General features: G+C 69.5%; 43 protein-coding genes and 5 pseudogenes. 25 read left to right on the top strand and 23 right to left on the bottom strand.

What is annotated here, in order from left to right; translation table 11 throughout:
* Nucleotides 1-124: 124 nt before the first annotated feature.
* The 4 genes from X946_RS16555 to X946_RS16540 form a co-directional block, all read right to left on the bottom strand.
* Complete coding sequence (locus X946_RS16555; protein ID WP_038749535.1) at nt 125-1,114, bottom strand: ABC transporter ATP-binding protein; 990 nt, start codon at nt 1,112-1,114, stop codon at nt 125-127.
* A gap of 25 nt (nt 1,115-1,139) precedes the next feature.
* On the bottom strand, nt 1,140-2,048 hold the full coding sequence (locus X946_RS16550) for an ABC transporter permease (protein ID WP_038749532.1): 909 nt from the start codon (nt 2,046-2,048) through the stop codon (nt 1,140-1,142).
* A 24-nt stretch (nt 2,049-2,072) separates the two neighbouring features.
* Nucleotides 2,073-2,990, bottom strand: a complete 918-nt coding sequence (locus X946_RS16545; protein WP_038749530.1) for an ABC transporter permease — start codon at nt 2,988-2,990, stop codon at nt 2,073-2,075.
* A gap of 185 nt (nt 2,991-3,175) precedes the next feature.
* Nucleotides 3,176-4,738: an ABC transporter substrate-binding protein gene (locus X946_RS16540; RefSeq protein WP_038749527.1), complete on the bottom strand. Its 1,563-nt coding sequence runs from the start codon at nt 4,736-4,738 to the stop codon at nt 3,176-3,178.
* Nucleotides 4,739-4,909: 171 nt separating this feature from the next.
* Between X946_RS16540 and X946_RS16535 the strand changes: the two genes are divergently transcribed.
* Together X946_RS16535 and X946_RS16530 are read left to right on the top strand one after the other, a co-directional pair.
* Complete coding sequence (locus X946_RS16535) at nt 4,910-5,875, top strand: LysR family transcriptional regulator (protein ID WP_052145107.1); 966 nt, start codon at nt 4,910-4,912, stop codon at nt 5,873-5,875.
* A 188-nt stretch (nt 5,876-6,063) separates the two neighbouring features.
* The gene (locus X946_RS16530; protein WP_038749525.1) at nt 6,064-6,417 is read left to right on the top strand and encodes a hypothetical protein; all 354 of its coding nucleotides are present in this window, start codon (nt 6,064-6,066) and stop codon (nt 6,415-6,417) included.
* Nucleotides 6,418-6,659: 242 nt separating this feature from the next.
* Here X946_RS16530 and X946_RS16525 read toward each other — a convergent pair whose 3' ends face one another.
* The 3 genes from X946_RS16525 to X946_RS16515 all read right to left on the bottom strand — a co-directional run bounded on the left by X946_RS16525 (nt 6,660) and on the right by X946_RS16515 (nt 9,811).
* Complete coding sequence (locus X946_RS16525) at nt 6,660-7,301, bottom strand: VC0807 family protein (protein WP_038749523.1); 642 nt, start codon at nt 7,299-7,301, stop codon at nt 6,660-6,662.
* Between the two features lie 247 nt (nt 7,302-7,548).
* Complete coding sequence (locus X946_RS16520) at nt 7,549-8,940, bottom strand: alkaline phosphatase family protein (RefSeq protein ID WP_038749520.1); 1,392 nt, start codon at nt 8,938-8,940, stop codon at nt 7,549-7,551.
* 532 nt (nt 8,941-9,472) lie between these two features.
* Nucleotides 9,473-9,811 carry a hypothetical protein gene (locus X946_RS16515; protein WP_038749518.1) on the bottom strand — a complete coding sequence of 113 codons (339 nt, stop codon included), beginning with the start codon at nt 9,809-9,811 and terminating at the stop codon, nt 9,473-9,475.
* 179 nt (nt 9,812-9,990) lie between these two features.
* On the opposite strand from X946_RS16515, the gene X946_RS16510 reads away from it, so the two are divergent.
* Nucleotides 9,991-11,199 (top strand): serine hydrolase domain-containing protein, encoded by a 1,209-nt coding sequence (locus X946_RS16510; protein WP_038749515.1) that lies wholly within the window; start codon nt 9,991-9,993, stop codon nt 11,197-11,199.
* Nucleotides 11,200-11,658: 459 nt separating this feature from the next.
* Here the strand turns inward: X946_RS16510 and X946_RS16505 are convergent, their stop codons facing one another.
* The gene (locus X946_RS16505; RefSeq protein WP_038749513.1) at nt 11,659-13,692 is read right to left on the bottom strand and encodes a BCCT family transporter; all 2,034 of its coding nucleotides are present in this window, start codon (nt 13,690-13,692) and stop codon (nt 11,659-11,661) included.
* A 334-nt stretch (nt 13,693-14,026) separates the two neighbouring features.
* Here X946_RS16505 and X946_RS16500 point away from each other — a divergent pair, with 334 nt between their 5' ends.
* The 8 genes from X946_RS16500 to X946_RS16465 all read left to right on the top strand — a co-directional run bounded on the left by X946_RS16500 (nt 14,027) and on the right by X946_RS16465 (nt 24,162).
* Nucleotides 14,027-14,977, top strand: coding sequence for a MurR/RpiR family transcriptional regulator (locus tag X946_RS16500; RefSeq protein WP_038749510.1), 951 nt, complete (start codon nt 14,027-14,029; stop codon nt 14,975-14,977).
* Nucleotides 14,974-16,008 (top strand): isoaspartyl peptidase/L-asparaginase family protein, encoded by a 1,035-nt coding sequence (locus X946_RS16495; protein WP_038749549.1) that lies wholly within the window; start codon nt 14,974-14,976, stop codon nt 16,006-16,008. Before X946_RS16500 ends, X946_RS16495 begins: the two co-directional genes overlap by 4 nt.
* 35 nt (nt 16,009-16,043) lie before the next feature.
* Nucleotides 16,044-18,113, top strand: coding sequence for a dipeptide ABC transporter ATP-binding protein (locus tag X946_RS16490; RefSeq protein WP_038749546.1), 2,070 nt, complete (start codon nt 16,044-16,046; stop codon nt 18,111-18,113).
* A gap of 400 nt (nt 18,114-18,513) precedes the next feature.
* Nucleotides 18,514-20,076: a glutathione ABC transporter substrate-binding protein GsiB gene (gene gsiB, locus X946_RS16485; protein WP_038749507.1), complete on the top strand. Its 1,563-nt coding sequence runs from the start codon at nt 18,514-18,516 to the stop codon at nt 20,074-20,076.
* A gap of 118 nt (nt 20,077-20,194) precedes the next feature.
* A complete protein-coding gene (gsiC, locus tag X946_RS16480; protein ID WP_038749504.1) occupies nt 20,195-21,115 on the top strand; it encodes a glutathione ABC transporter permease GsiC in 921 nt (306 codons plus the stop codon).
* Nucleotides 21,116-21,122: 7 nt separating this feature from the next.
* Complete coding sequence (gene gsiD, locus X946_RS16475; protein WP_038749502.1) at nt 21,123-22,016, top strand: glutathione ABC transporter permease GsiD; 894 nt, start codon at nt 21,123-21,125, stop codon at nt 22,014-22,016.
* Nucleotides 22,016-23,338, top strand: a complete 1,323-nt coding sequence (locus X946_RS16470) for a DmpA family aminopeptidase (RefSeq protein WP_038749499.1) — start codon at nt 22,016-22,018, stop codon at nt 23,336-23,338. The genes gsiD and X946_RS16470 overlap by 1 nt, the downstream gene beginning before the upstream one ends.
* Nucleotides 23,335-24,162, top strand: coding sequence for a M55 family metallopeptidase (locus X946_RS16465; RefSeq protein WP_038749543.1), 828 nt, complete (start codon nt 23,335-23,337; stop codon nt 24,160-24,162). The genes X946_RS16470 and X946_RS16465 overlap by 4 nt, the downstream gene beginning before the upstream one ends.
* A 147-nt stretch (nt 24,163-24,309) precedes the next feature.
* On the opposite strand, the gene pcaG is transcribed toward X946_RS16465, so the two are convergent.
* Nucleotides 24,310-24,903 carry a protocatechuate 3,4-dioxygenase subunit alpha gene (pcaG, locus tag X946_RS16460; RefSeq protein ID WP_038749496.1) on the bottom strand — a complete coding sequence of 198 codons (594 nt, stop codon included), beginning with the start codon at nt 24,901-24,903 and terminating at the stop codon, nt 24,310-24,312.
* Nucleotides 24,904-24,905: 2 nt separating this feature from the next.
* Nucleotides 24,906-25,610 (bottom strand): protocatechuate 3,4-dioxygenase subunit beta, encoded by a 705-nt coding sequence (pcaH, locus tag X946_RS16455; RefSeq protein WP_038749493.1) that lies wholly within the window; start codon nt 25,608-25,610, stop codon nt 24,906-24,908.
* A 108-nt stretch (nt 25,611-25,718) separates the two neighbouring features.
* Between pcaH and pcaQ the strand changes: the two genes are divergently transcribed.
* Nucleotides 25,719-26,723 carry a pca operon transcription factor PcaQ gene (pcaQ, locus tag X946_RS16450; protein WP_038749490.1) on the top strand — a complete coding sequence of 335 codons (1,005 nt, stop codon included), beginning with the start codon at nt 25,719-25,721 and terminating at the stop codon, nt 26,721-26,723.
* Between the two features lie 18 nt (nt 26,724-26,741).
* Here pcaQ and X946_RS16445 read toward each other — a convergent pair whose 3' ends face one another.
* Both X946_RS16445 and X946_RS36880 read right to left on the bottom strand, forming a co-directional pair.
* Complete coding sequence (locus X946_RS16445) at nt 26,742-27,413, bottom strand: hypothetical protein (RefSeq protein ID WP_038749487.1); 672 nt, start codon at nt 27,411-27,413, stop codon at nt 26,742-26,744.
* Nucleotides 27,414-27,700: 287 nt separating this feature from the next.
* A pseudogene (locus X946_RS36880) lies at nt 27,701-28,035 on the bottom strand (hydrolase).
* 36 nt (nt 28,036-28,071) lie between these two features.
* On the opposite strand from X946_RS36880, the gene X946_RS16430 reads away from it, so the two are divergent.
* The 3 genes from X946_RS16430 to X946_RS16420 all read left to right on the top strand — a co-directional run bounded on the left by X946_RS16430 (nt 28,072) and on the right by X946_RS16420 (nt 30,741).
* Nucleotides 28,072-29,541 (top strand): GGDEF domain-containing protein, encoded by a 1,470-nt coding sequence (locus tag X946_RS16430; RefSeq protein ID WP_038749479.1) that lies wholly within the window; start codon nt 28,072-28,074, stop codon nt 29,539-29,541.
* A gap of 114 nt (nt 29,542-29,655) precedes the next feature.
* Complete coding sequence (locus X946_RS16425; RefSeq protein WP_152611727.1) at nt 29,656-29,892, top strand: hypothetical protein; 237 nt, start codon at nt 29,656-29,658, stop codon at nt 29,890-29,892.
* A gap of 180 nt (nt 29,893-30,072) precedes the next feature.
* Complete coding sequence (locus X946_RS16420) at nt 30,073-30,741, top strand: O-methyltransferase (protein WP_038749474.1); 669 nt, start codon at nt 30,073-30,075, stop codon at nt 30,739-30,741.
* A gap of 65 nt (nt 30,742-30,806) precedes the next feature.
* On the opposite strand, the gene X946_RS35490 is transcribed toward X946_RS16420, so the two are convergent.
* Nucleotides 30,807-31,802: a hypothetical protein gene (locus X946_RS35490; protein ID WP_038749471.1), complete on the bottom strand. Its 996-nt coding sequence runs from the start codon at nt 31,800-31,802 to the stop codon at nt 30,807-30,809.
* A gap of 399 nt (nt 31,803-32,201) precedes the next feature.
* The gene (locus tag X946_RS16410) at nt 32,202-33,320 is read right to left on the bottom strand and encodes a 3-deoxy-7-phosphoheptulonate synthase (RefSeq protein ID WP_038749468.1); all 1,119 of its coding nucleotides are present in this window, start codon (nt 33,318-33,320) and stop codon (nt 32,202-32,204) included.
* Nucleotides 33,321-33,600: 280 nt separating this feature from the next.
* On the opposite strand from X946_RS16410, the gene X946_RS16405 reads away from it, so the two are divergent.
* Nucleotides 33,601-34,038, top strand: coding sequence for a YciI family protein (locus tag X946_RS16405; RefSeq protein WP_038749466.1), 438 nt, complete (start codon nt 33,601-33,603; stop codon nt 34,036-34,038).
* Nucleotides 34,039-34,374: 336 nt separating this feature from the next.
* On the opposite strand, the pseudogene X946_RS31440 reads toward X946_RS16405, so the two are convergent.
* The 7 genes and pseudogenes from X946_RS31440 to X946_RS16380 form a co-directional block, all read right to left on the bottom strand.
* Nucleotides 34,375-34,587: pseudogene (locus X946_RS31440) on the bottom strand (dihydrofolate reductase family protein); the annotation flags it as partial.
* A 1-nt stretch (nt 34,588) separates the two neighbouring features.
* Nucleotides 34,589-35,056, bottom strand: a pseudogene (locus X946_RS16400) (amino acid permease); the annotation flags it as partial.
* Nucleotides 35,057-35,438: 382 nt separating this feature from the next.
* Nucleotides 35,439-35,732, bottom strand: coding sequence for a hypothetical protein (locus tag X946_RS16395; protein WP_038749463.1), 294 nt, complete (start codon nt 35,730-35,732; stop codon nt 35,439-35,441).
* 416 nt (nt 35,733-36,148) lie between these two features.
* Nucleotides 36,149-36,586: pseudogene (locus X946_RS36875) on the bottom strand (Lhr family helicase); the annotation flags it as partial.
* A gap of 267 nt (nt 36,587-36,853) precedes the next feature.
* Nucleotides 36,854-41,059 (bottom strand): annotated as a pseudogene (locus X946_RS16390) (DEAD/DEAH box helicase); the annotation flags it as partial.
* A gap of 540 nt (nt 41,060-41,599) precedes the next feature.
* Nucleotides 41,600-42,124 (bottom strand): hypothetical protein, encoded by a 525-nt coding sequence (locus X946_RS16385; protein WP_038749457.1) that lies wholly within the window; start codon nt 42,122-42,124, stop codon nt 41,600-41,602.
* Between the two features lie 527 nt (nt 42,125-42,651).
* Nucleotides 42,652-43,170 carry a metal-dependent hydrolase gene (locus X946_RS16380; protein WP_038749455.1) on the bottom strand — a complete coding sequence of 173 codons (519 nt, stop codon included), beginning with the start codon at nt 43,168-43,170 and terminating at the stop codon, nt 42,652-42,654.
* A 653-nt stretch (nt 43,171-43,823) separates the two neighbouring features.
* Between X946_RS16380 and ggt the strand changes: the two genes are divergently transcribed.
* The gene (ggt, locus tag X946_RS16370; protein ID WP_038749449.1) at nt 43,824-45,542 is read left to right on the top strand and encodes a gamma-glutamyltransferase; all 1,719 of its coding nucleotides are present in this window, start codon (nt 43,824-43,826) and stop codon (nt 45,540-45,542) included.
* Nucleotides 45,543-45,973: 431 nt separating this feature from the next.
* On the opposite strand, the gene X946_RS16365 is transcribed toward ggt, so the two are convergent.
* Nucleotides 45,974-47,404 (bottom strand): TolC family protein, encoded by a 1,431-nt coding sequence (locus tag X946_RS16365; RefSeq protein WP_081989666.1) that lies wholly within the window; start codon nt 47,402-47,404, stop codon nt 45,974-45,976.
* Between the two features lie 294 nt (nt 47,405-47,698).
* Here X946_RS16365 and X946_RS35485 point away from each other — a divergent pair, with 294 nt between their 5' ends.
* From X946_RS35485 to ppk2, 7 genes are all read left to right on the top strand, one after another.
* Nucleotides 47,699-47,857, top strand: a complete 159-nt coding sequence (locus X946_RS35485; RefSeq protein WP_162483266.1) for a hypothetical protein — start codon at nt 47,699-47,701, stop codon at nt 47,855-47,857.
* A 240-nt stretch (nt 47,858-48,097) separates the two neighbouring features.
* Complete coding sequence (locus tag X946_RS16355) at nt 48,098-48,283, top strand: hypothetical protein (RefSeq protein WP_038749441.1); 186 nt, start codon at nt 48,098-48,100, stop codon at nt 48,281-48,283.
* 135 nt (nt 48,284-48,418) lie between these two features.
* Nucleotides 48,419-50,542 carry a peptidase domain-containing ABC transporter gene (locus X946_RS16350; RefSeq protein ID WP_038749438.1) on the top strand — a complete coding sequence of 708 codons (2,124 nt, stop codon included), beginning with the start codon at nt 48,419-48,421 and terminating at the stop codon, nt 50,540-50,542.
* Nucleotides 50,539-51,561 (top strand): hypothetical protein, encoded by a 1,023-nt coding sequence (locus X946_RS16345; RefSeq protein WP_038749436.1) that lies wholly within the window; start codon nt 50,539-50,541, stop codon nt 51,559-51,561. Before X946_RS16350 ends, X946_RS16345 begins: the two co-directional genes overlap by 4 nt.
* Before the next feature lie 13 nt (nt 51,562-51,574).
* Nucleotides 51,575-52,870 carry an HlyD family secretion protein gene (locus tag X946_RS16340; protein ID WP_038749434.1) on the top strand — a complete coding sequence of 432 codons (1,296 nt, stop codon included), beginning with the start codon at nt 51,575-51,577 and terminating at the stop codon, nt 52,868-52,870.
* A 13-nt stretch (nt 52,871-52,883) separates the two neighbouring features.
* Nucleotides 52,884-54,413, top strand: coding sequence for an OmpW/AlkL family protein (locus tag X946_RS33980; RefSeq protein ID WP_038749431.1), 1,530 nt, complete (start codon nt 52,884-52,886; stop codon nt 54,411-54,413).
* A 227-nt stretch (nt 54,414-54,640) separates the two neighbouring features.
* The gene (gene ppk2, locus X946_RS16330; protein WP_038749428.1) at nt 54,641-55,567 is read left to right on the top strand and encodes a polyphosphate kinase 2; all 927 of its coding nucleotides are present in this window, start codon (nt 54,641-54,643) and stop codon (nt 55,565-55,567) included.
* A gap of 60 nt (nt 55,568-55,627) precedes the next feature.
* On the opposite strand, the gene X946_RS16325 is transcribed toward ppk2, so the two are convergent.
* Nucleotides 55,628-55,885, bottom strand: a complete 258-nt coding sequence (locus tag X946_RS16325) for a hypothetical protein (protein WP_038749425.1) — start codon at nt 55,883-55,885, stop codon at nt 55,628-55,630.
* A 407-nt stretch (nt 55,886-56,292) separates the two neighbouring features.
* Between X946_RS16325 and X946_RS16320 the strand changes: the two genes are divergently transcribed.
* Nucleotides 56,293-57,024, top strand: a 732-nt coding sequence (locus tag X946_RS16320; RefSeq protein ID WP_200886434.1) for a pyridoxal-phosphate dependent enzyme, incomplete at its 3' end; no start/stop codon positions are given.

Here is a 57,024-nt window from a genome sequence, read left to right as displayed (position 1 = left end):
GCGGATGCAGCGGATGCAGCGGATGCAGCGGATGCAGCGGATGCAGCGGATGCAGCGGATGCAGCGGATGCAGCGGATGCAGCGGATGCAGCGGATGCATTGGACGCGGAAAGCGGAGCGGCGTTCATCGGCTGATTTCCTCGCAAGCGGATTCGACAAGCACGCAGCGCGCGCGATGGCCGCCGCCGGCGTCGACGAACGCCGGCGTCTGCGCGCACGCGTCGCGCGCGAGCGCGCAGCGGTTGCGGAACGCGCAGCCGTCGATGTTGCCGACGAGCGACGGCACGACGCCCGCAATCGCGTCGAGCCGCGAGCCGGGCCGCGTCTTGCCGCGCACCGGAATGCAGTTCAGCAGGCCGCGCGTGTACGGATGCGCGGGCCGCGCGAACAGCTGCGCGGCGCTCGCGGTTTCGACGACTTCGCCCGCGTACATCACCGCCACGCGATCGGCGATCCGCGACACCACGCCGAGATCGTGCGTGATGAACAGCACCGCGGTGCCGAACTCGCGCTGCAGCTCGCGCAGCATCCGCAGGATCTCGGCCTGGATCGTCACGTCGAGCGCGGTCGTCGGCTCGTCGGCGATGATGAGATCGGGCTCGCACATCAGCGCCATCGCGATCATCACGCGCTGCCGCAGCCCGCCCGACAGTTGATGCGGATACTGGCGCAGCCGCTCGGCCGCGTGCGCGACGCCCGCGCGTTCGAGCAGATGCACCGCGCGCTCGCGCGCCTGCGCGAGCGACGCGCCGCGATGCCGGCGCAGCGCCTCGCACAGCTGGTTGCCGAGCGTGTACGCGGGATTGAGCGAGGTCATCGGGTCCTGGAAGATCATCGCGATCCGGTTGCCGCGCAGCCCGTTCATCGCGCGGCGCTCGAGCGACAGCAGATCGATGCCGTCGAACGCGAGCCGATCCGCGCGGCGCTGCGCGTGCCGCGGCAGCAGATCCATCAGCGCGAGCGACGTCATCGATTTGCCGCAGCCGGATTCGCCGACCACGCACAGCAGCTCGCCGCGCTCGAGGCGCAGGTCGATGCCGCGCACCGCGTGCAGCACGCCGTTCGGGGTCGGCAGGTCGACCCGCAGATTGTCGACTTCGAGCAATGCAGCCATCGGGCTTCTCCTTGACGCCGGTCGGTCAGCGGCCTTCGGGCGCGCTCAGGTCGCGAACGCCGTCGCCGACGAGATTGATCGCGAGCACCGTGATCGCGAGCGCCGCGCCCGGAATCAGGATCACCCACGGCTGGAAGAACATGTACGCCTTGCCTTCGGCGATCATCAGCCCCCACGACGGCATCGGCGCGGGCACGCCGAGCCCGAGGAACGACAGCGTCGCCTCGAGCAGGATCGCGTGCGCCATCTCGAGCGTCGCGACGACGATCAGCGCGCCCGAGACGTTCGGCAGCAGCTCGCGCAGCAGGATGTAGGGCGTCGATGCGCCGACGGCCTTCGCGGCCGCGATGAATTCGGCGTCACGCAACTGCTGCGCGATCGAGCGCGACACGACCGCGAAGCGGTCCCACAGCAGCAGGCCGAGCAGCACGATCACGGTGGCGAGCGAGCCGCCGAGCAGCGAGGACATCGCGAGCGCGACGAGCACGACGGGCATCGCGAGCCGCGTCGTGATCAGGTAGCTGATCGCCGCGTCGACGCGGCCGCCGAAGTAGCCGGCGAGCACGCCGAGCGTCGTGCCGATGACCCCGGACAGCGCGGCCGCCGCGACGCCGATCACGAGCGACACGCGCGCGCCGAAGAGCAGGCGGCTCAGGTAGTCGCGGCCGAGCTTGTCGGTGCCGAGCGGGTAGGCCCAGTTGCCGCGCGCGGCGTCCCACGCGGGCGGCAGCAGCCGGCGCGTCAGGTCCTGGCCGTACGGATCGTGCGGCGCGAGCCACGGCGCGAAGAGGGCGGCGAGCACGGCGAGCGCGACGAGCGCCGCGCCGATCGACAGGCCCCGATGGCCGAGCAGCCGGCGTGCCGCGCGCCGCCACGCGGGGCGGGCGGGCGCGTCGATGCGCAGGGCCGGGAGAGAGTGCGAGCGCAAGGGCATGGGCCGCTCCTGTCGGACGGGAAGCTATCGGGCGCGAATGCGCGGATCGAGCGCCGCGTTAGCGACGTCGGCGAGAAAGGTCAGCGCGACGTAGAACATCGCGATGACGAGGACGACGGCCTGCACCACGGGGAAATCGTTGCGCGCGATCGCATCCCACGCGAGCTGGCCGAGCCCTTGCAGCGAGAACACCGATTCGATGACGACCGAGCCGCCGAGCATGAAGCCGAGCTCGACCGCCGCGAGCGCGACCACCGGAATCAGCGCGTTGCGCAGCGCGTGCTTGAAGACGACGCGCGCCGGGCTCAGGCCCTTCGCGCGGGCAGTGCGGATGTAGTCGGCGCCGAGCACGTCGAGCATCCCGGCGCGCGTGAGCCGCATCATCGCGGGCGTCGCGTAGTAGCCGAGCGCGACGGCGGGCAGCACGAAGTGGCGCCAGTCGTCGTTGCCGGCCACGGGCAGCCATTTGAGCCCGACCGCGAACACGAGGATCAGCGTCAAGCCGAACCAGAAGCTCGGCATCGCCTGGCCGATCACCGCGACGAGGAGCGCCGCGCGATCGATCCAGGTGTCGCGGTACAGCGCGGCGACGACGCCGAGCGGAATCGCCACCGCCACGGCGAGCGCGAGCGCGACGCCGCCGAGCTTCAGCGTGATCGGCAGGCGCTCGGCGATCAGATCGGCGACCGACGACTGAAAGAAGTACGAGCGGCCGAAATCGAGGTGCGCCGCGCGCCACAGCCAGTCCGCGTACTGCGCGGCGACAGGCCGGTCGAGCCCGTACTGGATGCGCAGCGCGTCCACTTGCGCGGCGGTCGCCTCGGGGCCGGCGATCGCGGTCGCGAGGTCGCCGGACAGATGGAGCAGCGCGAAACTGACGATCGACACGGTGAGCGCGACGGCGATCGCGAGGCCCAGACGGCGGAACAGATAAGCTGACATGGCGCGAGGTACGGATCGGTTGGGTTCGGTTCGGTGAAGGGCGCGGCCGGATGCGGCGGTCAAGTGTCGAACGAGCGTCGATCGGCGGCGGACGGTCGGGGCGCGGCGCGCGCCGGCCGGGCAGCGGCGAATCGGGCGCACGGGCCGATCCGGCTGCGCGGGCGATCGGCGCGGCGCGCGCCGGCCTACTTCCAGCTCGCTTCGTAGAAGCGCGGCAGCTCGTCCGGATAGGCGCTGAAGTTCAGCGCCGACGCGTACGCGTAGTTCGTCGAATACGAGAAGAGCGGCGCCCAGTACGCCTGCCCGCTGATCCGCGCGAGCGCCTTCGCGTAGTTCGTCTTGCGCACGGCCGGGTCGCTCGACGTGTCGGCGGCATCGAGCCATTTCTCGACGGTCGCGTCCTTCGCGCTGTCGTCGGGGCCGCCCTTGAAGTAGACGCTGACGAACGCGGACGCGTCGTTGACCGAGAACGAGCCCCAAGCCTGGAACGTGAGCGGCGTCTTGCCCGAGCGCTGCGCGGTGCGCAGCGCCGCGTACTGCAGGTAGTGCAGCCGCGCGTTGATGCCGACCTTGCGCAGATCGCCGATCAGCGCCTCCGCGTACTCGCGCTCGCGGTACGCGTACAGATCGGTGTCGAAGCCGTTCGGGTAGCCCGCCGCCTTCAGCAGCTCGCGCGCCTTCGCGGGGTCGTAGTCGTACTTGACGACGCCCGACGTATCGCAGCCGAACTGCGTGCGAAAGCACGGCGCGTAGACGGGCTGGCTGCCGCCGCGCACGAGGCTCTTCGCGAGCGCGCCGCGGTTGATCGCGTAGTTGACCGCCTGCCGCACGCGCGCGTCCTTGAACGGCGAGTTCGGCGCGGACGCGCCCGCCGCGTCCATCGACAGATAGCCGATGCGCATCGTCTCGCCGCTTTGCACGGTGAGGTTTGGCATTGCCTTCAGCGAATCGGCCTGGTCGGCCGGCACGCGCCAGATCCAGTCGACGGCGCCCGTCATGAGCTGCGCGGAGCGCGTCTCCGGATCGGGGATCACGACGAACTTGATCGTGCCGATCCTCGGCTGGCCGAGCGGGCTGTCCTTGAAATAGTTCGGGTTCTTGACCATCGTCACGCCGACGCCCGGCGTCACCGCCACGATCCTGTACGGCCCGGTGCCGACGGGCGCCTTGCCGAACCCCTGCAGCCCGACCTTCTTGAAGTACGCGGCCGGATAGATCGGCGTGGGGCCGGACAGGTATTCGAGCGCCGCCGGGAATGGCGCCTTGAGCCGGATGCGAACCTGGTAGTCGCCCGTCTTCTCGGCGCTCTGAATCCAGTCGGTGTTCTGCCGCGTGACGACCTTCGAATCCGGCGCGACGACGTAGTTGAACGTGAACGCGACGTCGTCGGCCGTGAGCTTGTCGCCGTTGTGGAAGGTCACGTCGCGGCGCAGGTCGACGACGAGCGACGTCGGCGATTCCCACTTCCACGCCGTCGCGAGCTGCGGCTTGTACGCGCCCGTCTTCGGATCGCGGTAGATCAGCGTGTCCCACGCCATGTGCGCGATGATCACGCCTTCGCGCAGGTTGTTGTGATACGGCGAGATGTTCTCCGGCTCGCTGTCGGACGCGTAGACGAGCGTGTCGTTCGTCTTGCCGGCGTGCGCGGCGGGCGGCAGCGACAGCATCAGCGCGAACGCGAGCGCCGGCGCGAGCGCCGCGCGGGCGGAAAAGCGGAGGGCGGGGCGAACGGCGAACCGACGATTCATCGCAAGGCTCCTGGAAATCCGGGACGGGGCGGCCGGGCGGGGCCGCGGCGGGCATGGGGGCCACGCTCAGGAGCCAAGCGTAAACAGCGAATTTTGTTGCGACTATTATCGAAAAAATAAGTCTGCGTTGCCGAAACGGCATCGCGGCGCCGGCGATCGCGAGGAGGCGCAATGAAGCACCATCAACTGCAGGACACCGCATTGCGCTACTTCCTCGAAGTCGTGCGCGCGGGATCGATCAGCGAGGCGTCCGCGCGGCTGAACGTCGCCGGCTCGGCGATCAGCCGCCAGATCGCGCATCTCGAGCAGGTGCTCGGCACGCCGCTGTTCGAGCGCCGCTCGCGCGGGATGGTCGCGAGCGCGGCGGGCGAGATGCTCGCCGCGTATGCGTTTCGCACCGAGCTCGAGGCCGACCGGCTCGTGCAGGACATCGACGCGTTGCAGGGGCTGCGGCGCGGCCAGGTGCGCGTCGCGATGTCGGAGGGCTTCGCGATCGAGTTCGTGCCGCACGCGATCGCCGATTTCCGCCGCACGTATCCCGGCATCGTGTTCCAGGCGGCCGTGTGCGCGCCCGCCGACGTCACGCGCCGCGTGAAGAAGGGCGAGGCGGACGTCGGCGTGACGTTCAGCCGCACGCCCGAGAGCGACATCAAGGTCGAGCACCGGCAGAGCGCGCCGGTGATGGCGGTGATGCGCGGCGATCATCCGCTTGCGCGCCTCGAACGGGTGTCGGTGCTGCAGATGAGCGCATATCCGCTCGCGCTGCCCGATCCGAGCACGACGATCCGGCAGCTGTTCGACGTCGTGTCGAGCCGCCAGAACCTGACGATCGAGCCGGTGATGGTCAGCAACAACATCGTCGCGCTGCACAACTTCGCGATCGCGTGCGATGCGATCTCGATCTCCGGCGAGGTCACGGTGCGCTCGCGGCAGGCGCGCGGCGAGCTCGCGGTGCGGCCGATCGCCGATCGCGGGATGGACGCGCGCGCGGTGGAATTGCAGACGCTCGTCGGGCGCACGCTGCCGAAGGTCGTGCAGCTCTTTCTCGAATTCCTGCGCGCGCGGCTCGCGAGCGACGGCAGCGGCAGCGGCAGCGGCAGCGGCGGCGGCGGCGGCGGCGACGCGACGTTTCATTGATGCAACGGAATGGGCGGTTGCGCGGCGCGGCGCGCAACGCGGGCGTCACGTGACATGTTCCGTAACGTCGGCGCCGCGTGCGCCGGGCCGCGCCGCCGCGGCCTTGAGGCGACGGCGTTCGCCGCGCGCGTGGCGGCTGGCACTCTTATTGCTCCTGACTGGGAAAGAACCGATTCAGGGAGCTTCACATGGGATTCGTCGGGGTCGAGCGCCGGCGCGTGCGCGTCGCAGAGCCGAATGAGATCGACGGCGAGACGCTGATCGCCGAGGTGGCGTCCGAGCCGCTCGCCGCGCACGGCGGCGCGCCGTCCGACGGAACGCCGCCGCTCACGCTGTACGGCGCATATCAGCAAGGCTTCGCCGACTATCTCGGCGGGCGCGCCAATCCGTATCGGATCGGCAGCCGCCTCGCCGGCATCTGGCACGAAGGGCACGCGGAGGCCGCGTCGAACGACGCGCTCGATTTCGCGGCGCGCGCGCGAGCGTGCTGGGGCGCGCGTGCGGCGGCGAGCCCGATCGCGTTCTTTCGCCGGCGCGGCTAGCGGGCTGCCGAAAGACGGGGGCGCGAGGGGCTCGCACGAAGTTTGGGGGGGGCGCCCCGTCGCCGAAGCCGGGCCCGAAGCCGCACGAGCGGTTTGTCGCGCATGCGGAGAGGGCGACGATTTTCTCCGGCATCCCGCCCGCAGAATCCCGGCAGCGTGCCGGGGCCCGTTCACGCCGATTTCGCGCGAACGGCGGGCTGGCGCGGGCCGCCGGGCGGGTCGAGCGCGAGCGGCTTCGCCGCTCAGCCGAGCGCGCCGCCGCGGGGCAAGCCGGCGAGCGCATGCGTGCGCATCACCTTCCGATACCACAGCGTCCACATCATCAGCGCACCGTAGATCGCGTAGCCGACGAACGGCGCGACCACGAGCACGCGCTCGACCGGCCAGTTCCAGATCATCCACGCGCGCAGCAGATTCTCGGCGACGAGCCCGGTTCCCCAGACGAGCGTCATCAGCCGCATCGCCGACACGAACGCCGGCCGCTCGACCCACAGCGCGTCGATTCGCGCGGCGCCGTCGTGCGCCTCGCGCGCGACCGTCGCCCGCGCGAGATGGAACACGAGCGGCTTGGGCAGCGCGAGCGAGCCGAGGAACGCGACGCCGATCGCGCCGGACGCGAGCGATTCGCGCATCAGCAGCATGCGCGGGCTGCCGCCCGCGAGCGCGGCGGCGATCGACAGCACGATGCCGAACAGCACGACCGCGGACAGCGCGTCGATGCGCCGGAAGCGCGCGAGTTCGATCGCGCTCCAGACGAGCGGCGGTACGGCCGACGCGATCAGGCCGCCCGTCTCGCCCCAGTGCGGCACCGCCGCACGATAGGCGGCCCAGGGGAGCAGCAGGTTCACCGTCAGTTCGGCGACGAGACCGGGGCGTATCTTCATGGCGGCGACGGATTCCGTTGGGTTGGCCGGGGCGCGATCGGCGCGGACCGGGGAGCGGGCGCGGGCGCGCGGCCGGCCGTTCGATTCGCTTCAGGCACTGCGCTTCAGGCACCTCGCTTCGAGCACCTCGCTTCAAGCACCTATCATGCCGGATTTCGCGAGCGTCGAGCGAAACGCGCGCGCAGGGCAAGCGGGCGAAGCGCCGCGCGCGCCGTCCGAGGGGGCGCGGCGCTTCGCCCGCTTGCCGCTACGCGGGCTTGCCCTGCGCCCGGCGCTCGAAGAAGTCGAGCGCATGCTGGCGCGTCGTGATCGGCGCGACGCTCGCGGCCGGATCGTGCCCGTCGCGCCGCGACGTGCCCGTCACGAGGCTTTTCTGCAAATCGTTGAGCGGCGCGGTCGGCGGCGGATGGACGAAGTCGGTCGCCGGCGCGGCGATCGTCGGCAGATCGGTGCGCGGCGTGCTGCGCGTGAAAAGCTGCGCGAGCGTCGGCGCATTCGCGATCCGCGCGCTCTTCAGCATCCTGTCGGGCGGGATGCCGAGCCAGTCGCGCAGCGTCGCGAGGATCGACGTGTGGTCGTACGGGACGTTCGTCGGCGAGCGGAACACGGTGCCCGCCTCGATGTACGGCGACACGACGACGGCCGGCACCCGCACGCCGAAGCGATCGAAGTCGAACGTTTCGTCGCCGGGGGTGCTCGCCGCGTCGGGCGGCGTCGCGTTCGTGGGCGGCCGCACGTGATCGAAGCAGCCGCCGTGCTCGTCGTAGGTCACGACGAGCAGCGTGCGCGGCCAGCCGGGCGATGTGCTGAGCGCCATCCAGATGCCGTGCAGGAATGCGTCGCCCGCGCTCACGTCGTGCGGCGGATGCTGGTCGTTCGGCTCGAACAGGAAGCTCGGCTCGATGAACGCGTACTGCGGGAGCGCGTCGTGCTTGCACGCGGCGACGAAATCCGGGAAGTGCCTGAAGCGATCGGCGTACTTGTCGTCCCACAGCGTCGGAAACATCGTGTGCGTGAGCGACGGCGTGACGAGCGTGTCGCTGTACACCGCCCAGCTCGCGCCGATCGACGACAGCGCGTCGAAGATCGTCGGCACGTTCCATTCGAGCGGATCGGGGATCTCGCCGTTGTTCACGCGCCCGTTCGACGTGCCCGCGTGCGCGAACGCGCGGTTCGGCCAGGTCTGGCTCGGCACCGACGCGAACCAGGCGTCGGACACCGCGTACGCGCGCGCGAGCGCCGTGAGCGTCGGCAACTGCGCGACGCTGTGGCATTGCATCACGTGGCCGGGATCGGTCGTCTGCGTCGTTTCGTAATTGACGACGAAGCCCTGCATCGGCGGCCACGGCGCTTGCGCGTCGCGCGGGCCGAGGATCTGGCTTGTCACGTTGACGAACGTCTCCTGCGGATCGGGAATCACGCTATTCGTTGCTTCGAGCGTGACGGCGATCGGCTTGCCGGACTTCGACGGATTCGACATGCCGGGCTTCAGGCCGTCGAACTGCGGCGAGCTGCGCGCGGGCAGCACGTGCGCGGGCTGCGTGCCGGGCGGGTAGAGCCAGCCGAGCATCGTGTCGAACGAGCGGTTCTCGAACATCACGACGACGACGTGCTCGACGTTTTCCAGGATCTTCGCCACGATCTTCTCCTTTTTATGCGCGGACGGCGTCGCTGGCCGTCGCGCGCCTTGCTTGACGAGCGCAACGGATGGATTAGGTATATCCGATATTTCGGGAAAAACAAGGCGGCGACGAAATCGTCGCCGGCGCGCAATTCCCGCTCCCGCTCCCGCTCGGCGCGGCCGAGCCGGCCGGCGCTGTCGCGACGCCGGCGCGGCGAACGATCCGATCGCCACGCGCGGCGGCGTTTTCGCGGCCGCGCAGGGCCGCGCGGCGATCCGCCCCGCGTCATGCACCGCAGAGCGCTCGGCGCTCGTGAGCGCCGAGCGGACGACGCATCTCAGCGGCGGCGCGGCCCGGCCGCACGAGACGATGCGCGCGGCGCGCGATGGCGCGGGCCTAGCAGGCTGTTGAAAACGACTTTGAGGGGTGCTTGCAGACGGTTTCGCGGGTCGTCTGCCGCTTCCCGAAGTCGCGCGAGCGGCTTGTAGCGCGTTTTACGAGGTCGGAAATTGTCAGCCGTAGTCCTCGCGAGAGAATTTCAGCAGCCTGCTAGCGGTGTTCGCGCCGCAGCCGCGCGATCGCCTGCCACGCGCAGCCGGCCGTCGTGCCCGCGATGCCGAGCATGACGATGAGCACGCCGAGCCCGAAGCCGGGCGGCATCTCGCCGGAATCGGACGGAAACGGCTTCGCGAGCAGCGCGCACGCCGTGCCGCCCGCGATCAGCGCCGCGCACGCGAGCCAGTACCCGCGCCCGCGCGTTCGCGCGAACGCGCCGCGCAGCGACCAGCCGAGGCCGAACAGATACAGCAGCGCGAGCGCGCCGAGCCCGGTCCATTCGGCGAATGTCGTCGCGCCGGCTGCGGCGGCGAGCGTGGCGGGAGCGGTCATCGGAGCGGCACCTCTTCACCTCTACGGGGCGGGAAAATCGGAAAGACCGGCTATCTTAGCGAATCGCGCGGAGCGCGCGCGGGACGCGCGCCTTGCCCCTGTCCCGCGCGCGGCTACGCCAGCGGAATCGTCGCAGCGTGTCTAGAATCGACGCTTTCCGACCGACGAGGAGCAGCACGATGAATTTGGAGTTCGTAGCCCCCGCATCCGCATCCGCGGCCGCCACAGCCGCGGTCACCGCAACGGACCCTGCCGCGCTTGCCGGGCGGCTCGACCGCGTGTTCGCGACGGCGCTCGCCGAGCGGCGCATCGTCGGCGCGGTCGCGCTCGTCGCGCGCGATGGCGAAGTCGTCTATCGGCGCGCGCACGGGTTCGCGGAGCGAGAAACGCGGCGGCCGATGCGCGAGGACACGCTGTTTCGCCTGTCGTCGATCACCAAGCCGATCGTCACCGCCGCGGTACTGCGCCTCGTCGCCGACGGCCGGATGGCGCTCGACGCGCCGATCACGCGCTGGCTGCCGGCGTTCGCGCCGAAGCTGCCCGACGGCCGCGCGCCCGCGCTGACCGTGCATCAATTGCTCGCGCACACGGCGGGGCTCAGCTACGGGCTGCTCGAAGAGCCCGGCTCGATCTATCACGCGCTCGGCATTTCCGACGGCATCGATCTCGTCGACTTCGATCTCGAGGAGAACCTGCGGCGCATCGCGGCCGCGCCGCTCGCGTTCGAGCCGGGCAGCGCATGGCGCTATTCGCTCGCGCTCGACGTGCTCGGCGCGGCGATCGAGCGCGCGACCGGGCTCGAGCTGCCCGACGCGGTCGCGCAGCTCGTCACGACGCCGCTCGGGATGCTCGACACGGGCTTCGTCGCGGCCGATCCCGCGCGCTTCGCGGTGGCGTACGCGAACGCCGCGCCGGAACCCGCGCGGATCACCGACAACCTCGACGTGCCGCTGCCCGACGGGCAAGGCGTCGCGGTGCGCTTCGCGCCGTCGCGGGCGTTCGACGCGTCGGCGTTTCCGTCGGGCGGCGCGGGCATGTACGGCAGCGCCGACGACGTGCTGCGCATGCTCGAGACGATCCGCACGGGCGGCGACGGCTTCCTGCCCGCCGCGCTCGTCGACGCGATGCGCACCGATCACACGGGGCCGGCCGCCGAGACGCGCGGCCCCGGCTGGGGCTTCGGCTACGGCGGCGCGGTGCTGTCCGATCCGGCGCTCGCGCAGTCGCCGCAAAGCGCGGGGACGCTGCAATGGGGCGGCGTCTACGGGCATTCCTGGTTCGTCGACGCGGCGCGCGGGCTTACCGTGCTGCTGATGACGAACACCGCGTATGAAGGGATGTCGGGGCCGTTGACGGTCGAGGTGCGCGACGCGGTTTACGGCGGGTGATTCGCGGCCGGCCTTTGCGGTGCGCGCGGCGCGAAGAAGGACGGCGCTTGGCCTCGCGGCGGCGGGCGCGGGCGGCGTCGGCGGTCCGGGCGGTCTGGAAGGTCCGTGCGGCGGCGGCTTGGGCCGCCGCACGGGGGCGAACGCATCGCGGCGACGCTGACGCACTCGCGCGCCGCGCCGAGTCGCGTCAAACGGAACCGAGCCGAGCGGGCCGACCCGAGCCGAGCCGAGCCAAACCGGGCCAAACCGGGCCAAACCGAACCGGGCCGGGCCGAACTGAGCTGAACTGAGCTGAACTGAGCCGCCCCGAACCGAACCGAACCGAACCGAACCGAACCGAACCGAACCGAACCGAACCGAACCGATCCGCGCCGCCCGCTCGCTCGCCTGCGCCCGCCGCCGGAGCCGCCCGCGTCCGTCGGCGCACGCGCCGCGCGAGCCCTTCTCCGGCGACGCGGCTTACCGCGGCGGCTGGCCTTCCGGCCCCGCATGCTCGGGCGCGCGATTGAGCAGATGCGTGCGCGTGTCCGCCGCGAGCGACACGTAGCGCTCGTACTGCCGCAGCACGTCGGCGATGATCTCGTCGCCGCGCAGATACTCGATGTCGTAGCCGAGCCGCCCGTCCGCGAAGAACGTCAGCACCTCGTACACGTGCTCGCGCTGCGGCTCGGGCTCGGCCGCCTCGCGGATTCGGAACGCGGGCGCGGACTTGCGCGACACCCGCGCGCCGTACACAAAGTCGCGCTGCGCGGGCGCGGGCACCGTGAGGCGCACCGCATCGTCGTCGTCGCGCGCGACGTGCGCGTCGACGCCGCCCGCCTTCAATTCGTCCGCGACCTTGCGCAGCGCGGGCTCGACTGTCCGCTCAACGAACTGTCGCGCCTCGGCGTCGGTCGTCTGCCGCAGGATATGCGACAGGCGGTGCCGCCAGTGCTGGCCGGTCCAGAAGCTCGTCGCGGGCGCCATGTCCTGCGAGTAGTGCGCGTGGTCGGCCTTCAGGCCGCGCCAGAGCCCGTAGCAGAGCGCGAGCATCACGAGCGCGACGGGCAGCGCGGCGACGAGCGTGAGCGCCTGCAGCGCCTTCAGTCCGCCCGTGACGAGCAGCACCGAGGCCGTCACGCCGAGCACCGCCGCCCAGAAGAGCCGCTGCCACACGGGTGAATGCGCGGCGCCGCGCGTCGCGATCGCGTCGATCACGAACGCGCCCGAATCAGCCGACGTCACGAAGAACACCGCGATCAGCACGATCGCCGCGATCGACAGCAGCCGCGTGAGCGGCAGGTAGTCGAAGAAGCGGAACAGCAGCGCGTCGACGTTGGATGCGGTCTGCGCGAGCGCGCCCGCGGCCGCGTGCGTGTCGAGCCAGATCGCGCTGTTGCCGAACGCGGTCATCCAGACGAGGTTGAACGCGGTCGGCACGAGCAGCACGCCGATCACGAACTCGCGGATCGTGCGGCCGCGCGAGATGCGCGCGATGAACATCCCGACGAACGGCGACCACGACACCCACCACGCCCAGTAGAGCAGCGTCCAGCCGCCGAACCAGCCTTGCTCGTTCGGCGTCTCGTACGCGTACGTGCGAAACGACAGCGACACGAGCTTCGACAGATATTCGCCGAGGTTGTCGCCCATCGCGCGCAGCAGGAACGACGTCGGCCCCGCGACGACGACGAACGCGAGCAGCGCGAACGCGAGCATCAGGTTCAGCTCGGACAGCCGGCGCACGCCCTTGTCGAGCCCGCTCGCGGCGGAGAGCCCGGCGAGCGCGACGACGACCGCGACGAGGCCGACGCGGAACGCATCGCTGCCGGTGTCCCAGCCGGCGACCGTATGCAGGCCCGCGCTCAGCTGCAGCACGCCGTAGCCGAGCGTCACCGCGATCCCGGCGAGCGTGCCGACGAGCGCGAACGCGTCGACCGCGTGGCCGATCCAGCCGTTCACGCCGTCGCGCAGCACCGGATAAAGCCCCGAGCGCAGCGTGAGCGGCAGGTTGTAGCGAAAGCCGAAATACGCGAGCACGAGGCCCATCACGCCGTACGTCGCCCACGCGTGCAGGCCCCAGTGGAAGAACGACATCAGCATCGCCTCCCGCGCGGCGGCGGGCGTGCCGCCCGCGGCCGTCGGCGGCGACAGGTAATGCTGGATCGGCTCGCCGACGCCGAAGTACATGAGGCCGATGCCCATGCCGGCCGCGAACAGCATCGCGGTCCACGACACGAAGCTGAATTCGGGCTCGGCGTCGTCCGGGCCGAGCTTGATGTTGCCGAAGCGGCTCGCCGCGATCAGCACGAGGAAGATCAGGAAGGTCGTGATCGCGAGCACGTAGAACCAGTCGAAGCGCGTGACGATCCACTGCTGGCCGGCGCCGAAGAGCGCGCCGGCTTCGCTCGGCCGCAGCGCGCAGGCAGCGAGCAGCGCGCCGATCGCGGCGAGCGACGGCACGACGACTTGCGGCTTGAGCGTCGTGCGCGGCGTAGGTCGGGATGAGGGCATGAGCGGATCTCCGGAAAAAGGACGCGTCGCGGGGCGCGCGCCGCGGCGGCCGAGCCCGGCATGGGGACGATGTGGACGGCGCGGAGGCGGCGGCGCGCGCGAGGCGCGGGGTGGAGGGGCTGCAACGGCGAGGATGCAGGCCGAAACTGACGAATTGTAAGCTATTCGATGAAGTTGCCTGACAATGCGCGCGCGGATCGCGCCGCGCGCCCTGTGGCGCGGGCTGGCGGCGCTCGCCCGGAGGCAGTGCAAACCCCGATGAAAATTTATTTTTTCTCTTCTTCCTATTGTGTAAATTTACTTTCATCAATCAGCGCATCGTCCCGACCGCCGAATGTCCAGTTCCAGCCCGACCGTCACACCGCTCGACGCCGAACCGTCGATCGCCGCGCGCATCGCCGCCGCGCTGCCGTCGCTCACGCCGATCCATCGGCGCATGGGCGAGTACGTGCTCGCGAATCCGTTCCGCGCGGCGACGATGCGGATCGACGAGCTCGCGAACGCGGTCGACGCATCGATCGCCACCGCGAACCGCTTCGCGCGCGCGCTCGGCTTCGACGGCTATCCGGCGCTGCGCGCGGCGCTCGTGCGCGGCTTCGAGGCGACGCTCGCGCCCGTCGAGCGGCTGCGCTCCGCGCAGGAGCGCGAAGCGGGCGCGCGCGGCGGCGAGCTGATCGACGCGAGCTTCGAGCAGGCGCTCGCGAACCTCGATCGCACGCGCGGGCGGCTCGATCGCGCGAACGTCGAGGCGGCCGTCGATTCGCTGCTCGCCGCGCGCCGGATCTTCCTCGTCGGGATGGGCGCGAGCGCGTTTCTCGCCGGGCTGATGGAGCACGGGCTGTCCGTGTATCGCGACAACGTGCACTCGCTCGCGCTGCTCGGCGGCCCGACCGACGCCGCGCGGCGCCTGTTCAACGCGCGCGGCGACGATCTCGTCGTCGCGATCGCGTTTCCGCGCTACGTGCACGACACGATCGAGCTCGCGCGCCGCGCGGCCGAACGCGGCGCGCCGGTGCTCGCGATCACCGACGGGCCCGACTCGCCGATCGCGCCGTTCGCCACGCGCGCGCTCTTCGTGCACGCGGAGCGCCGGCTCGCGGCGACGTCCGAGGCCGCGGTGCTCGCGTTGCTCGAGGCGCTGATCGACGCGGTCGCGCATCGCTCGCAGCGCTCCGCGCGCGCGGCCGCCGAAGTGACCGAATTCATGCTGCCGTGGCTCGAGGCGCGGGGCGCGTGCGTCGCGCCGCCGCGCCCGCCGCGCCGTTCCAGGAAAACCGACCGATGACTTCACCCTCAACCGCAATCGTTGCGATTCACGGCGGCGCAGGCACGATCCTGCGTCAGGCAATGACAGCCGACGCCGAAGCGCAGTACCGCGCCGAGCTGAACGCGATCCTCGCCGCCGCGCAGAAGGTGCTCGCCGAGGGCGGCAGCGCGCTCGACGCGGTCAGCGTCGCCGTGCGGATGCTCGAGGATTGCCCGCTCTTCAACGCAGGGCGCGGGGCCGTCTACACGGCCGACGGCACGCACGAGCTCGACGCCGCGATCATGGACGGCGCGACGCTGAAAGCGGGCGCGATCTGCTGCGCGACGCGCGTGCGCAACCCGGTGCTCGCCGCGCGGCGCGTGCTCGAGGCGAGCGAGCACGTGATGTTCGCCGGCGCGGGCGCCGACGCGTTCGCGGCCGCGCAGGGGCTCGAGCTCGCGGAGCCGGGCTACTTCGACACCGAGTTCCGCCGCGCGCAGTGGTTGAAGGCGCGGCAGGCGGCGGGCGCGATGCTCGATCACGACGCGGCGACGGCGTTCGCGTCCGGCGACGGCAACGGTAACGGCAACGGTAACGGCAACGGCGCCGTCGCGTTCGCGCCGCAGCCGCTCGATCCGGACCGCAAGCACGGCACGGTCGGCGCGGTCGCGCGCGATCTGCACGGCCATCTCGCCGCGGCGACGTCGACGGGCGGGATCACGAACAAGCAGCCGGGGCGCGTCGGCGACACGCCGATCATCGGCGCGGGCTGCTACGCGAACGACGCGACGTGCGCGGTGTCGTCGACGGGCACGGGCGAGATGTTCATTCGCCTCGCGACCGCGTATGACGTGTCCGCGCAGATCGAATACCGCGGCGCGTCGCTCGCGTCGGCCGCGTACGACGTCGTGATGAACAAGCTGCCGCGGATCGCGGGGCGCGGCGGCGTCATCGCGATCGACGCGCGCGGCAACCTCGCGATGCCGTTCAACACCGAGGGGATGTACCGCGGCTACGCGCGCGTCGGCGAGGCGCCCGTGACCGCGATCTACCGCGAGGAGGCGGCGTGACGCCGCCAGCCGCGCAGACACAGGAGAGCCGGAAGATGAGCGCGAGCCGAACCGCCCCGAGCCTGCGCGAGCAGCGCGTGCTCGAAGTCGACGGGCTGTCCGTCACGTTCCGCCGCGAGGGCGCCGCGTTCGAGGCGGTGCGCGGGCTGTCGTTCCACGTCGATCGCGGCGAGACGCTCGCGATCGTCGGCGAATCGGGCTCCGGCAAATCGGTGACGTCGCTCGCGCTGATGCGCCTCGTCGAGCACGGCGGCGGCGCGATCACGGGCGGCGGGATCGCGCTGCGCCGGCGCAACGGCGCGACGCTCGATCTCGTGCGCGCGTCGCCGTCGGCGCTGCGCAGCGTGCGCGGCGCGGACGTGGCGATGATCTTCCAGGAGCCGATGACGTCGCTCAATCCGGTTTTCACGGTCGGCGACCAGATCAGCGAGGCGATCGCGCTGCACCAGAACAAGAACGCGGGCGAAGCGCGTGCGGAGGCGCTGCGCCTGCTCGATCTCGTGCGCATTCCCGAGGCGCGCCGCGTGTTTGCGCGCCATCCGCATCAGCTCTCGGGCGGGATGCGGCAGCGCGTGATGATCGCGATGGCGCTGTCGTGCCGGCCGGCGCTGCTGATCGCCGACGAGCCGACCACCGCGCTCGACGTGACGATCCAGGCGCAGATCCTTCAATTGATCCGCGGGCTGCAGGACGAGATGGACATGGGCGTGATTTTCATCACGCACGACATGGGCGTCGTCGCGGAAGTCGCCGATCGCGTGCTCGTCATGTATCGCGGCGAGAAGGTCGAGGAGGGCGCGTCCGATGCGATCTTCGCCGCGCCGTCGCATCCGTACACGAAGGCGCTGCTCGCGGCGGTGCCGCGGCTCGGCTCGATGCAGGGCACCGACGCGCCCGCGAAATTCCCGCTGCTGCGCTTCGATCCGGTCACGGGCGATGCGGTCGTCGTCGAGAACGGCGACGCCGCGCCCGCGTCGGGCGACGCGGCATCCGCATCCGCATCGGTTGGTTCGGTTGCCCCGGTTGCTTCGCTTGATTCTGCCGCATCGACCGCTACAACCGCTACAACCGCTGCAACCGCATCGACCGCATCGACCGCATCGACCGCCGCGCCGGCGGCGCACGCGCGCGCCGCCGGCGCTTTCGCGCAGCCCGCGATCGATCCGGCGTCGCCGCCGCTGCTGCGCGTGCGCGACCTCGTCACGCGCTTTCCGGTCAAGAGCGGCGCGTTCGGCCGCGTGTCGCAATACGTGCACGCGGTCGAGCGCGTGAGCTTCGAGCTGCGCGCGGGCGAGACGCTCGCGCTCGTCGGCGAATCCGGCTGCGGCAAGTCGACGACGGGCCGCTCGCTGCTGCGCCTCGTCGACAGCCTGAGCGGCTCGATCGAATTCGAGGGGCGCGAGATCGGCGCGCTGAAGGGCCGCGCGCTGCAGGCGCTGCGCCGCAACATCCAGTTCATCTTTCAGGACCCGTTCGCGTCGCTGAATCCGCGCCTGACAGTCGGCTTCTCGATCATGGAGCCGCTCCTCGTGCACGGCGTCGCGAGCGGCAAGGCGGCGCAGGCGCGCGTCGACTGGCTGCTCGAGCGCGTCGGCCTGCCCGCCGACGCCGCGCGCCGCTATCCGCACGAATTCTCCGGCGGCCAGCGCCAGCGGATCGCGATCGCGCGCGCGCTCGCGCTGAACCCGAAGGTCGTGATCGCCGACGAATCGGTGTCGGCGCTCGACGTATCGGTGCAGGCGCAGATCGTCAACCTGATGCTCGACCTGCAGCGCGAGCTCGGCGTCGCGTATCTGTTCATCTCGCACGACATGGCGGTCGTCGAGCGGATCAGCCATCGCGTCGCGGTGATGTACCTCGGGCAGATCGTCGAGATCGGCCCGCGCCGCGCGGTGTTCGAGACGCCGCGCCATCCGTACACGAAGAAGCTGATGAGCGCGGTGCCGATCGCCGATCCCGCGCGCCGACACGCGCAGCGCACGCTGCCCGCCGACGAGCTGCCGAGCCCGATCCGCGCGATCGGCGACGAGCCCGTCGTCGCGCCGCTCGTCGCGGTCGGGCCGGACCACTTCGTCGCCGAGCATCGGGTCGGCGGCGCGTATTGAGGAGGCGCGGCGCAGCGCGGGCGCGAAATGGGCGAGCCGCGCGGCGCATGCATGGCGCGCGAGCGCCGCAGGCGAACGCGGCGCGAGCGCGCGATGTGCGAATGCGATACGCAATTGCGGCACGCGCATGCAAAACGCAGATGCAAAACGCAGATGCAAAACGCAGATGCAATACGCAGACGCAATACGCGAGCGCGATGCGCCCGCGGGACGAAGCAAACGCCGCGCGCGCGATGCGCGAGCGGCATCGAATCAGCAGAGGAAGTCGAGAAGAGCGCAGCAAGCCGATGACGCGAGGCCCCGGACCATCCGCACGAAACCCGGCCCCGCCGAACGACGCCAGCAGGACCACACGAACCCAGTCACACGCACTTACGAAGCATCGCCAAGGAGCCCACCCATGACTACGCCGCATTCGTTCTTGCCGTTCTCGCCGCGCGCGCTTTTCGTCGCCTGCGCGGGCGTGATCGCGATGTCGTCCGCGTCGCTCGCGTTCGCCGAGCGGGCCGCGGTGATGGCCGTCGATTCGACGTTCACCACGCTCGATCCGTACGATTCGAACGACACGCTGTCGCAGGCGGTGTCGAAATCGTTCTACCAAGGCCTGTTCGGCTTCGACAAGGACATGAAGCTCGTGAACGTGCTCGCGACCGGCTACGACGCGAGCGCCGACGCGAAGGTCTACACGATCAAGCTGCGCCAGGGCGTGAAATTCCAGGACGGCACCGATTTCAACGCGACCGCGGTGAAGGCGAACTTCGACCGCGTGACCGATCCGGCGAACAAGCTCAAGCGCTACAACCTGTTCCGCCGGATCGCGAAGACGGAAGTCGTCGATCCGTACACGGTGAAGGTCACGCTGACCGAGCCGTTCTCGGCGTTCGTCAACGTGCTCGCGCATCCGTCGGCCGTGATGATCTCGCCCGCCGCGCTGAAGAAGTACGGGCGCGACATCGGGCTGCACCCCGTCGGCACCGGCCCGTTCGAGTTTGTCGAATGGAAGCAGACCGACGACCTGAAGGTGAAGAAGTTCGCCGGCTACTGGAAGCCCGGCTATCCGAAGATCGACGCGATCGACTGGAAGCCCGTCGTCGACAACAACACGCGCGCCGCGCTGATGAAGACGGGCGAAGCCGATTTCGCGTTCCGCATTCCGTTCGAGCAGACGGCGGACCTGAAGGCGAGCCCGAAAGTCGACGTGATCGAGCGCACGTCGATCATCCAGCGCTACGTGAGCCTGAACGTGATGCAAAAGCCGTTCGACAATCCGAAGGTTCGCGAGGCGCTCAACTACGCGGTCAACAAGGACGCGCTCGCGAAGGTCGCGTTCTCGGGCAACGCGACGCCCGCGGCCGGCATCGTGCCGCAGGGCGTCGACTACGCGGTGAAGCTCGGCCCGTGGCCGTATGATCCGGCCAAGGCGCGCGCGCTGCTGAAGGAGGCGGGCTACCCGAACGGCTTCGAGACGACGCTCTGGTCCGCGTACAACAACTCGACCTCGCAGAAGGCGATCCAGTTCGTCCAGCAGCAGCTCGCGCAGGTGGGCGTGAAGGCGCAGGTGCAGGCGCTCGAGGCGGGCGAGCGGGTCGCGAAGGTCGAAAGCGCGCAGGACCCGGCGAAGGCGCCCGTGCGGATGTACTACACCGGCTGGTCCGCGTCGACGGGCGAATCCGACTGGGCGATCTCGCCGCTGCTCGCGTCGTCGTCGGTTCCGCCGAAGCTCATGAACACCGCGTACTACAAGAACGACGCGGTCGACGACGATCTCGCGAAGGCGTTGCAAACCACCGACCGCGCGAAGAAGGCGACGCTCTACGGCGATGCGCAAAAGCGCATCTGGGCCGACGCGCCGTGGATTCCGCTCGTGCAGGAGAAGATCGTCTATGCGCGCAGCAAGCGCCTGCAGGGCGCTTACGTGATGCCGGACGGCTCGTTCAACTTCGACGAGATCGCGATCAAGTGACGCGACGCGGCCCGGGCGGCCCGCCGGATCGGCGCGATTGCGCCGAATCCGCCGATCCGCGCGCATCGGGCGTAGGCGGCGCGCGGCCCGTCGGCGCGCCGCATCGAGAGGCAAGCGCATGCTGAATTTTCTGGTCAAACGATTGTTCGGGCTCCTGCCGACGCTGCTGAGCGTCGCGGTGCTCGTGTTCCTGTTCGTGCACCTGCTGCCGGGCGACCCCGCTCGGCTCGCGGCGGGGCCGGAGGCGGACGACGCGACGGTCGCGCTCGTGCGCGCCGATCTCGGCCTCGACAAGCCGCTGCCCGCGCAGTTCGCGAACTTCTTCGCGCGGATCGCGCACGGCGACTTCGGCACGTCGACGCGCAGCAAGCGGCCCGTCGCGACCGAGATCGGCGAGCGCTTCATGCCGACGCTGTCGCTGACCGTCGTCAGCATGGCCTGGGCGACGCTCTTCGGCATGGGGATCGGCATCGCGTCGGCCGTGTGGCGCAACCGCTGGCCGGACCGCGTCGGGATGACGCTCGCGGTGTCGGGCATCTCGTTTCCGGCGTTCGCGCTCGGGATGCTGCTGATGGAAGTGTTCTCGGTGAAGCTCGGCTGGCTGCCCGTGGTGCCGGACGGCTCGTGGAGAAGCTACGTGCTGCCGTCGCTCACGCTCGGCGCGGCCGTGGCCGCGGTGATGGCGCGCTTCACGCGCGCGTCGTTCGTCGAGGTGCTGCACGAGGATTTCGTGCGCACCGCGCGCGCGAAGGGCGTGCGCGAGCCGGTGGTCGTGCTCAAGCACTGCCTGCGCAACGCGATGATTCCGGTCGTCACGATGATGGGGCTGCAGTTCGGCTTCCTGCTCGGGGGCTCGATCGTCGTCGAGGCGGTGTTCAACTGGCCGGGGCTCGGCCGCCTGCTCGTCGATGCGGTGACGATGCGCGACTACCCGGTGATCCAGGCGATCGTGCTGCTGTTCTCGCTCGAGTTCATCCTGATCAACCTGACCGTCGACGTGCTGTACGCGGTCATCAACCCGACGATCCGTTTCAAGTGAGGCGAGCATGAACGCGACTGTTCCTACCACCCCGGCCGCCGCGCCGGCCGCGATCCGCACGCCGTGGAGCGAGTTTTGGCGCAAGTTCAGAAAGCAGCACGTCGCGCTCGCGGCGGGGGCGTTCGTGCTGCTGCTCGTCGCCGTCGCGATCGTCGGCCCGCATTTCGTGCCGTACGACCCGGAGAACTATTTCGACTACGACGCGTTGAACGCGGGGCCGTCGGCCGCGCACTGGTTCGGCGTCGATTCGCTCGGCCGCGACATCTTCAGCCGGATCGTCGCGGGCGCGCGGATCTCGCTCGCCGCGGGCTTCTTCTCGGTCGCGCTCGGCGCGGCGATCGGCACGTTCTTCGGCCTGCTGGCCGGCTACTACGAAGGCTGGTGGGACCGCGCGACGATGCGCGTCGCCGACGTGCTGTTCGCGTTCCCGGGCATCCTGCTCGCGATCGGCGTGGTCGCGATCCTCGGCAACGGGATGGTCAACGTGATCTGCGCGGTCGCCGTGTTCAGCGTGCCCGCGTTCGCGCGGCTCGTGCGCGGCAACACGCTCGCGCTCAAGCAGATGACCTACGTCGAGGCCGCGCGCAGCATCGGCGCGTCCGACCGCACGATCATCATGCGCCACATCCTGCCGGGCACGGTGTCGTCGGTCGTCGTCTATTTCACGATGCGCATCGGCACGTCGATCATCACCGCCGCGAGCCTGTCGTTCCTCGGCCTCGGCGCGCAGCCGCCGACGCCCGAGTGGGGCGCGATGCTCAACGAGGCGCGCGCGGACATGGTGAACGCGCCGCACGTCGCGCTTTTTCCGAGCATCGCGATCTTCCTGACCGTGCTCGCGTTCAACCTGCTCGGCGACGGGCTGCGCGACGCGCTCGACCCGAAGCTGGAGCGGCGCTGATGGGCGCGCACGCAGCGGGCGGGCCGGACGCGGCGGGCGGCGTGAACGTGACGCGCGCAGCGGATCGGGCGGACGCCGCGCCGCACGTCGGCGCGCTGCCGGCGGGGCCGCTTTGCAGCATCGCCGACGTCGCGGGCGTGACGGTCGGCCACGCGACGCTCGATTCGGGCGGCGTGCAGACGGGCGTGAGCGTCGTGCGGCCGCACGCGGGCGACGTCTATCGCGACAAGGTGCCCGCCGCCGCGGCGGTGATCAACGGCTTCGGCAAGAGCGTCGGGCTCGTGCAGCTCGACGAGCTCGGCGTGCTCGAGACGCCGCTCGCGCTGACGAACACGTTCGGCGTGGCGGCGCTCGCGCACGCGCAGATCCGCGCGGCCATCGATGCGAATCCGCAGATCGGCCGCGCGTGGCCGACCGTCAATCCGCTCGTGTTCGAATGCAACGACGGCTATCTGAACGATCAGCACGCGTTCGCGGTGACGCCCGAGCACTACGCGCAGGCGCTTGCCGACGCGCGGCCCGGGTTCGCGCGCGGCGCGGTCGGCGCGGGGCGCGGGATGTCGTGCTTCGACCTGAAGGGCGGAATCGGCTCGGCGTCGCGCGTCGCGCGCGCGGCGGGCGAATCGTGGACGGTGGGCGCGCTCGTGCTCGCGAACTTCGGCCGGCTGCCGATGCTGACGATCGACGGCGTGCCGGTCGGGCGGATGATCGCCGCGCGGGACGCGGGCGGCGCGCAGGCGGCGGCCGGCGCGCAGGGCGCGGGCGCGGCGCGGGACGAGGCCGGCACCGGCGGCACCGGCGGCACGGGCGGCATGGGCCGCGCCGGCGACGCGGCGCACGATGCGGGTGACTGCGCGAATGCCCGCGCGAACAGCAAAGCGGCCGGCGGCCTCGCGCCCGACGCCGCCGCTGCGCGGCCGGATGCGCCGCCGCCCGAGCAGGGCTCGATCATCATGCTCGTCGCGACCGACGCGCCGCTGTCGTCGCGGCAGCTGAGGCGCGTCGCGCTGCGCGCGGCCGCGGGCCTCGCGCGCACGGGCTCGGTGTACGGCCACGGCAGCGGCGACATCGCGCTCGCGTTCTCGACCGCGTACACGGTGCCGCACGACGCCGAGCGCATCGCGCTGCCGGCGCTCGTCGCCGACGCCGCGCTCGATCCGCTCTTCGCGGCCGCGGCCGACAGCGTCGAGCAGGCGATCGTCGACGCGCTGTGGCGCGCGACGAGCGTCGTGGGCCGCGACGGCCACGCGCGCCGCGCGCTGCGCGACGCCGCGCCGGAAGTCGAACGATGGATGCGCGCATCGCGCGAGGCAAACCGATGAAAGTGCTGATTTCGACCGATATCGAAGGGGTGGCGGGCGTCGTGAGCGCCGAGCAGACGCGCGCCGGCAATCCCGAATACGAGCGCGCGCGCCGCTGGATGACGGCGGAGGCGAACGCGGCAGTCGAAGGCGCGTTCGCGGGCGGCGCGACGCGCGTGTGGGTCAACGATTCGCACGGCGGCTTTCGCAACCTGCTGCCCGACGGCATCGACGCCCGCGCGCGCGTCGTGCTCGGCAAGCCGCGCACGCTCGGGATGATGGCGGGCCTCGAAGCCGGGCCCGATCTCGTGTTCATGATCGGCTTTCACGCGAAGGCGGGCACACGCGGGCTGCTCGCGCACACGATCAACAGCGGCGCGTTCGCGCGCGTGCTGCTCGACGGGCGCGAAGCCGGCGAGGCCGGGCTCTACGGCGCGCTCGCGCACGAATACGGCGCGCACGTGGCGCTGCTGTCCGGCGACGACGTGTTTGTCGACGAGACGCGGCCGCTCTTTCCGGCCGCGCGCTTCGTGACCGTCAAGGAGGCGACGGGATTCGCGAGTGGCGCGTCGATGACGCCCGCCGCCGCGTGCGCGGCGATCGGCGTCGCGGCGCGGCAGGCGGTCGAGCAGGCGCGCGAGGTCGCGCACCTGGCGCGCCCGCACGCGCCGCGCGCGGCGGCCTGCGAGCTGCGCGCACAGACCGTCGCGGCCGCCGATCTCTTCTGCCAGTGGCCGTCGCTCGAGCGCGTCGACGCGCTCACGCTGCGGTTCGCCGCGCCGTCGATCGAGCACGTCGTGCGAACGTTGAACTGCCTGTCGGCGATGTCGTTCATGCTGCGCTGAGCGGCGCGCGTCACGCATGCCGCCGCCTTGCGGCGCGGTGTGACGCGACGTGAAGCGAGGTGAGGCGAGACGAAGACGAAGCGCGCGCCGTCGGCGGTGCGCGAACTCGCACGCCGGTGCCGAACGGTTGCGCGGTTCGCGTCGCGCTCAGACGTCGAAGAACACCGTCTCCCGCTCGCCCTGCATGCGGATGTCGAAGCGATAAACGGTCACGCCGTTCGCCTGCGCGTCGCGCTTCGCGATCAGCGTCGCGCGGCGCTCGGCCGGCACGGTGTTCAGCGCCGCGTCGGCTTCGTTCGCGGCCGCTTCGTCGTCGAAGTAGATCCGCGTGAACGCATGCGTGAGAATGCCGCGCATCATCACGGTCACGTCGACGTGCGGCGCGTCCGTCTCCGACGTGCGCGCCGGTTTCACCGTTCGCACGACGAAGCGGTTCTGCGCGTCGGTGCCGGTGCCGACGCGCGCGAAGCCGTTGAAGCCGCGCTGCGCGGCGTCGTCGCGCGACGTCGGATAGCGGCCCTCGCCGTCGACTTGCGTGAATTCGAGCACCGCGTCGCCGACGGCGTTGCCGTCGCCGTCGATCACGCGGCCGACGAGCAGGATGTGCTCGCCTGCCGCGTCGGGCGTCGCGATCTCGGGCGTGAAGAGGCTCTTCAGATCGAAGTTGTACTGCTGCGGGCAGAGGCCGTACGCGAAGTACGGGCCGACGGTTTGCGAAGGGGTCTGTTTCGGCGTCGTCATGTTCAGCGCTCCGTCGGGGTGGCGTCGCGGCCGCGCAACACGATGTCGAATTCGTAGCCGAGCGCGAAGCCTTCTTCGGTCGTGCCGATCGAGAAGCGCGAGATCAGGCGATCGCGCGCATCCTCGGGCGTGCCCTGGAAGATCGGGTCGAGCGCGAGGAGCGGATCGCCCGGGAAATACATCTGCGTGACGAGCCGCGAGCCGAAATAGTCGCCGAACAGCGAGAAATGGATGTGGTTCGGCCGCCACGCGTTCGGATGATTGCCCCACGGATATGCGCCCGGCTTGATCGTGAGGAAGCGGTAGCGGCCGTTCTCGTCGGTGAGGCACCGGCCCGCGCCGAGGAAGTTCGGATCGAGCGGCGCGTCGTGCTGATCGACCTTGTGCACGTAGCGGCCCGCGGCGTTCGCCTGCCAGACCTCGACGAGCGTGTTGCGCACCGGCTTGCCGCCTTCGTCGAGCACGCGGCCCGTGACGATGATCCGCTCGCCGAGCGGCTCGCCGTTCTTCGCCGCGTTCTTCGTCAGGTCGTGGTCGAGCGGGCCGAGGTCGCCCGCGCCATAGACGGGCGCGTGCTGGTTGCGCAGCTTTTCCTTCAGCGGGATCAGCGGCTGCGTCGGGCCGCGCTTCACCGACGAGCGGTACGGCGGATGAATGTACGCGGGATGCGACGGCCAGTCGCGCGGCGCGAGCGTCGAGGAATCCATCGGGATCGTCTCCGGGTTGATGGTTGTCAAGGCGGGATGGAGGGACTTTAGCTAATCCGGAAAGTTATGCAAAATGATGTTTTATCGCTAATCGTATAACCAGACGTTATGCAACACCGGATTGCCGACGGCCGGGTCAAGTTCCGGCACCTGCAGTGCTTTCTCGCGGTCGCGCAGTTCGGCAGCGTGCAGAAGGCCGCGCAAAGCCTGTCGATCACGCAGCCGGCCGTGTCGAAGACGATCGCCGAGCTCGAGTCGATCCTCGGCGTGAAGCTGTTCGAGCGCGGCCGTCAGGGCGCGCGGCCGACGCGCGAGGGGCAACTGTTCATTCCGCACGCGAGCGCGTGCGTGCTCGCGCTGCGGCAGGGCGTCGGGCTCCTCGCGCGCGAGGGCGGCGGCGCGGCCGCGACGCTCGAGATCGGGATGTTGCCGACCGTCGCCGCGTCGCTCGCACCCGCCGTCTTGCAGGCGCTCGCGAGCGAATGGCCGCGCGCGGTCGTGCGGATCGCGACCGTCGCGAACGCCGAGCTGCTCGAACGGCTGAAGGCGGGCGCGATCGAGTGCGCGATCGGGCGGCTGTCGGAGCCGGAGCGGATGGTCGGGCTGTCGTTCGAGCACCTGTACAACGAGCCGCTCGTCGCGGTCGTGCGCGCGGGCCATCCGCTCGCGGCGAGCGCCGCGCCCGCCGCGCAGCTCGCGCGCCATCCGGTCGTGCTGCCGCCGTACGGCACGATGATTCGCCAGGCGGCCGAGCAACTGCTGAGCGCGTGCGGCGCGCCGCCGCTCGAATCGTTCGTCGAGGTGCTGTCGGTGTCGGTCGCGCGCGCGCTCGCGCTCGAGAACGACGCGGTGTGGTTCGTGCCGCGTTACGCGGCCGAATACGATCTCGCGGCGGGCACGCTCGTGCGGCTCGCGCTGCCCGTCGAGGGCGCGGACGAGCCGGTCGGGCTGATCCTGCGCACCGATGCGCAGCTCTCGCCCGTCGCGCGCTCGCTGATCGAGGCCGTGCGGGCGGTCGCGCGGCGGCGGCTCGGCGCGGCGGGCGGGCGAAGTCGCCGCGACGGGCAGGGTGCGCCGAAGCGGGCGCGCGGCACGCGAAAGCGCGGGGCGTGACGCGCGACGTCCATCCGCTCATTCCATGCCGAGCTTGCCGAAATCGAATCGCTCCGCCGACAGCAGGAAGCCGCTCGATTTCTTGCCCGGCGCCGCGCCCTTGATCTGGCATTGCTTGAAGAACGACACGTACGTGTTCTGATTGAACTCGCTGTCCGGCGCCGGCTCGACGTAGCGCACCCATAGCTCGAGCGTGTCCTTGTTCGGCATCGCGATGAAGTGCCCGGCATCGCGCATCTTGCTGACGTAGGCGCTCGACATCCACCACGCGTACGCGGTCCGGCTGCGCATCAGCTCGCCGCGCGTATCGACGAACAGCACGCATGCGAGCGCCGAATTGGGCGTCGCGCAGATCAGCTCGAGATCGGCCGGCTTGATCGAGAAATAGCCTTCCCAGCTCGGCCGCTCGCCTTTTTGCTTCGGTGGTGCGATCGGCGCGGCCTGGCGGCTCTTGACCTGCACGTAGATCGGCGTTTCCGGCGCGTTGCGATCGACCGGCTTCGGCGCGTCGTCGAGCCGCGACAGATGCCGGTACGCGCGCGTCACGACGAGATCGAAGCCTTTGTCGATCGGCAGCTTGAACGCCTCCATGTTGTGGCGGAAGCACTCGGACATGATGTAGTGCTCGCCCGCCGCGCCGATGTAGAGCAGTTCGGTGGGAATGGACGACGATGATTTGGCGTGGGTCATGGCGAACAGGATGGGTGGGCCGCTAGGCCGGCAACGGCGTGTTGCGATTCGAATGCGTTCGGCGTCGACGTTTCGGTTTTTGACACGAACGACGTGCCCGGCCGCGCGCGTCGTTCGGCCCGCGCTCGCGCTCGCGCGTGACGCAGAATTATGACGAACGGGACCGCGCGCGCAAGCGCATCCGCATCGACGAAGCGTGACGAAGCGCGACGCAGCGCGGCGAAGGCGCCATGCCCGGCCGCGCGGGCATGGTGGAATCGATCGCGTGATCGCGCGTGACGTGGGCGTTATCGGCGTCGATCCGGCATTCTTGAGCGCTTTCCGGCGACGTGAATCGAATCGCCGCGCGCAAAGTCAACATCGCGCCGAACGTCCGATAAAATGGCCGCTCGTCGCGTTCCGCGACGTCGATTCGAAATGTCCCCGATCGATTGGCCCGTGTCGCCGATTCGGCGCGCCGAGGCGCTTCGCGGTCGGAATATTCCGATTCTTCCGGCACGGCGGCGCGCGATCGCGCGTCGTCCCGATGCGCGCCGCGCGGCGCGCTTCGGGGCAATGGCCGGCGATCTTTTCCGTGACGAAGCGCGTCGCGCTCATCTAGACAAGCATGAAATCGATACATGCCGGCTTGCGCGGACGGCGAGGACCGTCACACCGGATGCCGCTCGGCTACATGGTGATCGCCGGCGCGGTGGCGGTCGCGATCGTCATGATGTCCATCTGCGCGGCCATCCTGCGCGACAGCCGCGACGACGCGTTCGAGCACGCGCAAGGCGCCGCGCGCAACACGCTGCAGATGATCGCGCGCGACGTCACGCGCGGCTTTCACCTGTACGACGAGACTCTCGCGCGCATCGCCGCGCAGCTCGGCGACAGCAGGATCGCCGCGCTGCCCGCCGACTTGCGCCGCTCGGTCCTGTTCGATTCCGCGGCGGCCGCGAGGGAGGCCGGCACGCTGTACGTGCTCGACGCGCACGGGCGCGTGCAGCTCGCATCGGCGAACGGGCCGCTGCCCACGGCGAGCTTCGCGTCGTACGACTTCTTCGCCGCGCTGCGCGACGCGCCGAGGCCCGGAACGTATCTGAGCGGGCCGTACCGCCTGCCGTCGCGCGACGGCGAGCCGTGCGTCGCGCTGTCGCACCGCGTCGAGCGCGCGGACGGCTCGTTCGCGGGCGTCGTCTTGCTCGCGGTGCGCCTCGCGTACTTTCAGCAGTTGCTGGCGGCGGCCGATGCGGGCCCGCACGGCGCGATCCTGCTGATTCACGCGGACGGGCGCATCGTGATGCGGATTCCGTTCGACGAGAAATTCATCGGCCTCGACCTGAGCGGGACGAGCATCTACACGCGCGCGCAATTCGGCCGCTCGGGCGAGTTCTTCGACGCCGGGCCGATCGATCACGTGAAGCGCTTCTACCTGTATCGGCGGCTCGACGAAATTCCGCTGATCGTGCAGGTGGCGATCGCCGAAGACGACATCTACGAGACGTGGCGCGCTCGTGCGTGGCGCTTCGGCGTGCTGACGGGCGTGTTCGCGCTGATCTTCGTCCTGATGAGCGCGTATCTCGCGCATTCGCTGTGGCGCAAGTCGACGGCCGAAGCGGCGCTCGCACGGCTCGCGGGCACCGACAGCCTCACGGGGCTGCACAACCGGCGCGCGCTCGACGAGACGCTCGAGCGCGAATGGCGGCGCGCGGTGTACGGCGAGCGTCCGCTCGCGATCCTGTTCGTCGACATCGATCGCTTCAAGCGCTACAACGACACGTACGGGCACCGCGTCGGCGATGAGGTGCTCGCGACCGTGTCGCGCTGCATCGCGCAGCAGGCGGCGCGGCTCGGCGACGTCGTCGCGCGATACGGGGGCGAGGAGTTCGTCGTCGTGCTGCCGGACACGCCGCGCGGCGGCGCGCTCGTCGTCGCCGAGCGCGTGCGGCTCGGCGTGCGGATGCTCGGGATCGAGCACGAAGGGTCGGAAGTCGGGTTCGTGACGGTCAGCGTCGGCGTCGCGGTGTGGCAGCCGGACGGCGCGCCCGCGCCGCGCGTCGCGGCGATCGTCGAGGCGGCCGATCGCGCGCTCTATCAGGCGAAGGCGAGCGGGCGCAATCGCGTCGTCGACGTCGGGCTCGGATGAGGCGGCCGGCAATGGGCGGCTTCGGGGCGCTCGGCGCGTGCGCCGGCGGTTTCGGGCGATTTCGGCGGCCTAGGGCGGTTGGGGGGATCGGATGGCTCGAACGACTCGGATGACGTGAGCGAAGCGCGCGACACGAACGACGCGAACAACGCGAACGACACGAACGACACGAACGACACGAACAACGCGAACAACGCGAACAACGCGAACAACGCGAACAACGCGAACAACGCGAACAACGCGAACGTCTCGAATGATTCGAAGGACACGGCCGACATGAACGAAGCGAACGATGCGACCGTCGCGAGCAGCCCAAACGACTTGACCGGCGACAACGCGGTCGCCCCATAATTGCCGCCCGCCGCCCGCCGCCCGCCGCCCGCCGCCCGCCGCCCGCCGCCCGCCGCCCGCCGCCTCCCCGAATTCGCCCGCCGCCTGACGGCCCGACACGCAAATCCCGCGCATCACCGCAACACGACGGCGCGCCCGCCGGACATAGAATGGCCTTTCCCGACACGCGAAAGGTGCGCGATGAGCGAACGACAATGGAGCGCGGTGGACGATTTCCTCTGCGATCAGCTCGCGCCGTCCGATCCGGCGCTGGACGCGGCGCTCGCGTCGAGCCGGGCGGCCGGCCTGCCCGCCATCAACGTCACCGCGAATCAGGGCAAGTTCCTGAACCTGCTCGCGACGATCCGCGGCGCACGCCGGATTCTCGAGCTCGGCACGCTCGGCGGCTACAGCACGATCTGGCTCGCGCGGGCGCTGCCGCCGGGCGGCGTGCTGCTCACGCTCGAGGCCAATCCGGACTACGCGGCGCTCGCACGCGAGAACATCGCGCGCGCGGGGCTGGCGAACGTCGTGACGGTCGTCGCCGGCCGCGCGAAGGACAGCCTCGAGCGGCTGATCGCCGAGCGGGCCGAGCCGTTCGATCTGATCTTCGTCGACGCCGACAAGGACAACTATCCGCAATACCTGCCGCTCGCGGTCGCGCTGTCCCGCGCGGGGACGGTGATCGTCACCGACAACGTCGTGCGGCAGGGGCGCGTCGCGGATCGGCGCAACCACGATCCGGACGCGATCGGCGTGCGCGAATACTTCCGCCTGATCGCCGCGCATCCGCGCCTGTCGACGACCGCGCTGCAGACCGTCGGCTCGAAAGGCTGGGACGGTTTCGCGCTGACCGTCGTGACGGCATAGGCCAAAGCGCGTCGACGGCGTGCGAACGAGCGCCTCACGGAATTCGGCGCCCGCCGAATTCCGGCTCAATCGGGCCGGGTTCGATGGATGACGACGACCGGATATCGTCGTTTCCAGATGGCGCAGGCGAGCGAATGTCCGATCGCGCTGTTCGACATCGCGCTCGCCAAGCCGGGGACGTACGGAATCGACGCCAGCACGCCGTGGGAGCCGGACGTGACTTCATATTTCTTGGGGAGCCCGATCAGGGTGGTGCAGAGACGATCCCAATCCGTCGCGGTTCGCGACGAGTGGGAGCCGGCGTGATCGATGGCGGCGTACCTGCCGCTCGTCGGGTAGCACGGCGCGCCCACTTGGACGCCCTGGACGGCGCCTCCGTCGAACAGCGCGACGAGCATTTCGCCGAACGTGGTGTCGCAACGCGCATTTTGTATCGCGGGCGCGCACATCCAGCGCGACGGCCACAGGCCGTTCGTGTTCCAGCCCGTGCTCTTGCGGCTCGGCGCGGCCGCATACCAGCCGTAGGGCGGCGTATGCGAGGTGCCGGGCACGGCGAATTTGCCCAGCAGGCCGTTGCGCCCGTTCGCTCGATGCAAGTCGAACGGGGGCCACGCCGACAACAGGGCGAGTTCCTTGTTGGTCGACGCATCGGGATTGGACGCCGACAACGACGTGACGGGAACCTTCGGCTGTTGCGCGCTCGGCGCGGCCTTCGCCTGGACGATCAGGCCCCGGCCGCGGCGAAGCGTGATTTGGCCGTGCCTGGTGAATGCGTCGATCACGAAAATGGCGGCGTCGCCCAACTCGACCGGGCGGGTGATCGCGTGTCCGTGGCAATCGACGACGCCGTAAGGTTGCATGTCCGCATAGGGCTTCTTGTCGATCCAGCCCATCGAGATTTGAAGCGATTCAGCCGGGTGGGCCGTCGTCAGGAGCGCGTCGCGGACGGCGATCAGAAAGGGCCGGTCGAAGAGCCGCGCCAACTGCTCAAGCTCTCCGAACCGCCCGAACCCGCTGTATTGTCCGGCGACTGCCGCATCGATATCCGCACTGGCGCTCATGGATTCCTCGTCGATGTGTTCTAGGGCCGGTTCACGCTGGTAACGGGCTTGCGCCGGCCGCCAGGAGGGCCGAGCGCGAGGATCGCGACGAAGCGAATACTCGACGTATTCGCGAGGAGCACCGCGCAGCGATCGGTCCTTCTGGCGGCCGGCCCCTCGAAGGATTTTTTCGATCACGGGAACGTGCCCGTGCGCCCGCATTGCGGCGTGGTTCGTCGTTGCAATGGCGACGGCTGTTGCGCCTCCTCTCTCTCCTTGCCCTGCGGGCGCAAAGGCACGTTCGCGAGTCCGCTGCCGGCGTGAACTGGCCCTAGGGGTTTGTGTGGCTCGCGAGGGCGAATTGTGCGCCGCCGCCCGCATCGGGCGGGCGGCAACTGCGAGATTTCGGAGCGTGCGCCGTCAGGCCGCGCGCCGCCGCCGCACCGCCCGCGCGAGCGTGTCGAGCACGGGCTCGGTCTGCGCCCAGCTCAGGCACGCGTCGGTGATCGACACGCCGTATTGCAGCGGCACGCCCGGCTTCAGATCCTGCCGGCCGGCCTCCAGGTTGCTCTCGATCATCACGCCGGTAATGCGCCGCTCGCCGTGCGACAGTTGTCGCGCGAGGTCTTCGGCGACGTCGGCCTGCCGCAGGTGCGACTTGTTCGAGTTCGCATGCGAGCAGTCGACCATCACCTGTTCGCGCAGGCTCGCCGCGCGCAGCACCGCGCAGGCGTCCTCGATGCTCGCGCCGTCGTAGTTCGGGCCCTTCTTGCCGCCGCGCAGGATCACGTGCGCGTCGTCGTTGCCGCGCGTCTCGAAGATCGCGGCCATGCCCATCTTCGTCATCCCCATGAACGCATGGGTCGCGCGCGCCGCGACGATCGCGTCGGCCGCGATCTGCACGCCGCCGTCGGTGCCGTTCTTGAAGCCGATCGGGCAGCTCAGGCCCGACGCGAGCTGGCGGTGGCTCTGGCTCTCGGTCGTGCGCGCGCCGATCGCGCCCCATGCGATCAGGTCCGCGATGTACTGCGGGCTTAGCAGATCGAGGAATTCCGTGCCCGCGGGCAGGCCGAGCGCATTGATGTCGAGGAGCAGACGGCGCGCCGCGCGCAGCCCTTCGTTGATGCGGAAGCTGCCGTCCAGGCGCGGATCGTTGATGTAGCCCTTCCAGCCGACGGTTGTCCGCGGCTTCTCGAAATACACGCGCATCACGATCAGCAGGTCGTCCCGCAGTGCGTCGGCGGCGGCCTTGAGCCGGCGCGCGTAGTCGAGCGCCTGGTCGTGATCGTGGATCGAGCACGGGCCGACGACCGTCACGAGGCGGTCGTCGCGGCCGTGCAGCACGCCGCCGATCGCCTGGCGGCTCTGCTCGACGAGCGCCTGGACGGCGGGCGGCACGGGCAGCTCGTCCTGCAGCAGCGCCGGGGAGATGAGCGGGCGCACCGCGCCGATGCGGACATCGTCGATGCGCGTCGTGTCCTGCGTCGCGTCGGCGAAGCCCGCTTCCCGGTCGTGCAGGGGATTGTCGAAGTTTTGCATGGTGGGGTTCCGATTCTGCGCAATGAATCGCGATTATGGCATTCGCGCCGCGGCCCGGGAGGCGGGCGGCCGCGTCCGCGCTGCGCTGCCGCAAACGGCGGTACGGCGCCGGCCGGAGCCGCTCGCGGCCGCGCGGGCTGGCGTGCGGTCGTTTTTCTGTGCGAAGGTGTCGAATTCGGCGAGGCTGGTTCGTCGCTGTGTCGTAGCCGCAGGACGAAGCCGCGCCGCGCAGTGCCCGGCGGCCGCGCGGCGCAACCCACTGACTCGAGGAGAAACGACGATGCGTGTGATGGTGATCGTGAAGGCGACGAACGAATCGGAAGCGGGCAAGATGCCCGGCACGGAACTGCTCGAGGCGATGGGCAAGTTCAACGAAGACCTCGTGAAGGCCGGCGTGATGCTCGCGGGCGAGGGCCTGCATCCGAGCGCGAAGGGCAAGCGGGTGCGCTTTTCGGGCAGCGAGCGGACCGTGATCGACGGGCCGTTCGCGGAAACCAAGGAACTCGTCGCGGGGTTCTGGCTGTGGAAGGTCGCGTCGATGGACGAGGCGCTCGAATGGGTGAAGCGCTGCCCGAATCCGATGGAAGGCGATTCGGAGATCGAGATCCGGCCGTTGTTCGACATGGACGACTTCGGCGCGGAGATGACGCCCGAGCTGCGGGAGCGGGAGGAACGGTTGCGCGACGAGATCGACGCACGGGGGAAGGGGGCGCGCTGACGCGGCGTCCGCGTTCGCGTTCGCGCCGCCGCTGTCGTCGCCATCGCCATCGCCATCGCCATTGCCATCGGTCGCTCGCCGTTCGGGGCGCTTGGGCGCGGGCCGCCCCATGGGCTCGGCGTGTCTCGGCGCCGACGATGGGCGCGGCGCAATGGGCGCGGCGCGACTGAGCGCCCGGCGCGGCGCGCTCCGCGCGTCGCCCGACGCGCGCGGTCCGACGCGGCGAGGAGCGTATCAGGCCGGTCCGAGAAACGGGTTCGGCTCGAATGGCTTGTCAGGCCGCCATTCGTGCGTCGGCGGAGTCGGCCGGAATGCATGCTCTTGCAGCGCGGATCGTCATGCGACTTCTTCGAACGCGCCCGTGCGCACCTCGCCGTCGCGCAGGTAGCGGGCCATCAGCATGCCGCCGGGCGTGGCCGTCGAGTGCGCGAGAGTGAAGGCGCACGCGAGCGCATCGTCGCCGAACAAGCGCTTGCCGCGCCCAAGCATGACCGGATAGATCAGCAGCCGAAGCTCGTCCACCAGGCCGGCTGCGAGCAGCTGGCGCACCTCCCGACACGGTGACGCCGAACGCATTGGCGGCCGCGACGATCGCGATCAGCACGGCGGCCGACGCGATCACCGTCGCGTGCCCGCCGCCCGTGACGGCGGCGACGTACGCGCCGCCGAACATCGCGGCGGCGGGCGCGCCGGCCGGCACCGCGAAATAGAAGCACCAGCCGACGACGGCCGCCGCTTTCGGGCCGAACGCGTTGCGCACGTAGGTCGACACGCCGCCCGCGTCCGGATAGCGGGCGCCGAGCGCGGCGAAGGTCGCGGCGAGCGGAATCGACAGCACGACGAGCGCCGCCCACGCGACGAGCGACGCGGGGCCCGCGACTTCGGCCGCGAGCGCGGGCAGCGCGATCACGCCGGTGCCGAGCACGGCGCCGACGTAGAGCGCCGTGCCCTGGAGGATCGTCAGCGAGCCGGCATGGTGCGGCGCGGCCGTGGCGCCGCGCTCGACGGGGGCGTTCATCTATCGGGTCTCCTGGTGGGCGTGTGACTGTGCGTGCGTGCGTGCGCGCGCGGCGGCCGGGCGGCGCGCGACGCGCAACCGGAGCGGCGATGATGGTGGATGGCGGCGGCTTCGGCGTGCGGGCGTTTAGTGGTTTGTCGCGGCCGGCGTGGATTGTTTCGAAACGAGATGAGGAAGCGGGGCGCTTGCTTGAGGCGGCGGACCGCGTTCGGCGGAATGAAGCGGCCCGCGTCGCCGAGTCTCCGGTTCGCCGCGTCTACAATTCACCGACTTGCCGACTTGCCGACTTGCCGACTTGCCGACTTGCCGGTTCGGTTCGGTTCGATTCGGCGCGGAAAGACGGGCCGGGGCGCCTCTGATCCCGCCTGTCCGCTGCGAACGCTTATTGCGGAATCACGAACGCCTGATGGAACACGATGCCGTTCGGCGTGCTCGGCGCGGTGAAGGAGAACGGCCTTTCGATCTTGCCGACGACGACGGTTCCCTTGAACGTGGCCGGGCCGCCCCAGTTGACGCCGACGATCATCAGCGTGTTGAGGCCGTCGGCGAGATACGGCGTCAGGTCGACCTGGTCGGAGAAGGTGGGATTGCCCTCGGTCTTCCTGTCGTAGACGACCAGGCCGTTGACGGTCGCGAAAATCTCATTGTCCGCGTTGGTGACGTATAGCGTGGCCATGGCGAAACCTCCGGAGTGGATGCGCTTGGATGAGGGACGATCGGCGGTCGGCTGAAGCGGCGGACGAGCAGCCCATCCGCCGGAGCGGCCGCACCGGCCGGATCGGCTCGGGCGGCGGACGCGCCCGTCGCGGGATGCGGCGAGTGTGCAGGCGTCACCCGTCATCGATTATTCGAGCGGGGCTTGAAAATAACTACCGACCAGTTCTGGTAGGCGGCTCGCCGGGCGTGAGTCCGGATCGAGCCGGTTGCGAGCCGGTTGCGAGTGGGTTGCGAGCCGATCGTGAGCTGATCGTGAGCCGATTTCGGCTTGATCGTGAGTCAATCGTGATTTGATCGCGAGCCGCGAGCCGCGAGCCGCGAGCCGCGAGCCACGAGCCACGAGCTGTCATTGCCTCCGCCGCGCGGCCGCCCGCGTCATCGATGCCGTGCGAGCCTCGCGCGGGCGTCGTCCCGCTCGACGGCGTCGAGCTCGGGCGCGAAGGCGAACTGCCCGCCGACGAGCGACGCGACCGGCACGCCGTCGCGGAACAGGACCCGGTTGCCCGCGAGCGCGGGCACGCGGTCGCCCGGCAGCAGCGTGCCCGTCAGGTTGAGCGGATCGGCGCCGCTCACGCACTGCATCAGGCCCTCGGCCGGGCGGCGGCGCAGGTCGCGCAGGATCGGGATCGCGTCGGGCAGCGCGAACTGCTCGCCCGCGAGCCCCGCGACGAAGCGGCCGCCGCGAATCTCGCCGCGCGCCTCGAGCCGCCGGTAGACGGGCAGCAGCTCGCGCCAGCTCGGCATCCATCCGGCTTCGCATGCGAGGATTCGCCAGAACACGACGCCGTAGCGGCGCAACAGCGTCCGCGCGACGTGCTCGAGCGCGGCGGGCGCGATCGCACGACGGCCGGACGGAGGCGGCGACGCGCGCATCGCGCGCTCGACGCGGGCGTCGGCAGGCGCGGCGGCGTGTTGCGCGTCGCCGGCGCGAGCGAGGCCGTTGCCGGCACGTCGTCCGTCTTCGCCGCGTTCGCCGTCTTCGCCGTCTTCGCCGGGTTCGCCGGACGGGTCGCCTTCGCCAAATGCGCGGCGTTCGCCGCCGTCGCCGATTTCGTCGAAATCGGCGCGCGTGAGCGGCAGCCGCTGCACGAGCGCCCAGCGCCCCGCGTCGTCCATGCCGCCGATCAGCGCGCCGCCGCGTCGCGCGCGCGACGGCCGGTGCGCGCCGCGCTGCGCGGCCGGCCTGATCAGCGCGCGCAGGCCCGCGAAGCTGTCCGCGTTGACGAGCCCCGCCGCGACGAGCTCGCCGAGCGCGCGCTCGAGCTCGACGGGCAACAGGCGCGCGTGCGCGGCGAGCTCGTCGAAGAACATCGCGCCGTACGCGGCGAGCGTCGCGCGCACGCGCTCGGCGCGCGCGGACAGCGCCGGCTGCGCGGCCGGATCGCGCAGCGCCTGCCAGAGCGCGAGCTCGCGGCGCGGCAGCAGCACGACGGGCGTCGTCTTCACGGGCGCGCTCGCGGCTTTCGCCGGCGCGCCGAGCCGCGCCCACGCGAGCTTGCCGGCGCGGCACGGCTCGTCGAGGCCGCCCGTCACGTAATCGGCGAGCCGCGCGGGCAGCAGCTCGTCTTCCCACGCGCTCGCGGCGGCCTCGAAGCCTTCGAGCTGATGGGCGACCGACGCGAGCGCGTCGTTGCCCATGCCGCGCGTGTCGGGCGCGACGCGCTGCCAGTGGAACAGGAAGCGCATGAAGTCCGCGAGCTCGACGGGCTCGATCTCGCGCCGCAGGCGCTTCACGGTGTACCGGTGGATGCGCGCGAGCAGGTGCCGCTCGCACCATTCGTCGTCGCGCGCGCCCGGCGTGAAGCGGCCGCGCAGCACGTAGCCTTCGCGCTCGAGCGCGGCGAGCGCGATCGCGACCGACGACGCGGGCAGCGCGAGCGGCGCCGCGTGCGCGTCGGCCGAGAGCGGCCCGAAGCCCGTGAGCCGCGCGCGAATCACGTCGACGAGCGCCGCGTCGGGCTCCCACGGCGCGTCGAAGCCGGCCGGCGGCTCGAGCGGCGGATCGAGCGGGGCGTTCGCGCCGTACAGCGCCCGCATGCACGCGACGCGCTCGGCGGGAAGCCACAGTCCGCGGCCGTTCGCGAGCGCGAGCCGGGCCGCGCGCTTGCCGGCCGCGAGCCGCTCGACGCACGCGCGCCAGCCGTCGTGCGAGTCGATCTCGTCGTCGGACACGCACGCGAGGCCGACGAGCGCATCGTGCATTTCGTCGGGCTCGCGCACGAGCGGCCACGCTTCGCCGCGCACCGAGTCGATCGCGCCCGCGTCGAGCGCGCCGAGATCGTCGGCCGCTTCCGGATCGCTCCAGCGCCGCGCGAGCACCGCCTGCGTGCGGCGCTCCTCGAGCGGCGCGTCGTCGAGGAACGCGTACGGCTTCGCGTTCAGGATCTCGGCCGCGAGCGGCGACGGCGCGGGCAGATCGCGTGCGACGAGCGCGACGTCGCCCGACTCGATCCGCCGCAGCAGCGCGAGCCAGCCTTCGGTGTCCATCGCGTCGTGCAGGCAATCGTCGAGCGTCTGGTCGACGAGCGGATGCCGCGGCACCTCGCGCTCGCCGACGATGTTCTCCGCGCACGCGACCTGATCGGGGAACACGGTCGCGAGCAGATCGTCGCTCTTCATTCGCTGCAGTTGCGGGGCGACCTTGCGGCCGCCCGCGAAGCGCGGCAGCGCGAGCGACGTCGTCGCGTTCCAGCGCCAGCGCGCGTTGAAGAGCGGCGCGTCGAGGAGCGCCTGGATCAGCACGTGCTCGGCGCTCGCCGCGCGCAGATAGCGCCAGACTTCGTCGAGCGCGAAGCTGTGCGCGTGCGACAGCGACAGGATTAGCGCGTCGTCGGTCGCCGCCGCCTGCAGCTCGAAGTTGAACGTGCGGCAGAAGCGCTTGCGCAGCGCGAGGCCCCACGCGCGGTTGATCCGGCTGCCGTTAGGCGAATGGATCACGAGCTGCATGCCGCCCGATTCGTCGAAGAAGCGCTCCATCACGAGCGTGTCCTGCGTCGGCAGCGCGCCGAGCGCCGCGCGGGCGCGCGCGAGATAGTCGGCGATCTGCCGCGCGGCTTCGGCGTCGACGCCGAGCTCGCCGGTCAGCCACGCGAGCACGGGCGCGAGACGGCGCGGCTCGGCGGCGGCGTCGGATGCGGCGGTTTCGGTTGCGGCAGATGCGCTTGCGGCAGATTCGGCTGCGGCAGATTCGGTTGCGGTGACGGCGATCGCGACGGTTTCGGCGTGCGTCGCGGCGCGCGGCGATGCGGCGGCGGCAGCGGGGCGCGCCGCGACGCGACGGCCGCGCGGCGCGGCGATATTTCTCGTTGCATCTTTATCTGCCTCTGCCTCTGCTCCCGTTCCCGCTCCCGCTCCCGCTCCCGTTCCCGTTCCCGTTCCCGTTCCCGCTCCCGCTCCCGCTCCCGCTCCCGCATTCGCATTCGCGTTCGCGTTCGCACCCGAGTTCGCCTCAGCTCCCGCCCGAGCGGCATCCGCATCGCGTCGCGCGAGCAGCGCGTCGACGTGCGCGCGCAGCCGCGCGACGCCCGCCGACAGCTCGTCGCTGCGCGCGGGCGCCTCGCCGATCCAGAACGGGATGTTCGGCGCCTGCCCGTGCGCATCCTCGACGCGCACGCGCCCCGTCTCGATCCGGATGATCCGGTACGACTGGTTGCCGAGCTGGAACACGTCGCCCGCGAGGCTTTCGACCGCGAAATCCTCGTTGACGGTGCCGATGTTCACGCCCTGCGGCTCGAGCAGCACCGCGTAGTCGGCGTTGTCGGGAATCGTGCCGCCCGAGGTGACCGCCGCGATGCGCGCATTGCGCCGCCCGCGCACCGTGTGCGAGACGACGTCGCGATGCAGATACGCGGCGCGCGCGCCGCGCCGGGTCGTGAAGCCTTCGGCTAGCATCTTCAGCACGTCGTCGAACTGCTCGCGCGCGAGCGTCGCGTACGGCGCGGCCCGCGTCACGCAGCGGTAGAGCGCGTCCTCGTCCCATTCGCGGCACGCGACTTCGGCGACGAGCTGCTGCGCGAGCACGTCGAGCGGCGCGTGCGGGATGCGCAGCACGTCGAGCTCGCCGCGCCGCACGCAATCGAGGAGCGCCGCGCATTCGACGAGCTCGTCGCGCGACAGCGGAAAGAGCCGCCCCTTCGGCACGCCGCCGACCCGGTGCCCGGAGCGGCCCACGCGCTGCAAGAACGGCGCGATGCCGCGCGGCGAGCCGAGCTGGCAGACGAGGTCGACGTCGCCGATGTCGATCCCGAGCTCGAGCGACGCCGTCGCGACGAGCAGCTTCAGCTTGCCGTGCTTCAGGCGCTGCTCGGCGTCGAAGCGGTGCTCCTTCGCGAGGCTGCCGTGGTGCGCGGCGATCGCGTCCGCGCCGAGGCGCTCGGCGAGATGGCGCGCGGCGCGCTCGGCCATCCGGCGCGTGTTGACGAACACGAGCGTCGTGCGGTGCGCGGCCGCGAGCTCGGCGATGCGGTCGTAAATGCGCTCCCAGACATCGTTCGCCATCACCGGGCCGAGCGGCACCGGCGGCAATTCGAGCGCGAGATCGCGCGTGCGCGTGTGGCCCGTGTCGACGATCGCGCAATCGGGCGGCGCGTCGTCGCGGCCGCCGACGAGAAAGCGCGCGACCGCCTCGACGGGCTTTTGCGTCGCGGACAGCCCGATGCGCGGCAGCTTGCGGCCGGCGAGCGCGTCGAGCCGCTCGAGCGACAGCGCGAGATGGCTGCCGCGCTTGTTGTTGGCGAGCGCGTGAATTTCGTCGACGATCACGGTGCGGGTGCTCGCGAGCATGCGCCGGCCCGATTCGGACGACAGCAGCACGTACAGCGATTCCGGGGTCGTGACGAGAATGTGCGGCGCGTGCTTGCGATGCGCGACGCGCTCGGCCTGCGACGTGTCGCCGGTGCGGACCGCGGTGCGGATCTGCGGCGCGGGCAGCCCGCGCCGCGCGATCTCGGCGGCGATGCCGGCGAGCGGCGCCTCGAGGTTCACGTGGATGTCGTTGGACAGCGCCTTCAGCGGCGACACGTAGACGACGAGCGTTTCGTCCGGCAGCGCGCCGCCGTGCGCGAGCGCGTCGCGCACGAGATCGTCGAGCGCGGACAGGAACGCGGTGAGGGTCTTGCCGGAGCCGGTCGGCGCGGCGACGAGCGTCGAGCGGCCGGCCTTGATGTGCGGCCACGCGAGCGCCTGCGCGCCGGTGGGCGCGGCGAACGTATCGGAGAACCACGCGGCGACGACGGGATGGAACGCGTCGAGCGCGCGGGCGGCGGGGCGGGTGGTGGTGACGTCCATCGGAACCGTAGGTGGGGGCGGGCGCGGGCGGCGCAAGGCGGGGCCCGGCCGGATAGTGTGCCAGACGCGCGGGCGGATTGCAGGCGATCGGCGGGCGGGGACGTGGTGCGTTGCGGCGGGCGGCGCGGGGCGTGAGCCGGCCGCGGGAAGCGTGGGCGGCTCATGAATGCGACTAACGGTGGGGTCGTGTTGCGCCGAGGGCGGGGCGATCGTGCCTACAGAACGCAGAACGCAGAACGCAGAACGCAGAACGCAGGGCGCAGGGCGCAGAACGCGGGCATGCGACATGCGACATGCGACATGCGACATGCGACATGCGACATGCGACATGCGACATGCCCGCGGAGATCATGCGCCGAACGAAAATGGTTCCGAAGGCGTGGACGTTATTCGCCTCGCGTCGCCGATGGCTTGTCGGCATCAGGGCTGGCGACGCGCTCGTTGGCCGAACTCGGTGATGCTTCGGGCAACGACTTCAGCTGCACTTTCGGTGGCGACTCCAGCGACAACTCCAGCGACAACTCCAGCGGCGCGCGATCGTCAGAACAGCCAGTTCTTCAGCGTGCCGACCGGGTCCGTGAGCAGTCTCCCCGGATCGATGACGAGGAGCTGGAGCGTCTCGATCGAGTGCGGAATGACCACGATCGAATAGGCGATGCGCGCCGCGACGAGCGCCGCCGTCACCTGTGCCGCGCGCGCCCAGAATCGGCGGCCGGTGCGGGCGATGTGCCGCCTGGCCGCGCGCCAGACGCCGACGACCCACCAGACGTTGAGGAGCGACAGCGCGACGTCGGCGAGCACCACCGGCGGGACGGCCGCCAGCGCGCTTGCGATCGCGTCGTTGTCTCCCGGTCCCTGTCCTTCGCCGAGCCGTTCGAACACTCGGGTCATCAGCACCTGGCTGCAGATCGTCCGCAGCGCGTAGATCGGCGATTGATTCAGCCAGAAGGCGATGCCGAGCGAGTAGTCGCCGCGCCAGTGCCGGACGATCCAGCGAAGCGGGCCGAAGCTCGGCAGCGGGCGTGCGGCGGATGAAGGCGGAGGCGTCGTGATGTCGTCGGTCATGTTCTTGTGCGTTGTGTCCAGGAACGATCCGGCCTGATCGTCGAAGGGCGCGGCGAGGCCGCGTTCGCCATTCTACCCGCGGCCGCGGCGCGGCCCGGACGCATGCCGGGAGCAGTGTCGATCGGCGGCCGGTTTGCCGATCGTCGGTGGAACGGCTGCCGGCCGAGCCGGCGCCGGTCGGCCGCGCGGGCGTCGATCGAGCGATCGCTTGCCGGCCAATCGTCGGGCGGGCGATTGCTGGCCGAACGATCGTCGGCCAGGCGGTCAGGATCGAACGGATGCCGGCCGGGCGATTGCCGGGCGAGCAATTGCTGGTCGAGCGATCGGCGATCGAGCGATTGCCTTCGAGCGCACGTCGAGCGGGCGCGTCGGTCATGCGATTGACGTTCGAGTCATCATCGCCGTCATCCGTCATCCGTCATCCGTTATCTGTCATCCGGCGTCCGGTGTCCGGCGTCTGGCGTCTGGCGTCCGGCATTGGCATTGGCATTCGGCGTCTGGCATTCGGTATCCGTCGACGGGCGGCGTCACACCGTGCGCAGCCAGCCGAGCCAGTGCGCGAGCGGCGTCGCGTGCCCCCATGCGGCCTGCGCGAGCCACAGCGCGCCCGCCCACGCGGCCGCGACGACGAGCAGGTCGCAATGCCCGCTGTTCCACCAGTTCAGCGAATGGCGTTTCCACAGCCACGGCACGCCGAGCGGGTTCGGCCAGTCGGCGATCAGATGGACGAGGCCGCCGCACGCGAAGCCGAAGAGCGGCGCGGCCCAAGGGTGGAGATGGCCGAGCGACCGATACGCGAAGACGAGCATTGCCACCCACGCGACGCCCCAGTGCGTGACGGTGCGGTGCGTGACCCAGAGCCGCCGCGAGCGGCGCCACCACGCGAGCTCGAGCCAGTCGGGCGCGGTGCCGCCCGCGACGCCCGCCGCGAATGCGGCGAGGCTGTAGACGTGCCACGGTCCCGCGGCGCCCGCCTGCGCGACGAGCGCCGCGGCGACGAGGCCCGCGGCCCAGCCGCTTGCGTGATGTGCTGCGTGTGATGCCATGCCGGTGTTGCGTCGGCGCGCGGCCGAAATCGAAAAGGGGCGCTATCTTCGCAGATTTGGCGTGCGGCGCGCAGGAGCGGCGAAGAAAAGTTTTCGGCGCGCGCCAAGCGATGCGAACGTGAAGTTGCGCGCGGCGTGGCGGGCGCTTGGCACGGCCGACGCAGCAATCCTTTCGATCATCGCGGTGCGGCAAGGCTGATCGGCATGCAACCGTTGCCAATTGGCGGATGCCGTCTGATTTTTCAGCGCAACTTGGCGCAACTAACTACATTATCGGCAGTGCCTCGGCGCAACGAACGCGCGACGAGCTTCCGACGAGCGCGCGGACGCAGCGGCCGCGCGCTTGCACGAACGGCGACCGGGCAACGCCGGCGTTTCGCGATTCGTCCGCCGTGGGCAACGGATGCGGCGCGGCCGGCTCGCGCGCCGGGGGCACGCACGCGGCATGCCGCGTATCGATTGCCGCTGCTTGTCATCCGGTGCGAGCCTGTCGCCATGCAATGCAACGCCGCATCCACGAGCCGCGCTCCGGGCCCCGCCGGCCGGCGCGACTACGAAGCCCCATTTTTGTTTACGCGTGCAGCCGTGCTATAAGCCTATTCGTCAGCTTTTCGCGCCCCAATTTGCAAGGAGATCAACATGGGAGACATGCAATGAACGCAACGAACCGCTTCAAGTCGACGGCGCTCGCCGCGCTCGTGAGCGCGGCCTTCGTCGGCTTCCTGCCGAGCGCGCCCGCTCATGCGAAAGGTCCGCAGCGCGTCGTGCTCGACGGCTCGGCCGTCGCCGTCGCCGACAAATACAGCGCCGACGCCGCCGAGCAGATCTTCAAGGAAGGCGGCAACGCGGTCGACGCCGCGGTCGCGATCGCATTCACGCTCGCCGTCACGTATCCGGAGGCGGGCAATATCGGCGGCGGCGGCTTCATGACCATCTACAAGGACGGCAAGCCGTACTTCCTCGACTATCGCGAGCGCGCGCCGCTCGCCGCGACGAGGGACATGTACCTCGACAAGGACGGCAACGTCGTCAAGGGCATGAGCCTGTACGGCGACCGCGCGGTCGGCGTGCCGGGCACGGTCGCCGGGATGTGGGAGGCGCAGAAGCGCTTCGGCAAGCTGAAGTGGAAGCAGGTGCTCGCGCCCGCGATCCGCTACGCGCGCGACGGCTTCATCGTCGACGAGCAGCTCGCGCAGCGCGGCGTCGACGCGTCGAAGGAATTCGGCGGCAAGACGAACTTCGACCAATACTTCGCCGCCCTGAAGGCGGGCGCGAACTTCAAGCAGCCGGAGCTCGCGGCGGTGCTGGCGCGCATCGCGAACGACGGCGCGAAGGATTTCTACGACGGCAAGACGGCCGACCTGATCGCCGTGTCGATGAAAAAGGGCGGCGGCCTCATCACGAAGCAGGACCTCGTCCAGTACAAGGCGGTGTGGCGGCAGCCGGTCCAGGCGAGCTGGAACGGCTATCGCGTGATCACCGCGCCGCCGCCGAGCTCGGGCGGCATCGGCCTTGTCCAGTTGCTGAAGATGAAGGCGGACCGCAAGGCCGACTTCGACGGCGTCACGCTGAACTCGCCGCAATACGTGCACCTGATCGCCGAGATCGAGAAGCGCGTGTTCGCCGATCGCGCGCAGTACCTGGGCGATCCGGATTTCTACAAGGTGCCTGTCGCGCAACTGACCGACGACGCCTACATCGCGAAGCGCGCGGCCGAAGTGAATCCGGAGAAGCCGTCCGACACGAAGAGCGTGCAGCCGGGCCTCGGCACGTCGATGCCCGAGAAGGCGGAGACGACGCATTTCTCGGTCGTCGACAAGTGGGGCAACGCGGTGTCGAACACGTACACGATCAACGGCTACTTCGGCTCGGGCGTCGTCGCCGAAGGCACGGGCATCGTGCTCAACGACGAGATGGACGACTTCTCCGCGAAGCCGGGCGTGGCGAACATGTTCGGCGTCGTCGGCAGCGACGCGAACGCGATCGAGCCGAAGAAGCGGCCGCTTTCGTCGATGTCGCCGACGATCCTGACGAAGGACGGCAAGGTCGCGCTCGTGATCGGCACGCCGGGCGGCTCGCGGATCTTCACGTCGATCTTCCAGGTGATCACGAACCTGTACGACTTCAAGATGCCGCTGAAGGACGCGGTGGGCGCGATGCGTTTCCACCATCAGCTGCTGCCGCCGAACACGATCTTCTGGGAGCCGTACCACCCGATCGACGGGGATCTGGCGAAGGGCATCGAGGCGAAGGGCTACACGCTGAAGGGCCAGGACTTCAGCGGCGACATCCAGGCGATCCAGATCGACGGCAAGACGCCCGAGGCGGTGTCCGACCCGCGCGGGCGCGGCGTGTCGCGCGTGATTCAGTGAGCGTGTAGCGTCGTTTGCCGCTCGCTGCTCGCTGCTCGCTGCTCGCCGCTCGCCGCCGGAAGCGCCGGGCGGCGAAAGCGGTAAAGTACCGAAGTACCGAAGTACCGAAGTACCGAAGTACCGAAGTACCGAAGTACCGAAGTACCGAAGTGGCGAAAGCGTGGCGCATCGGCCGGCGGCGCGTTTCGTTTTCGCCGCGCGCTTCCGCCGCATTCCCGCCGTTCCTGCGTCTTTGCCGCGCCGCTGTTCCGGCGCGCGCTTCGTCGCGAGGCTTTCGGCGAAAACGAAAACGTCCCGCTTGCGTCACACGATCGTCACGATCGTCACGATCGTCACGATCGTCGTGCCGCGCAAGCGGGACGTTTCATTTCGGTGCGCGAGACGTCCGCGGCCCGAGCGCGCCGAACGCGCGCACCGGATCGCGCGGCTGCTCACTCGCTCGTTTGATCCGGCGAAGCCGCGTTGCTCGCGAGGAAGCTGTCCACCGCCACGAGTGACTGCTCGTCCAGCGTGCCGAGAATGCCCTTCAGCTTCAGTTGCAGCTTCAGCGCGTCGAGATAGCTCTCGAACAGCTTCTGGCGGATGTTCGAGATGTCGGTGCGCAGGTTCAGCGTCTCGTACGTCGTGCTGTAGCCGACCTGGTGCGCCTTCATCGACGAATCGTACGCGAGCCGCGCCGCCTGCAGCGACTGCTGCAGCGCGCGGATGCGCGTGCCGATCGACTGCAGCGCCGCCAGCGTCTCGCGATGGTCGGTGCTCAACTGCTGCTCGACTTCGCGCAGCCGGTTCTGGTACTGCGTCGCGATGTGCTCGGCCTCGACCTGCCGGTAGTGCACGCTGCCGCCCGAGAAGATCGGAATCGTCACCTGCACGCCGACCGCGCTCTGATGGAAGTCGGATTTGTCGGTGAGGCCGCGCAGGTTCGGATTGAGCCCGCGCGAATACGACGCGAACAGGTCGACGGTCGGCAGATGCTCGGCGCCGATGCGCTTCGCGGCGAGCCGCGCGACGCGCAGGTCGCGATACGCCTGCTGATACGACGGGTTGTCCTGCGGCTGGTAATCGCCCGACGGAATGCGCGGCGACGTGCCGTGCATCGCGAGCCGCGGCCAGCGCGTGAAATCGATCGCGGAGCCGAGCAGCGTCTCGTAGCGCGCGCGGCGCGCCTCGACGTCGATGCGTGCGAGCGCCTCGTCCGATTGCGCGAGGCTCCTGCGCGCCTCGATCTCGGCAGTGTCGCCGATCGTCTTCATCCCGAGCTGCGCCATGCGGCGCGTGTCGCTCTCGAGCCGCGCGAGCGCGTCGACCTCGTCGTCGGCGAGCTGCAGCTTCTCGCGCGCGGACAGCAGATCGAAGCACGCGTTCGCCACGCGCATGATGAGCTCCTGCTTCGCGACTTCGAGCTGCTGCCGCGCCGATTCCTCGAATTCCTTTGCGCGGCTCATGTCGTACAGGTACGGCATGTTGAAGAGCGCCTGCGTGACCTGCGCGGCGCCGTATGCGGCGGTGCTGTTGCCGCTCACGTCGATGCCGAACAGGTTCGCGTGCGTGCCGTAGCGCCCCCATTCGAGCTGCGCGCTCGCCTGCGGCAGCATTTGCGCGCGCGCCTGCGGGAATTTCTGCCGCGCGGCGTCGTATTCGGCCCGCGCCTGCAGGAATTTCGGATCGTTCGAAACCGCATGCTGGTAAACCTCGTCTAGACAGAATGCGCTTGCCGTTTCGGAACCGGTACCGAGTGCGACGAATGCCGCGCAAACGGTGGCGTAAGCCACATTGGCTCGAAAGCGAAAGGATTTACTCGTTAAGTGAAAACCCGCATGCCAAAATTTAGACGAGGCACCCAAATTCGCTGTTTCAAACATCTCCGTCTCCATCTCCTGCCATGTGTCAAGCGGTCGACGCTACAAATTAAACGTTTTAAATAATGAGTTGAAACGCATGCATCTTTTTGGTGAATTTCGGATCGTCAAAAACCCATATATGACGAGGCCGGCCATCTTGTTTCCATCTTGAGCGCATGATAGCCTGATTCCGGCTTGTAATCGCAGCGATAAAAAATAAACGTCGTTCGGTTATTTACGGCCATTGGCATTATTAGAGAAGTCTTGACGTCGTCTTTTTTTCTTTACGAGGAGATAGTTATGAAGGTTATGACGATGGAGCAGACCAAGGTGGTTCACGGCGGCGGCCCGATCAGCTCGCTGGGCACGCTGGCAGCGGCATCCGGCCCGCTGTTCACGGCGCTCGGCCAGTTCATGCCGACGCTCGGCGGCTACCTGCAGAATCCCAAGAACTACAATAGCAACGGCAAGTAAGCACTAGCCGTTGCATTTGCGCGGGGAGGCGCCCCCCGCGTAAAATAGTCTGAAGTTCAAGTTGCAAAAACGGTAATCCGTCGCCAATCGAGATATATAAACACTATTCATTCTTCTTTGTTGGCAATCGGAGGAAATGATCAGGAGACAGTGATGTCGAGGCATCTCCGAATGGGGTCGTCCGCGCTGGCGGATGCGGATTCGGGCCACGACGTTGCTTCAAGAGTAAAGGCCACCCCGATGCAAGCCATATCTGAGCAACAAGCCCGTGCGATCCGCGGCGGAGGCTCCGCCTACGCCAACTCGGCCGCCTACACGGTTTCCCTCGCGAATCAATCGATCGGCCCCGTCGTCAACGGGCTCTTGACCCAATACCAGGCCCAGGCCGTCAACCAATTCAAGATGGCGCTCGGGTCCGGCAGCTAAGCCGGGCTCGAAGCAGCGTCCAGGCCGCGTTCCGCTGAAGCCGGGGCGCGGCGTTCACGCCGTGCCCGCGCGACGGCTTCGAGCCGCATCGTGCCGGGCGCGGGCCGGCATTGTCGTGTCCAGCATTCGCAAGCTATGTGGTTCAACTCAAATAAAGTCAGGCCCATTCTTCAGGACGAGGTGACCGAATGCGGTCTCGCGTGCCTTGCGATGATCGCGACCTGGCACGGCCGGGACACGACGTTGCGCACGCTGCGCAACCGGTATCCCGTGAAGATCGATTCCGGCCTGTCGTTCTTCGATCTGATGGAGATCGCGAACGACCTCGGGATGCGCGCGCGCGGGCTCCAGTTCGAGGCGAACGAGATCGACGCGCTGAAGCTGCCGTGCATCCTGCACTGGGGGATGAACCACTACGTCGTGCTGACGAAAGTCTGCTACGGCAGCGTGCACATCGTCGATCCGGCGCTCGGCGAGACGAAACTGCCGCTCGCGCAGGCGCTCACGCAGATCACGGGCTACGCGCTCGAGCTCAATCCGGACATCGGCTTCAAGCACGTCGGCACGTCCGACAAGATTCATCTGCGCGACTACCTGGTGGGCCTCACGGGCATTCGCAAGAGCATCCTGCTCGGCGTCGGGGGCGGCATCGCCGCGCAGTTGCTGCTGCTGCTCGGGCCGTCGTACGTGCAGCTCACGATCGACGAGGCGCTGAAGAAGACCGACGTCGACATCCTGTATCTGCTGACGATCCTGTTCGGTATCGTGTTCCTGTTCGACACGCTGTACGCGAACCTCGTCGGCAACATCAAGAGCTACTTGCGCAACATCGTGTCGCAGCAGCTGTCGTCGAACATGGTCGGGCATCTCGCGCGGCTGCCGATCGGCTATTACCTGTTCCACAACACGGGCGATTCGATTTCGCGCGTCGCGTCGGTGTCGGAGATCGGCCGCTTTCTCGTCGACGGGCTGATCGGCGGGCTGCTCAACGTGTTCACGTGCGTCGTCACGCTCGTGCTGATGCTGTATTACAGCCCGGTGCTCGCCGGCATCAGCCTCGCGGGGATGGTGCTGTTCGCGCTGTCGCGGCTCGCGATCCAGCCGCAGCTGCAGGACGCGATGTCGCAGATCCTCACGCGCGGCGCCGAGGCCGACGCGCTGCTCATCGAGAACATTCGCTCCGCGCATTCGATCAAGCTGCTGTCGTCGGAAACCTCGCGCAGCAGCCTGTGGGTGAACGCGTTCACGCAGAAGCTGCAGGCGGTTCGCCAGCAGGAGCGGCTGCAATTGCTGTTCGACGCGATCTCGAAGGGGATCGTCCATGTCGAGCAGCTGATCATCGTCACGTACGGCGCGTGGCTCGTGATGCACGGGCAGAGCACGATCGGGATCATCTACGCGTTCATCCAGTACAAGAACCTGTTCGCGGACAAGTTCATCGATTCGATCCAGCTCTACGTGCGGCGCAAGGTCTTGCAGGTGCACATGGACCGCGTCGCCGACGTGCTGCAGACCGAAACCGAAGAGCCCGCGCCCGACGCGCCGGTGCGCTCGGTCGAGCATTTCGACGGCTCGCTGTCGATTCGTGCGCTGACGTACACACCGAAGGGCGGCCGCCGTGCGATTCTCGAAGACATCGATCTCGACGTGCCGGCCGGCGCGAAGATCGCGATCGTCGGCCGGACCGGCAGCGGCAAGACGACGCTTCTGAACCTGATCTGCGGGCTGTATCAGTCGAGCCCGGGCACGCTGTTCGTGGGCGGCGTCGATCTGTCCGAGGTGAACCTGAGGCTCTACCGAAAGCACGTCGCGGCCGTCACGCAGTCGGATCAGCTGTTCCGCGGCACGATTCGCGACAACATCACGAACTTCGCGCCCGCGCCGCGCGTCGGCGCGATGCACGAGGCCGCGCGCCTCGCGTGCATCGACCGCGAAATCGATCAGCTCGACAACCGCTACGACACGCCGCTCGGCGACACGCAGAAGTTCCTGTCGGCCGGGCAGATGCAGCGCCTGCTGATCGCCCGCGCGCTGTATTGCGAGCCGCGGCTCCTGATTCTCGACGAATTCTCGTCGAACCTCGATCAGGCGACGACGCACGAGATCTGCCGCAACGTGCTGACGCTGCCGTGCACGATCGTGCTCGTCACGCACGACGCGTCGATCCTGTCGATGGTCGATCGCATCTACGAGATGCGCGACGGCCGCCTCGCCGAAGTGACGCCCGAGCGGCAGCCGGAGCTGGAGGTGCAGCGATGACATTGATGCGGCTCTTTCTGTTCAATGCGTTCTCGTATTGCTTTTTCGTGCGGCGGATCGTCAAGCGGATCGCGCTCGGCCGCTCGCCCGAGCGCGGGCTCGGCATGATGCGCTGGTGCGCGGGCGTCTGCCTGCGCCTCTTTCCGTCGATCCGCTCGTCGATCGAAATGTCGGTGAGGCACATGCTGAGCGCGCACCTGAACGACGATCCGGTGCGCATCCGCGGCGTCGCGGACGGCATCGTCCACGAGCTGTTCGAGGCCGAGGTGGCGGGGCTGATGCTGCGCTCGCACAGCATCGCGTCGATGAAGGCGCTGCTCGACCGGATGGAATGCGACGGCGAGAGCGCGCTGCGCGCGGCGCTCGCGCGAGGCGGCCCGCTGATGCTCGCGGGCCTGCACTTCGGCAACCTGATGCTGTTCGTCACGAAGCTGCGGCTGATGATTCCCGAAGACCGCAAGATGATGATCGTGATGCACAAGGACGCGCCGGGCGCGTTCTTCGACGACGCGCTGCGCCTCGTCGAAGAATACGGCGCGGGCAAGATCGAGCTGATCGACATCGAGCAGCGCGTGCATCTGCGCCGGCTCGTCACGGGCTTGCGCAAGGAAGCGCCCGTGTTCCTGCTGTTCTCCGATCTGCACGGCCGCTTCGGCAAGACCAACGCATGCCGGCTCGGCGGCCGCTGGGTGCGGCTCGCGGGCGGCGGCGTGAAGCTCGCGGTCGAGCACGACATCCCGATGCTCGTGTCGTATGCGACGGGCGTGCCGTTTCGCGACACGTGCAAGATGCACTTCGTCGAGCTCGACGCGCGGCCCGCGTCGCGGATGCTCGGCGTCGCGGACGAATCGTCGCGCGTCGCGGCGACCCATCAGCGGATCGCCGACAAGCTCGAGGAAGCGCTCGTGAAGCAGCCCGAACAGTGGCACTTCTGGGAGCACTTCACGCCGTACCTGATGCCATCCCCGTTGCTCGAGCCGAACGCGCGCGCCGCCGCGCAGACGCTGCGCAGCGCCTGACGAGTTTTCGCCCATGCCTACCTGGATGACCGCTCTGAGAGAGCAGAAGACGCCGCGCAAGCTCACGCGCGGCACGACGTTCGGCACGGTGATCAACGGCGTCGTCGACGTGCCGGTGTCGATGCGGTTCTTCTGCTATCTGTCGATCGCGATGTTCGTGATGTTCGTCGTCGCGCTCGTGCGCCTCACGTATGCGAACACCGAGAACGTGATGGGCATGCTCACGCCGCGCACGGGGCTGATCGGCGTCGGCGCGCCGCCCGGATGGGCGGTGCGCGAGGTGTTCGTCACGAAGGATCAGCACGTGAAGGCCGGCCAGAAGCTCCTGAGCGTCACGCGCGACACGAGCTTCGTCGCGCAGGCGAACAACGCGCAGGGGATGCGCGAATCGATCAAGCGCCAGCGCGTCGAGGTCGATCAGCAGATGGATGCGGTGAAGCTCGAATACCAGTCGACGATCCAGCAGATCAACCAGCAGATCGGCGCGCTCGCGGAGAGCCGCGGCCTCATGGACAAGCAGATCCAGGACCAGAAGCGGATCGTGTCCGAGTACCAGGAGCGGCGCGACCGCGTGAAGCAGCTCTTGAACGAGCAGGTGGTCACGCTCGAGCAGTACAACCAGGTGAACACGCAGTATCTGCAGGCGAGCCAGGCGTATCAGGATCTGATGCTGCGCCGCGCCGATCTCGTGAAGAACGCGATGAAGCTGCGCGGCGATCTGGAAACCGTGCAGAGCAAGTACGACGGCTCGAACGCCGAGCTGAAGATCAAGCGGGAAGAGCTGAACTCGAAGGAATTCAACATCGACGAGAACGTGAACCAGGTGCTGTACGCGCCCGCCGACGGGCAGATCGTGCGGTTCGACGTCGTGCAGGGCAGCGTGATCGATCCGCCCGGCACGCGCGTCGTCGAGATCCTGCCGGCGAAGGCGGACGGGCTCATCGCCGAGCTGTACATTCCGTCGTCGAAGGCGGGGTTCGTGAAGCCCGGCCAGGAAGTGAAGCTCGCGTACGGCAGCTATCCGGTCGAGAAGTTCGGCACCTATCGCGGCAAGCTGCTGTCGGTGTCGCCCGTCGCGTTCACCGCGAAGGAGCTGAATCTGCCGGCCGACGCCGGCGCGCCGCAGACCTACTTCAAGTGCTGGGTCGAGCTCGCCGACCGCAATCCGGCGTTTGAAGGCAGGCCGCTCACGCTGAAGGCCGGGATGACGCTGAAGGCGGACATCGTGCTCGAGAAGCGCAGCCTGCTCGAATGGCTGTTCGAACCGTTGTATCGGATCCGGCAGCGGATGTTCGGTACGCCCGCGTGACGGCCGATGCGTAATGGGTGACAAGCATCGTCGACGACGCGCGCGCCGCGGCTGGCGCGCTCCGGTGTCCTGTTGGCTCGGCGCGACGCTGCTCGCGTGCGCATGGTCCGCGCACGCGCAGGACGGCGGCTCGGCGAAATGGCGCGACGGCGCGGACGGCATCGGCTTCTTTCCGGGCGGCGACGCGCCCGGCTTCGACGCGAACGCGTGGGGGCCGGTGCCGGGCGACGCGCGGCGGGCATCGGCGGGCGCGGGGCGCGGCGCGGCGTCGAGCGGCGGCGCATCGAGCGGGACGGCGGACATGGCGGGCGCAGCGGCTGGAGCGGGCGCATCGGACGCATCGGGCGCCCTCGCCGCGAGCCCGAACGCGCCGCGTCCGCGCAGGCTCACCGAAGAGACGATCACGCTCGGCCAACGCGTCGCGACGCCGGCCGCCGCGACGCGCGTGCGCGCCGGCGGCGGCGGCGACGGCATCGGCTTCGCCGACGCGCCGGGCGGCGCGCCCGCGGACGACGCGCCCTCCGCCGACGCATGCGGCGGCAGCGCGTGCGCGCCGGACGAGGGCGCGGCGCGGCGCCCGCCCGCGGACGCGGCGCCGCGCTTCATCGCCGGCGTGCGCTACGACCGGATGCCGTACGAGCTGCACCCGATCGATCCGGAAATGCTGCCCGATCTGCCGGAGGCGCAGGGCCCGACGCTCCTCGAGCAATTGCGGGGCGACGACAGCAACATGATCGGGATCGGCTGGCACTACGTGTTGTCGACGGGCCGCTCGACGCCCGTGACGACGACGACGGGGGCGCTCGGGATCGGCAGCTTCGTGAATCCGGGCTCCGCGGTGTCGATCAGCAACGCGAACACGCCCGCGTTCACGTTCACGCATTTCTTCGGCGAGCACGTCGCGGCCGAGATCGTCGGCGGGATTCCGCCCGAGCTGACGATGCGCGGCCACGGCAGCGTCGGGTTGCCGTTCGACAAGATCTTCCCGGGCGTGCAGGGCCGGCTGCCGCTCGTCGACCTCGGCAACACGCAGAGCAATCCGCTCGGCACGACGCGCGCGTGGCTTGCGTCGACCGTGTTCAAGTATTACCTCGGTAAGCGCGAGGACCGGCTCCGGCCATACGTCGGCCTCGGCATCAGCTACACGCGCTTCACGAACTCGAACCTGAGCCCGGTGTTCGCGAACAAGCTCACGTCGCTCGGCGGCCTGCTGTCGGCGGGCATCTCGCTCGGCGATCTGCAATCGCTGCTCGCCGATCCGAGCGCGCTCGATCGTCTGCTGCAGGCGGGCGCGAATCTCGTGCTGTCGAACGGCGTCCATGCGACGGCGAGCGTGAAGAGCACGTGGACGCCCGTGTTCGTCGTCGGCGCGAACTATCAGCTCACGCGCCAGTTGTCGCTGTCGACGGCGCTCTCGTACATTCCGCTGAAGGCGGCGATCACGCTCAACATCAACGACGCGAAGCGCATCCTCGCGTCGAACACGACGACGCTTTCCGCGAACGTCCTGCTCTGCACGATGCTGCTCAACTACCGGTTCTGAGCGGCGTCGCGCGGCTCCGTGCGCTCGAGGCAATCCATGCGCTCCGGCCGGTGCCGGCGTGGATGTGGGCGTCGCCGGCGGGCGGCCCGTCTCGTCTCATCGTCCGGCGGCTTGCCGGCCGCCGGCCACGCCGCTGCCCGATCCTTTCCGCGCGGTCATTCCCCCGACATCCGGGCCTGCGATAATGTGCGCGGAACGCGTCTGCAACGCGCAGCAAGGAGGCCGGCATGAGCGAAAAGGACACGCGGCGCGACATGGCGCCGCTGCACGAGCGGCAGCGCCGCTTCGAGGAGGATCTCGTCGACGCGTACGACGAAGAGCTCGAGATGGAGCTCGACGACCGTCGCTTCGAGGATGAGACGCTCTTTTCCGCCGAGCGCCGCGAAGCGCGCAAGCGCTACTTCCGCGAGCTGTTCCGCCTGCAGGGCGAGCTCGTGAAGCTGCAGGACTGGGTCGTGAACACCGGGCACCGGCTCGTCGTGATCTTCGAGGGGCGCGACGCGGCGGGCAAGGGCGGCGCGATCAAGCGCATCACGCAGCGGCTGAATCCGCGCGTGTGCCGGGTCGCCGCGCTGCCCGCGCCGAGCAACCGCGAGCGCACGCAATGGTATTTCCAGCGCTACGTCGCGCATCTGCCCGCGGGCGGCGAGATCGTGCTGTTCGACCGCAGCTGGTACAACCGCGCGGGCGTCGAACGCGTGATGAATTTCTGCACCGACGACGAGTACGAGGAGTTCTTCCGCTCGGTGCCGGAGTTCGAGAAAATGCTCGCGCGCAGCGGAATCCAGATCGTCAAGTACTGGTTCTCGATCACCGACGAAGAGCAGGAAGTCCGCTTCCAGAACCGCATCGACGATCCGCTCAAGCAATGGAAGCTGAGCCCGATGGATCTCGAGAGCCGCCGCCGCTGGGAGGCGTACACGGCGGCGAAGGAGGAGATGCTGATGCGCACGCACATTCCCGAGGCGCCGTGGTGGGTCGTGCAGGCGGTCGACAAGAAGAGCGCGCGGCTCAATTGCATGAGCCATCTGCTGAGCCTCGTGCCGTACTACGAGATCGAGCGCGATCCCGTGCATCTGCCGCAGCGCGAGCATCACGACGACTACATCCGGCGTCCGGTGCCGGCCGACATGATCGTGCCGGAGATTTACTGAGGTCTTCCCGCGGCGCGCGCGGACGAACGCCCGCGCGCGCCGGGACGCCGACGCCGCGCGTCAATAATGCTTGGCCGGGATGCCGAACAGGTTGAGGAGCGAGTTGCCGAGGTTCACGGCCGCCGTCGTCAGCACTTCGCCGATGCCGTATGCCGCGCTGCTGATCGGCGACAGAAGGCCGAGCGTGAGCGAGTTGCCGATCGTTTCCGCGCCTTTGCCTGCGACCTCGATCAGATTGCCGAGCGTGTCGAAGATGCTGCCGCCGTCATAGTGGCCGCCCGAGACGTGGGCGATTTCCTGCTGGCTGAGTTCCTGCATCTTGGTTCTCCTGAGAAGTTTGGACCCAAAGAGTCCGGATTGACGAGTGGCCCGACGGGCGTCATGCCCGGCCGGAATTCGACGGCACCGGACCGGGACCGGTGCCGCAACAGACATTAGAGACATGTTCGATTGAAAGATGTACGTTAGGCTACGAATGCAATATGTCAGGATGTGCCGCGCGTCACGAACGCGGCGCCGGCGTGCGCCGGGCGGGATTGACAAACCGTGCGCGCTACCGCAAGCTTGCGCACATGAATTCCTATGGCTTTCGCATCGCGCACATTATTCGCACCATTCATCGAATGGTGGGTTAGCGCGCGTACGAAAGCATTTACAGCAACCCGCCCCGTGAGGCGGGTTTTTTGTTTCCGTCTCCCGGGCGTCCACTCCCAGGAGAGCCTGCCATGCAGTCAGACGACGCCGTCACGGAAACCCCCGAAGCCCGCACGCGAGCCGCGCCCGCGATGCGCGCGGCGAGCGCGCTCGACGAATACCTGAAGCTGATTCTGAACGCGCGCGTCTATGACGTCGCGCGCGAGACGGCGCTCGAGCTTGCGCCGAACCTGTCGGCGCGCGTGCGCAACACGGTCTGGCTGAAGCGCGAGGATACGCAGCCGGTGTTCTCGTTCAAGATCCGCGGCGCGTACAACAAGATGGCGCATCTGTCCGCCGACGCGCTCGCGCGCGGCGTGATCACCGCGTCTGCGGGCAATCATGCGCAGGGCGTCGCGCTCGCGGCGGCGCGGCTTCGCGTGAAGGCGACGATCGTCGTGCCGGAGACGGCGCCGCGCGTGAAGGTCGATGCGGTGCGCGCGCACGGCGGCGCGTTCGTCGAAGTCGTGCAGGCGGGCGAATCGTACAGCGATGCGTATGCGTACGCGCTGCGCGTGCAGCAGCGCGACCGGCTCGCGTTCATCCCGGCGTTCGACGATCCGCACGTGATCGCGGGCCAGGGCACGGTCGCGATGGAAATCCTGCGCCAGCATCAGGGGCCGATCCACGCGATCTTCGTGCCGATCGGCGGCGGCAGCCTGGCCGCGGGCGTGGCCGCGTACGTGAAGGCGGTGCGGCCCGAGATCAAGGTGATCGGCGTGCAGACCGACGATTCGTGCGCGATGAAGCGCTCGCTCGACGCG

This window comes from Burkholderia sp. ABCPW 111, assembly GCF_000773065.1.
GTDB lineage: Bacteria > Pseudomonadota > Gammaproteobacteria > Burkholderiales > Burkholderiaceae > Burkholderia > Burkholderia savannae.
The sequence above is the reverse complement of the archived record's forward strand: the minus strand, read 5'-3'. Positions and strand labels throughout refer to the sequence as shown.

Bases quoted from the DNA above. Each gene is read 5' to 3' on its own strand.
- X946_RS16505 (WP_038749513.1), bottom strand. From the start codon at position 13,692: ATGCCCTCATCCCGACCTACGCCGCGCACGACGCTCAAGCCGCAAGTC.
- X946_RS16525 (WP_038749523.1), bottom strand. From the start codon at position 7,301: ATGAAGATACGCCCCGGTCTCGTCGCCGAACTGACGGTGAACCTGCTG.
- X946_RS16420 (WP_038749474.1), top strand. From the start codon at position 30,073: ATGAGCGAACGACAATGGAGCGCGGTGGACGATTTCCTCTGCGATCAG.
- X946_RS16490 (WP_038749546.1), top strand. From the start codon at position 16,044: ATGAGCGCGAGCCGAACCGCCCCGAGCCTGCGCGAGCAGCGCGTGCTC.
- ggt (WP_038749449.1), top strand. From the start codon at position 43,824: ATGAACGCAACGAACCGCTTCAAGTCGACGGCGCTCGCCGCGCTCGTG.
- X946_RS16500 (WP_038749510.1), top strand. From the start codon at position 14,027: ATGTCCAGTTCCAGCCCGACCGTCACACCGCTCGACGCCGAACCGTCG.
- X946_RS16550 (WP_038749532.1), bottom strand. From the start codon at position 2,048: ATGCCCTTGCGCTCGCACTCTCTCCCGGCCCTGCGCATCGACGCGCCC.
- X946_RS16380 (WP_038749455.1), bottom strand. From the start codon at position 43,170: ATGGCATCACACGCAGCACATCACGCAAGCGGCTGGGCCGCGGGCCTC.
- X946_RS35485 (WP_162483266.1), top strand. From the start codon at position 47,699: ATGGAGCAGACCAAGGTGGTTCACGGCGGCGGCCCGATCAGCTCGCTG.
- ppk2 (WP_038749428.1), top strand. From the start codon at position 54,641: ATGAGCGAAAAGGACACGCGGCGCGACATGGCGCCGCTGCACGAGCGG.
- X946_RS16495 (WP_038749549.1), top strand. From the start codon at position 14,974: ATGACTTCACCCTCAACCGCAATCGTTGCGATTCACGGCGGCGCAGGC.
- X946_RS16350 (WP_038749438.1), top strand. From the start codon at position 48,419: ATGTGGTTCAACTCAAATAAAGTCAGGCCCATTCTTCAGGACGAGGTG.
- gsiD (WP_038749502.1), top strand. From the start codon at position 21,123: ATGAACGCGACTGTTCCTACCACCCCGGCCGCCGCGCCGGCCGCGATC.
- pcaH (WP_038749493.1), bottom strand. From the start codon at position 25,610: ATGGATTCCTCGACGCTCGCGCCGCGCGACTGGCCGTCGCATCCCGCG.
- X946_RS16465 (WP_038749543.1), top strand. From the start codon at position 23,335: ATGAAAGTGCTGATTTCGACCGATATCGAAGGGGTGGCGGGCGTCGTG.
- X946_RS16535 (WP_052145107.1), top strand. From the start codon at position 4,910: ATGAAGCACCATCAACTGCAGGACACCGCATTGCGCTACTTCCTCGAA.
- X946_RS16430 (WP_038749479.1), top strand. From the start codon at position 28,072: ATGCCGCTCGGCTACATGGTGATCGCCGGCGCGGTGGCGGTCGCGATC.
- X946_RS16355 (WP_038749441.1), top strand. From the start codon at position 48,098: ATGCAAGCCATATCTGAGCAACAAGCCCGTGCGATCCGCGGCGGAGGC.
- gsiC (WP_038749504.1), top strand. From the start codon at position 20,195: ATGCTGAATTTTCTGGTCAAACGATTGTTCGGGCTCCTGCCGACGCTG.
- X946_RS16510 (WP_038749515.1), top strand. From the start codon at position 9,991: ATGAATTTGGAGTTCGTAGCCCCCGCATCCGCATCCGCGGCCGCCACA.
- X946_RS16395 (WP_038749463.1), bottom strand. From the start codon at position 35,732: ATGGCCACGCTATACGTCACCAACGCGGACAATGAGATTTTCGCGACC.
- X946_RS16540 (WP_038749527.1), bottom strand. From the start codon at position 4,738: ATGAATCGTCGGTTCGCCGTTCGCCCCGCCCTCCGCTTTTCCGCCCGC.
- X946_RS16555 (WP_038749535.1), bottom strand. From the start codon at position 1,114: ATGGCTGCATTGCTCGAAGTCGACAATCTGCGGGTCGACCTGCCGACC.
- X946_RS16410 (WP_038749468.1), bottom strand. From the start codon at position 33,320: ATGCAAAACTTCGACAATCCCCTGCACGACCGGGAAGCGGGCTTCGCC.
- X946_RS35490 (WP_038749471.1), bottom strand. From the start codon at position 31,802: ATGAGCGCCAGTGCGGATATCGATGCGGCAGTCGCCGGACAATACAGC.
- X946_RS16345 (WP_038749436.1), top strand. From the start codon at position 50,539: ATGACATTGATGCGGCTCTTTCTGTTCAATGCGTTCTCGTATTGCTTT.
- pcaQ (WP_038749490.1), top strand. From the start codon at position 25,719: ATGCAACACCGGATTGCCGACGGCCGGGTCAAGTTCCGGCACCTGCAG.
- X946_RS16530 (WP_038749525.1), top strand. From the start codon at position 6,064: ATGGGATTCGTCGGGGTCGAGCGCCGGCGCGTGCGCGTCGCAGAGCCG.
- X946_RS16340 (WP_038749434.1), top strand. From the start codon at position 51,575: ATGCCTACCTGGATGACCGCTCTGAGAGAGCAGAAGACGCCGCGCAAG.
- X946_RS16545 (WP_038749530.1), bottom strand. From the start codon at position 2,990: ATGTCAGCTTATCTGTTCCGCCGTCTGGGCCTCGCGATCGCCGTCGCG.
- gsiB (WP_038749507.1), top strand. From the start codon at position 18,514: ATGACTACGCCGCATTCGTTCTTGCCGTTCTCGCCGCGCGCGCTTTTC.
- X946_RS16445 (WP_038749487.1), bottom strand. From the start codon at position 27,413: ATGACCCACGCCAAATCATCGTCGTCCATTCCCACCGAACTGCTCTAC.
- X946_RS16405 (WP_038749466.1), top strand. From the start codon at position 33,601: ATGCGTGTGATGGTGATCGTGAAGGCGACGAACGAATCGGAAGCGGGC.
- X946_RS16470 (WP_038749499.1), top strand. From the start codon at position 22,016: ATGGGCGCGCACGCAGCGGGCGGGCCGGACGCGGCGGGCGGCGTGAAC.
- X946_RS16325 (WP_038749425.1), bottom strand. From the start codon at position 55,885: ATGCAGGAACTCAGCCAGCAGGAAATCGCCCACGTCTCGGGCGGCCAC.
- X946_RS33980 (WP_038749431.1), top strand. From the start codon at position 52,884: ATGGGTGACAAGCATCGTCGACGACGCGCGCGCCGCGGCTGGCGCGCT.
- X946_RS16515 (WP_038749518.1), bottom strand. From the start codon at position 9,811: ATGACCGCTCCCGCCACGCTCGCCGCCGCAGCCGGCGCGACGACATTC.
- pcaG (WP_038749496.1), bottom strand. From the start codon at position 24,903: ATGACGACGCCGAAACAGACCCCTTCGCAAACCGTCGGCCCGTACTTC.
- X946_RS16365 (WP_081989666.1), bottom strand. From the start codon at position 47,404: ATGTTTGAAACAGCGAATTTGGGTGCCTCGTCTAAATTTTGGCATGCG.
- X946_RS16385 (WP_038749457.1), bottom strand. From the start codon at position 42,124: ATGACCGACGACATCACGACGCCTCCGCCTTCATCCGCCGCACGCCCG.